Raw genomic sequence first — 40,719 nt, 5'->3', positions numbered from 1 at the left:
GTGGCGAAGCTGGCTTTCACCTGCTCGCGGGCCACTTGCGCTTGTTCGGCGTCGGTCTGCATTTCGTACTTGGCGACCGCTTCCAAATCCAACAGACTCATGGAGGAATCGGGCTCGTCGGTGCCGACTTCTTCAGAAATCAGGCGAATCATTTCCCCAGAGGGAACATTAGTCATGCCGCCACGCTGCGATCGCCGCAAATAGTTGACAAAGCGGTAAACCAATAAGGGTTGATTACGAATGGGCCGCAGGCAATATTCTTCAACCGTGGCGAGCATCAGCAAGTTGCGAATCGGGGGTCGGGAGGAGCACTGACCAATCCATTGCACCTGTGACTTCAGATAGCGATCGTTTTGCAGCATTTCTTGAATCACTTCTTGCAGCACGTCGGTTACAGTGCGGCGGCGATCGCGGCTGAGGGCAATCCACGTACGGACTTTGCTCCGCACCAAAAACAGACTGCTCAGGCGCTTGATGAGATTTTTGTAGCCGCGATCGGGACCGACCTGCCAATAGCGCTGACGCAAAATCTGATAACGGTATTCCAACGCTTGGGTGAGAATTTTGAGCTTCGCTGGTTCGGCTTCATCAAACCGCTCAGGATCAGAACCGAGTAGCCACTTCAAGATGCTTTTGCGGGAATTTTCGCTCTCGTCAGCCAGCTCATTGGCCAATCTGGTTGACCATTGTTGAGTGATGTCGTCTAACGCCGTCATACTTTCGGTCTTCCTCGTCCAGCCCATAGATGATTGTAGGGTGTATCGGAAACCCCTGCTGATTGGATCAGACAAACCACGCAGGAAACTGTGGAAGGACAGTTTGGCGACAATGCTTGACACAGAAAAAGGGTGGGGCTGCAACTTGCAACTCCACCCACCGTGACAGGTACCAAAACCATGCGTCAAACGAGAGATTTCAAATAAAACTAATCAGTGGCCTGACGAGGTGTGACCGATTCAAAGGATTGGACAAAGGCCCAAATCAGCCGCGTTGTGAGAACAGAAAGTGCGATCGCGGCGGTAAGCGTCAGGGTCGCATGGGGAGCCAACACCACAAGCAGCAGACCGCTAATGACTAAGAGCAGCAACAAGGTCCTATCCATACCCACCTTCCTGAGCTTTGCCGAATCGATACTTATATCGTAAACACTCGCCATTTATGGTTGGGAAACTCTTAGAAATACTTGAGGTTTAGCCCGGTCGCCGCAATGTTTCGTTGCAGTTTGTGGCGATATCTAGGCCATCATTTCGGGTGTATCAACCCTTCTGAGAGCCGTTAGCACATCCCGTTTAGGATCATCCAATTTAACGAGAGCCCCCTTGAATCTGTCGATTTCAGCGCTAATTTCACTGATCCCAAACCGATGATGCCTTGATGCGGATAATTATAGAAGGGCTAATTATCTCCGTCAGGTTGGGCGACTGGGGAATGTTAATAAAGGCGAATTGTTACCGTGAATATAATTCTCTGGCGGCGCTAATTACTCAGCAATTGGCATCGAAAATCCGTTCAGAATAAACTTCACAGCCGCGGAGCCCCCTTGTACCCCAGCAAATATAATGACGCTGACAAGGGCCAGCGCCAGCAGACAAATGGTGAGACCCGCGAGGCTGATAAAGCCATCGTCATCAAGCAGGCCAAACCCAATCACAAAAATACCGATCGCGGGCAAGGTGTTGGTGCCGGGAATAGGAATCATCATGCATATCGACATCAGCGCGATCGCGAGCCCTAAAACGATCCGCCCCGCTCGACTCGTGCAAATGGGAGTCAATCGCGGTCGCGACAGCACTTCAATGCGCCGCAACCACGGCAATCCCGCTTTGACCACCTTTTGGATTTGAGCCAGGCCAAAGCCTTTTTCCTTCCAACGGGCAGGCAACCAGGGGCGATGCCGCCCGGCAATGAGCTGCACTGCCAGCACAAACATCAAAATCCCAAAAGGAATCGAATAGCCTGGTGCCGGAATCGGTAACGCTGACGGCAAAGCCAGTAACACAAACAAAAAGCCGAAGGTACGCTCTTCCGCCAGATTTAAGATGTCGGCCAGGATTACCTGTTCAGAGCGCGATTCATCAAAAAAGAATTGCTCAAGCTCAACCGAAAGACGGGCCATTGACCACACTCATAACCACAGCTTCATCATTATCCGGCTTAGAGGAGCTTTAGGGCGACCAAGCCCAGCACGGCGACCCCTAACCCCACCCATAGCAGCCGCTCGGAGGAAGTTTGCACCCAGGTTTGTACGCGATCGCCACCGTAGGCCATCACGCTCCCCACCATGAGAAACCGCGCATTACGGCCAATTACCGACGCCAAAACAAACTGCCCAAAATCAAAGTGAAAGACACCTGAAGCCAGCGTGAAGATCTTGTAAGGAATCGGAGTGACCGCCGCCATCAACACGCCCCAAAAGCCCCATCGCTCATAAATACCTTCAACCTGGCTAAAGGTTTTAAGTTCCGGGTCATAGAACTGCACCACCGCAATGCCGATCGTATCGAAGGCATAATGGCCAATCGCATAGCCCAACAGGCCGCCCAATACAGAGCCCAGGCCACAAATCAGCGCAAACCGCAGCGATCGCTGCGGTGCGCCCGTACACAACGCCAGTAATAACGGGTCGGCAGGCAAGGGGACGACGCACGATTCCGCCAGGGCAAACCAAAACAAAATGTGCTCACCGTAGGGCTTTTCGCTCCAGCTAGAAAGGTTGGTAAAGGCTTTTTGGAGCATGACTCTAAATATTGCCGAACATAAAACTCATTCACTTTAACAAGCGGGATTAGGAGCCAGAGCCTCAGCCCCGAATGCCAACGTGATGCCATCGATCCAGCCATTCCCCTGGGCTGCTCAGCGCTAACTTGCAGTGCTTTGTCGCTTTTCTGGCGTCTGCTCACAGGCTCGTGGCACTGGCGATTAAGAAGGATGTTTGGGCGATCGCGGCTGGAGCTCTTCGACCCGCGTCCCGAGCGTACATTCGCCGTCCCATACCAGTGCGAGTCGTTGCCAGCCCGCCTCCGTGAGCCACAGTTCGCCAGCGTGAGTTTCGTAATCTTGAGCGGTCGCTCCAGCAGCCTGCAACAGATCTTGCAAGCAAAGCTCGCCGGGAATGGCGATCGCCGTCTGCCGCAGCAGCCACTCTAATCGAGCTTGTCCTGCCAAGTCGAGCGCCGCCTGCAAAAAGGGAAAAAGGGCGATGCCGGTGGCACTCTCGACCCCGACCAAAATTGCTTGCACATAGCCCGCCGCTTCAGCGTCTGGCAAGGCTGCCAAACGCGCCACCATCAAAGCGACAAGCTGATCGACGAAACAATTGCCCAGAGCCTGATGTAGCGCCTCAATTTGATGCTGGAATCCGGTGTGGGGCGCGCCCAGCACATCCAACCAGTCAACTTCGGGAAATGCCGCCCGCAACAAGTCGTAGCAGCGTTCGTTCAGGTGAAAAGCAGCCTGCTCGGCATCACAAGAAAAATCTTGCCCAGGCACAGCTCCCGCTTCAATCAAGAGCTGAAAAAGATCGACGGCTATTTGACGCATAAAACGGCACCAAGAAAGCTAGCTTTTACAAAAATTAAAGATCCGATTTCACCTTAGCGTAACCAACGTCGAACGGCCTGTTTGTAGCGTTAGGTACCAGTTGAGCGAATGGGGTACCTAGTTGACGCTCCAGGCCCAGGCAGCGCCCTGCGAAGCCTAGAATTTTCATGGCATGGAGTAACTTCGGTAATCCACGGAAGTTTTTGCAGCTGTGGGATTGTCCCCTCGCGATCCTCGCTTTTGAGCCTCCAATTGCCCGCTAACTGGGCACAAGAGTAGGTTGTAAAGTCGCGTCAGTTCTGACGCTAAACGCCGAACCCCCTATTTGCCAAAAGAATCCGCTAGGGTAAAGGATGCGACGCGACCACTGCGGAGAGGGGAATGGTTCAGAATCTGGATTTTCAAGGCTATAGCGATCGCCTGCCGCCCCAAAATGTCGATGCAGAAGAGGCCATTTTGGGCGGCGTTTTGCTCGATCCCGAAGCGATCGGGCGCGTCCTGGAAATTCTCAACGCTGACGCCTTTTACATCAGCGCCCACAAAACTGTGTACCGGGCCGCGATGGATTTGCACAGTCGTGGCCTTCCCACCGACCTGATGACGGTGACGAACTGGCTCAAAGATCGCGACCTGCTGGAAAAAGTCGGCGGCACTAGCCGCATCGCCCAACTGGTCGATCGCACCCTCAGCGCCGCCAACATTGACCAATACGCCCAACTCGTCATGGAGAAATTCATGCGGCGGCGGTTGATCCAAATCGGTGGCGAAATTTCTCAGCTGGGCTTTGAGGCCGATCAGCCCCTCGAAACGACTCTAGATGCGGCGGAGCAAAAACTCTTTGCCATCACCCAAGAGCGCCCCCAGCAGGCCCTCACCTCCACCGCCGACATCCTAATCGAAACCTTTGCCGAAATCGAAGAACGCGCCGAGGGCATCGTCCTGCCCGGTGTGCCCTGCGGTTTTTACGATCTGGACGCGATGACCCAGGGCTTTCAGCGATCGGACCTGATCATCGCCGCCGGCCGGCCGTCAATGGGTAAGTGCTTGAGCGCCGATGCCGAAATCTTGCTCGCCGATGGCAGCCTGAAGACTATCGGGGATATCTATCAGACTCAAGCTGCCGAGTTGCTGACACTCGGAACCGATTGGCGGTTTCACCCAACTCGTCCTAGCGCTTATGTGGATGATGGCATCAAGCCCGTGTATCAAGTCCGAACCAGTACGGGCAGAGTCATTGAGACGACATTGAGCCATCCTTACCTGACCCTCTCGGGATGGCAACCGTTAGCCGAACTCCAGGTTGGTGCCAAAATTGCGGTGCCTCGCTGCCTCCCCATCTTTGGGACTGACACACTACCGGCGCACCAAGTCAAAGTACTGGCCTATCTGATTGGCGATGGCTGCTTAACCCAAACCGCTCCGCAATTCACCAACGAAAATCCTATTTTGCAGGTCGATTTCACGCAAGCAGCGCTGCAATTTCCTGGTGTTAAGGTCCGAGAAGAGAATGCTCGCGGCCAGCGCACCGCGACCTTTCACGTCACCGCTGATAACGCTGAAGTTCAAGTCCAACGCCAACGATTTGGCGCTACGCTGCGTCAGCATATTCAGGCATCGGGCCATGCGGCTCGCTGGTTTGCTGAGCAGCTTAAGGTGAGCCCAGGGCTCTTGACGCTGTGGCAACAAGGTGAGTGTGCTCCTAACGTCAAGACCTTTGCCGCACTCTGCCAGCTTTTATCCATGCCTCCAGAGCAGTTGGTGCCTGATGGCCTTGCCACGATTCGGTGGATGAGTCAAAACACGATGACGCTTTGGCTGCAAGACTTAGATCTATGGGGTAAATCGGCCCATACAAAAACGATTCCGGCTCCCATCTTCAAACTTAAAAAGACGCAGTTGGCTCTATTTCTCAACCGTCTCTTTGCGACGGATGGTTGGGCCGCAGTGCTTGCCAGCGGTCAAGTGCAGTTAGGTTTCGCGACGGTGAGCGAACCGCTCGCTCGGCAAGTCCAACATTTGCTGCTCCGCTTTGGCATTATTGCGCGGCTCAAGCTTCGGGCTGTTAAGTATCAAGCATCGCGACGACCGGCATGGCAGCTCGATATCACGGATGCGCTTTCGATCAAAACGTTCATTAGCGACATCGGTATTTTGGGCAAAGAAGCTGCTCTCGAAGAGGCATCTGAGGCGCTGGCCAAACGACGGTACCAAACGAACCGCGACTTAATCCCGGTGGCAATTTGGCCGTACCTTGAGACCGCAAAGGGAGCAGAGTCTTGGCGATCCCTGGCAACGCGGGCGGGACTCCAAGGCACTAGCAATATTCATGTCGGTCAGCGGGCGCTCAGCCGCGATCGCCTCTTTGCCCTCGCCACTGCTTTAGAGAATGCGGAATTGCAGGCGATCGCCACGAGCGACGTTTACTGGGACGAAATTGTCGAAATTACCCCAGTGGGGGAAAAACAGGTCTACGACTTAACTATTCCAGAAACTCATAACTTCGTTGCCAACGACATTTGCGTTCATAACACTGCCTTCGTGCTGAACATTGCGCGGAATATTGCCAGCACCCAAAAGCTGCCAGTGGCTATCTTTAGCTTAGAGATGTCGAAGCAGCAGCTTGTTTACCGTCTGCTCTCTAGCGAACTGGCTCTGGAAACCAGTCGTCTGCGCACGGGCCGCCTGAATCCGAATGAGTGGACGATTCTCGGTCAGGGCATCAATCAGCTCTCCGAAATGCCCGTTTTCATTGACGATACGCCGAACATTACGGTGAACGAAATGCGGTCGAAGGCGCGGCGGCTGCAAGCGGAGCAGGGCGGCGCACTGGGGCTGATTCTCATCGACTACTTGCAGTTGATGGAAGGCAGCAGCGACAACCGGGTGCAAGAATTGTCGAAAATCACGCGATCGCTCAAAGGTCTGGCTCGTGAACTGAACGTCCCCATCATTTCTCTCTCGCAGCTGAGCCGGGGCGTCGAATCGCGCACCAACAAGCGACCTATGATGTCTGACCTGAGGGAAAGCGGCTCGATCGAGCAGGATGCGGACGTGATTATGATGCTGTATCGCGAGGAATATTACGATCCCGATACCCCCGATCGCGGGATTACTGAAATCATCATTACCAAACACCGGAATGGCCCGACGGGAACGGTGAAGCTGCTGTTTGAGCCGCAGTACACCCGCTTTCGGAATTTGGCTCAGCCGCCGGGGTAAGCGTGTGAGGGTGGCAGGGTGCTTGGGGAGTTGGGTAAATGAGCTTTGCTGGGAGTGGCGTCTAAAATAATCACAGTATGCCGAGTCTGGTGATATCCATGACGATCGCTCCTACGCCGCCTCAAGCCGCAGTCTCAACTTGGCCCCAGACCGAGACGCGCATCCTATTGGAGGGAGTCAGTTGGGAGACTTTTGAACGCTTGCTGGTGGAGACAGGCGATAACCGCAACAAGCGATTTGCCTACTGTGATGGGGTGCTGGAAATTATGACTCCACTACTAGAGGGACACGAAGAATCGACCCGCCTGTTTGATCAGTTTGTCACTGTTTTTATTGATGCCCTGGGGCTGGAGGTTCGCAGTCTAGGCTCGCTCACGATGAAAAATCCAGAACAAAAAAAGGGCTTGGAGCCGGACTGTTGTTTTTATATTCAAAATGAAGCCGTTGTGCGCGGGATTGGCCAGCTGGACTTCAAAATTCACCCACCGCCAGATTTGGCGATTGAAGTCGACAACACCAGTTCTTCGTTGAATAAATTGCCGATTTATCTGGCGTTAAAAATTCCGGAACTATGGCGACTGCGGCGGGGGGCTCTGACCATTTATCAACTGGATGAGGCGCAGTTAGCCTATGAGGAAGTGCAGCAGAGCTTGGCGTTTCCGCAGATGCCCGTACAGGCCTTAGGGATCGGCGGGAGAATAACATCCCGGTGACGGCAGTGTTTGGGTAGCTGGGTAGCTGGGTAGCTGGGTAGCTGGGTAGCTGGGTCAGTTCCGGGTCTGGAGGCGGTACTTTAATTGCCCGCGCTTCCCTTGCCGCAGTTTATCGAGCGGGCGACTGTGATGGGGCAACGAGCCGCCGCCCGTGAGTTGTCTACCCAAGTGGCTGCGTTGTTGGCTGATGCGGATGAGTAGTGTGATGCTGGGGAACGCGATCGCCATCCCGATTTCCATCCCTTCAAGGTTGATTAATCATTGGCTGCTAGCTGAGCCAATGCAGTGTGGGCAGTAGCGGCACCCTGACCGCTGATCAAGTTAGTGGCTAAGCGTCCCCAAGCACTGTCCCACAGTCCCGCTGACAGGCTGGGGGTAGGGGTGGTGTCAGCAATCAGTACGGTAATGGCGATCGCGAGCAGGAGGCGACCGATGTTGATATTTTGCAGTGTGGACATGGGGACAACTCCGGGGGCGAGAGAACGGGGGACTGACTTAATTACCGCCAAGATAACCAGCATTTCCGACCCGGAGTAGGTTGAAAGTTACCAGACTCTTGGCCGGTTTCGGTAAGGCGGCGCATCCTCCCAGCGCGATCGCGGCTTCACCCGCAGCTGCCCTCACACAATGAATTGCCAAAGGAGGAAGGCCGCCATGCCCACAACAATGGTCAGCAGCAGGTTTTGCCGCCAGAGGCCGATCGCGATCGCGGCGATCGCGCCAATCAGTCGCGGATTCTGCCAGCTGATCCACAGGTCACCCGCTTCGACCAAGACCGCTGGCACCACGATCGCCGTCAGCACCGCTGGGGGCACATAGTTCAACGCTTGCAGCAGGCGGGGCGGTAGCTGGAGGCGACCACTCAGCGCCAACACGGGATAGCGAATGCCAAAGGTGACCAATGCCATCCCGCCAATCAGCAGCCATTCGGAATCATTCATGGGTGTGGAACCTCGGGTTTTTGGGTGGTTTCGACTAGAACGCCCGTGAAGATGCCCGCGATCGCCGCCACCATAATGCCGAGTTGATGGGGCAGCGATCGCGCCAGCAGCGCGGTGATGCCCGCCACGAGCACCGTCGCCACCATGGGCCGAGTCTTGAGATAGGGCAGCGTCATGCCAATAAACGTCGCGACCATGGCAAAATCGAGGCCCCAGTTGGCGGCATTTGGCATCGCTTGTCCTAACGTCAGACCCAGCCAGGTACAGAGCTGCCAGTTGCCATACATGGCTAACGCCGAACCGAGCTGGAACCAATGTTTGTCAGGCGACGGATCCGGCTGTCGGTAGCGCTGAATCGCCACCATAAAGGTTTCATCGGTGAGCCAGAAGCCCAAGGCTACCTTCCAGGCGGGGGCCAAAGCTTGCAAATAGGGCACTAGGCCCACGGCGTATAGCAGGTGGCGCAGATTGACGACCCAGGTGGTGAGCACAATGAGGCCAACCGGTGACCCCGTGGCGAGCAATCCCAAGGCGATAAATTGCGACGATCCCGCAAAAACTAAGGCTGACATGGCAGCGGCAGCACCAAACGACAAGCCGCTGGTCTGTGCCAGGGTGCCAAAAATAATCCCAAAGGGAATCGCGCCCACAATCAGGGGAATCGTTTGTCGCGCCCCTGCCCAAAATTCTTGTCCAGGACTGGTTTTGCCAGTCGCATCAGGGGCGATCGCCATGGGCGGCCTCCCCTGCGTGGCGCTCATGACTACCCGCCCGAGCCCCAGTCATCGACTGTAAGACTTCTCCATTAGTTAAAGCGCGATCGCGCCAAAAGGTGACCTGTTCTCTGCCCATACGCCTATTTTCGCCCTGAATCTTCAGCGTATCGCAATCGGTGGTCGGGGTAGCCGGTCTGGCGATGGCGTCGGCCTGGCCGCTGCGATCGGGGCGAGCTTGGTAGGATGAAACCACGCAAATAACGATGCAGAGAGGATTTTTCATTATGGTCATGGTCAGCTCCACCATGTTGGCACTCGGCACCCCCGCCCCCGATTTTGCGCTCCCGGATGTGGTCAGTGGCGACCCCATTTCCCTCGACACCTTTGCGGGCAAGTCGGCCTTGGTGGTGATGTTCATCTGTCAGCACTGCCCCTTCGTCAAGCATGTGCAAGATGAGCTGGCTCGGCTCGGCCAGGACTATGTGCCAAAAAATGTGGGCATTCTCGCGATCAGCTCTAATAGCTTGCAAACGCACCCTCAGGACGGCCCCGAGCAGTTAAAGGAAATGGCCGAAACATTGGGCTTCAATTTTCCCTACTGCTTTGACGAATCGCAGGCGGTGGCGAAGGCTTACACCGCTGCTTGCACGCCGGATTTCTATGTGTTTGATGGCGATCGCAAACTCGTCTATCGCGGTCAGCTCGACGGCAGTCGCCCCGGCATGGATGAACTACCCGTCACCGGTGCAGACCTGCGGGCGGCGATTGATACGGTTTTGGCGGGGGGCACCTTGAGCCCTGACCAAAAGCCCAGCATCGGCTGCAATATCAAGTGGACGCCGGGTAACGAACCCGAATATTTCGGTGCTTAGATAACGCTAGGGGACGGTTCCTTCTCCAAGGAACCGTCCCCTGAACTGAAGAAGGAACCGTCCCCTGGAACCCGCCGCCACCCTTCTGCATCATGGCTTCGCGATCGCTCCACTCTTCTCGTCGTCACCCGCTGACGCTTTGTGCCAGCTTGGTGCAAAATCCCATGAATCTGGGTGCCCTCTGTCGCACGGCAGAAGTGTGGCGCTTGCAGGAACTGGTTGTGTCCAATGCGGACATCCTGACCGATCGCGATTTTCGGAAGGTGGCGGTCTCGGCGGATCAGTGGCAACCCATCCGCATTTGCCCCAGCGATCGCCTCCCTGACTGGATCACGCAACAACAGCAGCAAGGGCTCACCGTCATCGCCCTGACCCGCCATCCCCAAGCGATCGCCCTGCCGCAGTTCACCTTTCCTGCCCAGACGGCCCTGCTATTAGGCCGAGAGCTGACGGGCATTCCCGCTGCCCTGATACGGCAATGCGATGCGGTGGTGGAGATTCCCCAGTGGGGCTGTGTAGAGTCGCTGAATGTGGCGACTGCGGGGGCGATCGCCACCTACGAGTACCTCCGCCAACAGGCAACCTCTTGACGACTAGATTAAGCCTCCCGCAGGAGTCGGCTCCGACGACAACTAGTAGCAGCCCACCGACTTCTGACTTTCCGAGGCAATTGCTTTATCCTGACAAGGAAATCACAACCGTTTTTCCCCGCCCATGCCCACTACTGTCTCTCTAGTCAAAGCCCAGAGCTACGCCATCGACGAGTTGATGTTGCAGCTAGAACAGATGCTTGAGCCCTTGGGCGGCATGAGTGCCATTGTGAAACCCGGCGATCGCGTGCTCTTGAAACCGAATTTGCTGACCGGCGCGAGACCGACGAAGGAATGCGTCACTCGACCGGAAGTTGTCTATTGCGTGGCAGAACTGGTGAAAGCGGCGGGCGGCCATCCCTTTTTGGGCGACAGCCCCGCTTTTGGCAGCGCCCACGGGGTCGCCAAGGCGAATGGCTATCTTCCCTGGCTGGATAAAGCGGGCGTTCCGGTGCGAGAGCTGCATGGTCACCGCTACGCCACTGACGCCAGCGGCGAACTGGCCCATTTACGGCTGTCCAAAGAAGCGATGAATGCCGACGTGGTGATCAACTTACCCAAGGTCAAGTCGCATATTCAGCTCACCCTGACCCTGGGCGTCAAAAATCTGTTTGGCTGCGTGCCGGGCAAAATGAAAGCCTGGTGGCATATGGAAGCGGGCAAGGATCGCGATCGCTTTGGCACCATGCTAGTGGAAACGGCGCGCACCATCGCCCCCCAACTCACCATCGTGGATGGCATTATCGGGCACGGTGGCAACGGCCCCAGTGGCGGTGAACCCCGAGCTTTGGGCGTGTTGGGAGCCGCGACGGATGTGTTTGCCCTGGATCGGGCGCTGGTGAAAATTTTGGGCGCTGATCCAGCCATGATTCCAACGGTGGCGCAGTCGATACGGTTGGGTTACTGTCCCGACTGGTCAGAGATTGAATTTCCCTTGGCGCACCCCGACGAGTTGGCGATCGCGGATTGGGACTTTCCGACTCAGCTCATGCCCATCGACTTTGGCATGCCCCGCGTGGTGCGATCGACCTTCAAACATCTCTACATTCGGTTCATCAAAGAGCCGATGACGGTCTATGCCAACCGCTAACCAAATTGCCGAATCGCCCACAGGCAGGAGCCCTGGCACTACTCGGCATGATGCGCCACCGCCTGTAATCGTTGGTAACACTCAGAGGATTCTGACTGGGGTTGGAATTGCTGAATCGGGGCGGGCTGACTAAACAATTCTTGCTGCGGCTCCAGGTCTGTAACGGTCGATCTCGCCTCAGTGGCGTCATCCGTCGCCAGATCAATCACCGCGGCGGAATCGGCCGCAGCGGCGGTCTCTGAAGTCCCCGCATCTGTGTCTGCGTTGCTACTGGTGTCGGTCGTCTGGGTCAGACCTTCTGACTGAGGTGACAGCAGCTCTGATGGACTGAGGGAAGTCAGGGCCGCATACTTGCTCGCAATGGGATCGACCGGGCCAAGCACGATGCGCTCAAACTCGCTATTAAAATGCCTTACGGGATGTCCTCGTCGTTTCCAGCCCTGTAAAATCTGTTCGACCGAAAAGGCTTTGTATCGTCCCAAATACAACGCTTCTAACACTGCTGCCCGAATCCAACTGGGCTCAACCTCCAACCGTTCATGCCAAATGGCGACGAGTTCCTCGACTTCAAAGCCAGCCAAATCAAAGCAATACTCCGCCATTAAGAGTGTCGCTTGTTCAAAGTCGCGTTCGGAGCCGGTGGACGGAGTCATGGCAAGGGGGCGGTCATTGAAAAAGGAGCAATCGAGTCAGGAGGCACAGCCCCCTAGACCCTCGCGAGGTGAACTAGAGCAGCCTGGAGAATGGTCAGAAACCCGGTGAATGAAGTGATTATGCTGAATCTTAGCGAAACTTGAGCGTTTCGACACTGGGGCCGCGAAAATCGGGGCCAGTTCACAGGACATCGCGATACAGTGAACAGTCGCGGAGGTGAGCAGCGGTGATGAATCGAGAGCGATGGTTAACAATACTCCGGCAGCACCGAGCGATCGCCATTATCCGAGCGCCTGATTTGGCGATCGGGATTCACATGGCACAGGCGGCAGTGGGCGGGGGCTTCCGGCTGATTGAAATCACCTGGACCAGCGATCGCCCCGCCGCACTCATCCAGCAGCTCCGGTCAACGGTACCGGCTGATTGCGGCGTCGGCGTCGGCACTGTCTTGACGCCAACGGATATCAAAAACGCGATCGCGGCAGGTGCCCAGTTTTGCTTTATGCCCCACACCGATCCGGCCTTGCTCGCGATCGCCCAAGCCCAAGGAATTCCCGCGATGCCAGGAGCGCTCACCCCGACCGAAATTATGACGGCGTGGCAGTTGGGCGCTGATGGCGTCAAAGTGTTTCCCTGTCAGGCGGTCGGCGGCCCCGCTTACCTCCGTCACTTGCAAGGGCCAATCGGTCACATTCCCCTGATTCCCACCGGGGGCATTACCGTCGAGAACGGTCGGGAATATCTGCACCAGGGGGCGATCGCGATCGGCATCGGCAGTGCTCTATTCCCCCAATCCTTGCTCAAAAACCATGATTGGCAAGCGATTCAAACCCGTGCTGCCAAATTTCTACAGCATCTTTAGCCAGTCGTTTTGCTCGGTTTAGGGATGCACGGGCAATTAAGGTCCCGACTCCAGACCTGGAACTGACCCAGTCACCCAGCCACCCAACCACCCAAGCACTGCCGTTACCGGGATGTGATTTTCTCGCCGATCTCCTAGGTGGCTTGGCTGAGCCAGGCGATCGCCTCGCGAATCCAGTCTTCGGCATTGTCGTTTTTCGCCAGAGTGCTGTTGCGGCCAATCACCTGGAGCGCTTTCACAATTTCGCCATTGGTGTAGCCCAAGGCCAGCAGCGTCATCTCCACTTCTTCTTGCACATTGGCCATCGGGCCGCCGCCGGGGGTGATCGTCAGCCCCGATTGCTGCCGCCATTCCGCCAGCTTCGTCTTGAGTTCTAAAATCAGGCGCTCGGCGGTTTTGTTGCCCACGCCCTTGGTGCGGGAAATGAGGCGGGTATTGCCAGACACCACCGCTTGAATCAGTTCTTGAAAACCCAGGGTGTCGAGCAAAGCCATCGCCATTTGGGGGCCGATGCCGCTGACGCTCACCAACTGGCGAAACACATCGCGCTCTGAGCGGCTAGCAAAGCCAAAAACCACGGGCAACTCTTCCCGAATTTGCAGATGGCAAAACACCTGGAACGACTCGCCTAGGGGCGGCAGCTCAGCCAAAAAGCGACTGGTCACCTGCAAGTCGTAGCCCACCTGGTGAACATCGATCGTGATGATGACGCGATGCCCCCCTGGTTTTTGCACATCCACCAGGGTGCCTTTTAAATAACTCAGCATGTGCGTTCTTTAGTGATGGCAAGCGGTCACGAAGGCGGCAAGTTGCGGCGCGATCGCCCGGCCCGGTTCCCGTCGCTTTGAGCCGGCAAGGCGGTGCCCTGACTTTTCGCACTACCCGTCTCTTGCGCCCGCGCGATAGTATCTACGGTGCCCGATCCGGATGGCAGGGCGGTTCGCCCGTTCCGGACAATGCGCATCATGTCCGACAGCTTTTGCTCTAGCGAGTGCAACACATCAGCCGCGTAGGCGTCGGCATCTTGGCGCAGGGTCAAACAGTCATCTTCGGTATTCCGCCGCGTTTCTTCCCAATATTGCTCCGCTGCGTTTTGCCATTGCTCAATCTCCGATCGCGTTTGCGATCGCAAGGCATCACAATCTTGTTCTAACTGTTGCTTAACTTGTCGCGCTTGGCTTTCGGCTTGCTGCACGATGCTCAGGTCATCCACCCGGCGGGCCGCCTCTTGTTCTGCCGCCTCCATCATCTCTTGGGCATATTGATTGGCCTGGCTGATGATGCGATCGTGCTGCTGCACAATCTGAATCGCCTCTTGAAACACCGTGGGTAGATTTAAGCGGATGCGATCGAGCTGTTCGAGCAGTTGATCTTCATCCACCAACGTTCGCCCCGAAAAAGGCACTCGAGGACTTTCTAAAATCAACTCTTCGAGCACATTCAACGACTGTTGAATATCTAAGCGTTTAACGGTTTCATGGTGACCCGTGGTGGCTTCATTGGCCCCCCCGGCCCCTTCCGCAGCGCTGTGAGCGCCATTATGATTATTCGTAGAATTTAAGTCTTGTCGTAGCATCGGTATATATCCCGGGCAACGTGAGGAGGCACCAGATGATCGACTGAGCCTCCGTATTGGGCAATTTCTTTCACTAGACTACTGCTTAAAAAGCCGTACTCGGTCGAAGTCGCTAAAAACACGGTCTCTAAATCATCTGCCAGAGTCTTGTTGGTATGGGCCATCTGCAACTCTTTTTCAAAGTCAGATAGCACCCGCAAGCCTCGCAGCAGCACTTTAGCCTGCTTCATTTTGGCATAGGTTACCGTCAGACCATCAAACCGGTCGATTTCCACGTTGGGTAACGGTTGCACCGCCGTTTGAATTTGCTCAATCCGTTTGTTTGAGTCGAACAGCGATCGCTTATTGGGGTTGGCCGCCACCACCACAATCACTTTCTCAAACAGCTGACTCCCGCGTTTGATGATGTCAAGATGACCAAACGTAATCGGGTCAAAACTTCCGGGGTAGATGGCAATCACACAACCGCCTCGCAGAGCTTGATTTCACAGCATCGTCTCAGAGGTAGTTTATCCCACCGATTGGCCTGCTTTCAGCCCATTAGTCCGACCCAAAAATGAAGCGCGGCTCATTAGCCGCGGGCGAATACAGCCCTAGCAACCTTGTGGATCAAACCAAATGAGTGCGCCTTGGTCATCATTGCGCCAGCGCATCCAGCCCTCTTGGCGGGTGGCTCCAGGGAAGGCGGAACAGCCATCCGTCGGCTGCGTCACAGTGACCAACATCCAGTCGCCCTCAAACGCTAGTGGTTGAATCAAGCTGTTTGGCCCCACCAGCCCCAAAATCCTTTCTCGGTCATTGCCCGGCACCGAATAAAGCGACTTGGATAGCCCATGTTGACGAAACGCCACTTGCTCAACCTCGGCAAAGCGGCCTTCCCACGGCTCGATCGCTAAATCGATCGCCCCCAGATCCAGATGCTCAACATGGGCCCAAGCCGTGCCCGCTGGCGTGTATTGAAACTGGAACCAGCCGTCTTCGCGCAACTGCGTCACCGGAAACGACATTAAATTTGGATAAGTCTGCCACATTAAAAAGCTCGCGTCTTCCCCTAAGGCAATGGGCGACTGACCATTGGGCACTAGCCAACCGTTGATAATCCAGCCCCAGTGCGCGCCATCGGGCTCGATGTAAATCGGGATTGCCGCTGACTGCAACCATCCAGCTCCCAACAACGAGGCGTTGTCGTCTTCGTCAGGATTTTCTAAAAAGGACAGATCCTGGGGCCGCAGGTGCCCCACGCCAATGTCGTCATCGGTGGTCGGGGTCAAGCCCATAATGCCCGATGTCGCGGGCACTCGGGAGGTGGGCACCGGGTTCGGTTGGGGCGGTACTGGCGGCGGTGTGCGCGTTTGGGCCAGCCAGTCAGCCGGGAAGACCGCCGCCGCTGGCGAGGACTCGTTGGGGGGGGCAGTGGCCCTCGCGATGGAGCCAGTCAGGCCGCCGAGGGCGCAGATTCCCAACAATAATGAAGCACTAATTTGCGTAACTGTTTGTCTCATCAACCTGCGATCGCATCCAATAAACCAATGAACTAAGTGGAGTCGGCCCAGCTGGGCGACCGAGCTGAGAGCGAGCACTAGAGCCGCGAGGGCTTGATCAACCCTAACCCAACCACTCCTCCCAACCTACATGACATACAGGACGTAGAATCCCCTCCCAACGTTTCACCGCTCCCCTTTTCACTTAGGGTGACCACAATCCGGTCAACCAGTAACCAAATCCTGCGGCAAGTTACGTAAATACACAGAAAAAGTCAGCGGACCATGACGATCCAGCTGCCGGAAAAATCCTGTAACTCTCCGCAATTTTACAAAAGCCTACGAAGCCTTACAGTCGTTAATCAAGGTCCATGTTTCATCGGTAATCCCAATGCCGCCCTGCCTAGTCAGCCTACAAATGTGCCCAGCGGTAAAGTGGAGCGATCGCGGCACCTCGTCAATCGACTCATTTGCGATCCCTGTGATCAAGATATTGCGCTGCATGAAGCAACTTGCAGCAGTGACGTGATCAGATTACAGAGGATTCTCCGTAGGAGTACCCAGGTTTCTCCGTATTTTTCAGCCGATATTGGCAACAGGGTGCGAGGTATGGAGCCTGAACCAGGGCTGGTACACTCTCTTCGGAATCAGAAGAATTGACAACTTTTGACAGATTTGCCAATCATTTCGGATATATCTAGAGCAGGTTTCGGTTTGAGTGACCAACTCTATAAATTACTCAACAAGTAGTCACCATCCTTGGATTTTGGGCATGGCAAAGACTGCTGCTCTTCACACGAGGTTCTCACATGCGCGCGCTTATTACAATGCAGTTTTTAGCTGTGGCTGCTTGCGTAGCAACCCTATCAGTTGCGTCTTCAGCCCAAGCCAATGATAGTCCTGAAAAAACAAACGTCGCCAATAGTTTATTGCCCTTGGAAGTCCGCAGTGTCGAGGCACAAAACGACAACACACTGTTGGGCTCGGTGGAAAATCGCATCAATAATCCTGAGACGGCGCAAGATAGCTCTGAGGCGACGGATGTTCTGGGAGCGGGACTGGTTGATGATTTTGTCAACGAAAATGGTGACATTAATCTACCTCTAGGACTCACCGTTTTTGATGCCATGGGCACAACGTCGATTGGGGTTGGCGGCAGTTTTTAAACATTAGTGAATGAATATTCTGCGGTGATGAAATGTCTGTCGTCGCTGTAGAAAAACATGGTTTTGGTTTATCACAAGCTCAGCCGTGACCTTGAGATCAATAAACGGTGTTTGCAACTGTTTAGATCAGGGGCTGAGAACGCTAAAAACAGATATCAAGGTGAGCGATCGCCCCGTTGCACCGGCCATAAAGTTTTGCCCATGACTGGCCATTTGGGATTTGCCGGAGTTGTCACGGTCTTCCTGCTGTGGTGTACTTGAACCATCAATCAAGGTGACGCTGCCCGTCATGGTGCGGTCATTTGGTACAACAAGTCTGCGCGCAGCCAGCTTGTTGAGCGCCATGGGTGCGGCAACGTCATAGGCATTCGGATGAATTTATCAAGACTCTACGATCGCACCCAAGCTGGGCAGCGACTGGCTGATCAGTTAGTGGCTCAAACCTTTTCGATGCCGGGTTGGGTGATTGCTTTGCCGCGCGGGGGCGTTCCCGTCGGTGCAGAAATTGCCCGACGCTTGCACTGGCCACTGGATATTTGGCTGGTGCGCAAGCTGGGGGTGCCGGATCAACCTGAGTTGGCGATGGGGGCGATCGCTGCGCCGAATACCCAGATCCTGAATCAGGCGTTGATTCAGCGATTGGAAATTTCATCGGCGCAAATTCAAGCCACTGTGCAGGCGGAGTTGCAAGAATTACAGCGTCGCGACAAGTGCTATCGGGGGGGGCGATCGCTGCCTCCGATTCAGGGTAAACCGGTCATTGTGGTAGACGATGGTGTGGCGACTGGGGCAACCTTTCAGGCGGCGATCGCCGCGATTAAAACCTTTCAACCCCTCAGTATTACTGCCGTTGCGCCTGTCGTGGCCCCTAGCAGTTGGCGAACCATCAGTACCAAGGTAGATGCGAGTTTTTGTCTGATGGCTCCCCCCGCCCTGGGGTCGATTAGCCAATGGTACGAACACTTTGAGGCGGTTGATGACGCTACCGTGAGCCAATATTTAGCCAGCTATCGAAACGTTGAATGATTCAGGGATGATGACGCTGAATCAAGCATTTTATGCTCCTTGGCGACGGGGGGGGATTGGGCTATCGCTGTCTAAACATGTTTGCAGCAATTCTTGAACCTTGAGTGCCGTTGCTGGTGCCAGCAGCACCCCGTTGCGATAATGGCCAGTTGCGAGGATGCCGTTACGAATGCCCTCAATGGGTTGAATCACCGGGGCCGCCTGCCCTTGAGGACGCGGACGCAGACCATACCAGGTCGAGAGAATTTGTCCCGATTTCAGGGCTGGGCAGTAGGCCAAGGCGGCTTGCCAGACGGCATCGAGGGCAGCCTGTTGCGGCAGGGGCGATCGCTCCCCCTCCGGCGGAAATTCCACCGTGGCCGCGACGCCGTAGACGCGATCGCCCATCGGCACCAAATGCACATCATCACCGTTGATCACGGGCTGAAAGGACGCATCTCCAAGGACTTCCGGCATTTGCACCCGTAAGCCCTGGCCCAGCACCGGCATGAGTGGCAGTGCGTGACCCAGCCTATCGGCCAACCGTTCGCTGCCCAGGCCAGCGGTGATGATGACCCCATCGGCGGGGTACGTGTGGATGGCTGTTTGGACTGACCGTAGGCGATCGCCCTCCCGTTCAAAACCGACCACCGCCGCGTCCGTCTGTAACTCCACCCCCTGCTGCTGGGCAGCGGTAATGAGGGATTGGGTGAGGGCGGTTGGGGCAATCTGTAAATCTTGGGGCGAATAAATGCCCGCCGCTACTTGGTCAACTATCAGGTGGGGGCAGGCGGCGGCGACTTGGGCGGGTGACCAAATTTCCAGTTGCCACCCCTGGCGCTGGCGAATTTCCTGTAGCGACTGCCAGCGCGGCAGTTTTTCAGCATCAAAACACAGGCTGAGAATGCCTTGGGCATTGTTGGGCACGAGTTGCCCCAACGCGGCGAGTTCGGCTAAGAGCGTGGGGTAGCGGCGCAGGCTGGTTTCTCGTAAGCGCCAGTTGCGACCTTTGACCTTGTGGCTAATGACGCCCATGGCAATGCCGAGGGCGGCTCCGGTCGCGCCCTCGGCAGGGGTGTGCTGTTCCAGCACGGTGATGGTGTGCGGCGTCGTGCGGCTCAGCTCGTAGGCGATCGCCGCCCCCACAACGCCACACCCAATGATGACAAGTCGGGCCATCAGCGCTTACACCGAGAGATCGGGAATCAACTCGACAAAGGCATTGAAGTCATCCAGCACCTCGCGGTACTGTTTGCCCGCTTCGATCTGGTTGTATTCCTCGGCGGCGGCATCGAGCTTTTCTAAATGGGTGCCAATCTCTTCCGCATAGTATTTGGCCTGCTTCTCATCCTGAGGCAACAGCCGCACGGCGACCCGCTCCAGACCCACCCGCAGTTCGCCCATGGGGCCATGAATGAAGGCACTAATATCGACCCAATTTTTATTCTGAATATAGTCCTCTAACTCGGGGAAGCGATCGCGCAGGTCGGTGACGCGGGGGGCGAAAATCTCTAATTGAGCGATCTGCTCGCTAGAGTAAGTCGTGGGCTGCGCCACGTCTGCGCCACCACAACCCACGAGACAGGTTGCGACAACCGCGAGTACCACACTGAGAATGGGGCGTAATCGAAACCACTTGATCTTGCTAAACATAGTCCTGGTGCGTTCTGCGTAAACCTGCGTGAGGTATTGATGCTCACACCTCATATATTAGAGGGTCATTTCCGTCGGGATATCTACCCTCTAGCGATAGACCTGTCCGGTTTCCCCTCACTGTCGAACGGATAGGTTCGTGTTTCAATGGAAGACAGCAGGGATGGAACGAATGATCGCATGTTGCCCAAAGCAGACCTTCTCAAGTCAGTCGAAAATCCGGCAGCGGTGACGCGGGCGCTAGACCTGGCCGAACAGGCTATCCGCACCTGGGAAATTGTCTTTACCGATTTTCTCTCCCCCCCGGAATTGGCGGAATGTCAGGACATCTTTCAACGCCTGACGGAAGTCCATTTGCGCGCTGGGGGCGGGTATCCCCAAGCGGAACGCCAGCGGGCGGCGATCGCTCGCACCGATCTGCCCCTGGAAGCAATCGATCTGCCTTTGGTGCTGCTGGATATTGCTGGCAACTTTTTATTTGATACCGCGACCCATCGTGACTTTTTGGGGTCGCTGCTGGGCGCTGGCATTGTGCGAGAAAAAGTCGGCGACATCATCGTTCTGGGAGAACGGGGAGCGCAGGCGATCGTGGCCCCGGAACTGGTCGAGTTTCTGGAAATGAATCTGACTCAGGTGCGATCGGTGCCGGTAAAGACACGACAAGTTGATTGGAGTGAGCTGCGCGTTCGCCAACCGAAGAAAAAAGAAATGACCACCGTGGAAGCTTCCCTACGTTTAGATGCGGTGGCTTCCGCCGGATTTGGCATGTCGCGCAGCAAAATGGTGGACCTCATCAACACGGGTGACGTGCGCATCAACTGGAAATCGGGTAAGCAGGCGAGCCAAACCGTCAAGGCTGGCGACCTCGTCTCGATTCGGGGCAAAGGTCGGCTCGAAATCGGCGATATTGCCATCACCAAAAAGGAACGTTACCGCATTCAGCTAACGCGCTACGTGTAGTCGCATCCCGATTGCCGGGTGAGTGCTGAAGGGGGATTCACCAAAACAAATGGTTCAGCCAATTTTGCAAGGGTTTTGCACCTGCGGGTTCTTGGTAGTCGCGGTCTAAGAGTTGCCACATGGCGGCTTCGAGCTGGCCCAGGGCATCGTCAATGGCCGCTCGTTTTGGGCGAGCGTGCTGGCCAAAGATCAGGGGGTCACCAAAGCGGAGGGTCAATTGTTTGCGAAAAAAGAGGGTTTGGGTGCCCGCGATCGCCACGGGCACAATCGGCACTCCCGACCGCAGGGCATAGATTACCGTGCCCCGTTTCAGCGGTACATGCAACTGGCCTTCCTGCTCGCCTAATCGGCCTTCGGGAAACAGCATCAGGCCATCGCCCCGCTGCAAGATGGCCTGTACAGCCTGGTCGATCTGCCGCATTTGTTTGATCGATCGGCCGTTAGGTACGTCGCTTTGAATGGCGGCGGCGAGTTCTTTAAGGTCGGGGCGATCGCTCTCGGCCTGTTGCATGACGGCCACCTCCTCTTTCCACCAGCGTTCCAGGGGAATCACGCCCCCGGACTGGCCGACCACCCAGCGTTTCCACCGCTGGTTATACAGGGTGCGCGCATCCCCCAAGATGTAGTAATAGGGGTGGGCGGGCACCGCCGCCAAAATCAAAAACGGATCGAGGTGGCTGAGATGGTTGGCCACCAGCACCACTGGCCCTTGGGGCATCTTCTCTGGCGACTCGACCTTGACGCGAAACAATAGACGGATGAAGCGTTTGAGCAACCAATGACGAAAGCGCCCGCTCACCCGTGGATCAGCTTGATCCTGAGCCACCGCCGCAATTTGCGTGAGGGCGGTTTGCGTGTGCCGCTGCACCTGCGGACTGCGAGCCGCCGCCAGCCCTTCGCGCACTCGCTGTAAAACCTCAGGGGTCAACTCCACCGATTCAGTGTCGGTGGTCGGCGAGTCTGCCTCAGGTGAGTTGGGGCGCGTCATCAATTAAGTCCAAAAACGTTGAACCATCGGCATGATCTCGTCCGTACTGGCCCGACGAACTAGAGACAAAAAAAATCTGGGCAAGCATGCGATCGCAAAATCATGACAGTCGCGAGCCCTGCTGAGTCGCTCGACTCGCCTATCGGCTTTCGGCGTTGATGGCATCCAAAATGGCTTGAGCGCCTTGCCCACGAACGGTTTTAGCCAGCGAGGTGCCCATAGCTTCCGCTTCGTTAGAGGCCCCTTGAATCTGTTCCTTAATCACAGTTTGCCCGTCGAGGCTGGCGACTAAGCCCGTTAGGGTTAGGGTCTCGCCATCTAACACAGTGTTGACGCCGATCGGTACCTGACAGCCGCCTTCTAGCTCGCGCAAAAAGGCGCGTTCGGCCAAACAGCGATAGGCTGTCTCGCTGTGCTCCAAGGTTTTGATGACGGTGAGAATGTCGGTATCGCCCTCGCGGCACTCGATGCCCAAGGCCCCTTGCCCGACGGCATGGAGAGAAATGTCAGAGGGAATGTTTTGGTGAATGCGATCGCCCATCCCCAACCGTTCCAGTCCGGCCACAGCGAGAATGATAGCGTCGTACTGGCCTTCATCCAGCTTGCGCAGGCGCGTGTTGAGGTTGCCGCGAATGTCTTTGAAGGTGAGGTGGGGAAAATGATGCCGCAATTGGGCCAGACGGCGCAGTGACGAAGTGCCGACGACAGCCCCCTCGGGCAGGGTGTCGAGTTGTTTGTCTTGATGCTGTTCGTGGACGACCAGGGCATCGGCGGGGTCTTCCCGCTCGGTAATGCAGCCGAGCATCAACCCCTCAGGTAGCCGAGTGGGCAAGTCTTTGAGGGAATGCACGGCAAAATCAATGTTGCCCTGCACCATGCCATCTTCCAGCTCTTGGGTAAACAGGCCCTTGTCCCCAATTTTCGACAGGGAGACATCCAAGACCTTGTCGCCCTGAGTATCCATGGTGGTGACTTCAAAGGTCAGGTCAGGAAACTGCTTTTTCAGCTCATCGCGCACCCAATAGGTTTGCACCAGGGCTAATTGACTCTTGCGAGACCCAATGCGGATGGTGCGGGTCGGAGTGGCGGTAGGCGTTGGAACCGTAGAAGTCATGGAAACTTATGGGCTTGCTAAAGTCGTCTAGGGATTGATATTGCGCAGAAAAACTGCAAGATCTTAAGACTACCGCAATTGTTTCCCCTTGCTGGTTTGATAAAGGGGACTGTAAACGAACGTGAAGCTGCTCCCCGATAATGGCAAACACCCTTTCTCAATCTTGGCGTCGCTGGCTGGTGGCGATCGCCCTCGCGGCCACCAGTTGGGCAGGCCCCCTGCGACTAGCGGAGGCCCAGCTCGCCCCCAGCCTAGTGGAGCAATTTCTCTCGGATCCAGAATTTGCGGAGCCGCGTGATCCGCTGCTGCCCGAATTTGCGGTTGAACGTCCCCTGAGTCCGCTCGAAAGGCGCGTGCTGGCCGCCGAACTTGATGAACTGGCGCTCGAAACCGAAGCCCGTTATCTGGAGGAGGGGGCGACCGAGGAAGTGTTTATCGATTGGATGCGGGAAGTGCGACTGCGGCGCATCTTGGGGGTTGAAGCAGAACTGGCGGCGATGCAGCGGGTGGGGTTGCGGCTGTGGGAAAACTCGCGGGCTGATGAGGTGCAGTTGCTGAGTCTGCGACTGCGAGAAATCCAGGCCGAATTGCTGGCTCAACAATCCCCAAATGTGGAATTAGTGGAAGAATTAGTGGCGGCTTTTGAGGTGCTGCGAGATGTGGATGCGGCGGTCATCGTTTACGAAATTTTGCTGGAGCGGGCGGTGCAAGCAGGCGATCGCGAAGAACAACAGCGCCTCCTCGAAAATCTGGCCAGCCTGCGCGAAAGCTGGTTCCGGTTTGCCCCCGCCGCCGCCACGTATGAAGCTCTGCTCGATTTTGCCGATGCCGATGATTTGCTAGAAATCGAGTATTTGCAGGGGGTGATTCGCAATTTTCAAGATTTGGACGAGTTGGCAACGGCGATTGAGTATCAACGCCGCCTCGCAGGTAAATACGAAGACACCCTACAGCCCCAATTTATCCCGGCTCTGACGTTAGCGATCGCCCGCAACTTTCGTGACCTTGATCGCTTGACCGAAGCCCAAAACTATTATTCCGTCACCTATTCTGGGGCACTAGCCCAAGTCCAAACGGATGTGGCGAGTGATGCCCTGCAAGATTTGGCGGCCCTGTATTTGGCCGACGACCAACCCGAAGACGTGCGCTACCTCTACGAGCAGCGCCTGGCAGTCGAGCGGCTGTCTTTTAACGGGTATGGGTTGATGCAGACCTTTGATAATTTAGGCCAGCTGTACGAGGCGCAAAATTTACCGGATAGCGCGATCGCGGCTTACCAGGAAGCATTGATTATTGCCGAGCGGTTGCACCATCGCGAGGTCTATTTCAAGCTGCGGTTGCAAACCCTGTTGCTAGAGCAGGGCCGCCTCGATGTCTCGCCATTAATCAATCACCTGGCTAGTCCTGTAGAGCCCCTGCAAGATCCCAACCTCTGGGTCGGCAATCGTCGCTTTTAACATTACGGACACAGCCTTGCTGGTGGTTATGGGTCATTACAATGGCAGCGATCGCGACTTAGGGAATTGCGCTTAAATGACACCCCCAACATTACAACGCTTTCTGTAGGGGTTAGGCATTGCCAAACCCCTACAATCGGGGACGTTATTTTTAAGCAGCTTCCTTAGCTCCGGGCGACGACCACCTGGTTACGGCCACTGGCCTTAGCGCAATAGAGCGCGGCATCGGCGGCTTGCACTAGGGCCGATGCCGTCGCCCCATGCTGGGGAAAGCTAGCGACCCCAAGGGAGGCGGTCAGGGTAGGCAAAGGTTGGCCGTTGTAGGTTAGCTCAAGTCCGGCGATCGCCCTGAGAATGGCTTCTGCCTTCAGCTGAGACTGCGCTAGAGGTGATTCGGGCAAAATCAGGGTCATTTCTTCGCCGCCGTAGCGGCAGGCGATATCAGCCCCGCGCACGTTCTCTTTTAGCAATGCGCCAACGGCTTGCAGCACATGGTCTCCGGCGGTGTGACCATAGGTATCGTTGAACTGCTTGAAGTGATCGATATCGAGCATGATCACGCCAATAGCCTGGTCATAACGCTGGGCCTGAGCGATCGCCTGGGTGAGCGAGGCTTCAAGGTAGCGGCGATTATATAGCCCAGTTAACGGGTCGCGGATGCTTTGCTGCTGGAGGGTTTCGCGCAGTTGTAGGTTGGCGATCGCGAGGCTCACTTGCTCGGCCACCGTGCGCGCTAGCTGCTGCTTGCCCTCAGGGAGTGCCTCCGGCCCGTTGACCGTGATATAAAACAGCCCCAGGGTCTCGCCCTGAGCAATCATCGGGATACAGAGGGTGGCCGTATCTTGGCTGGGGATGGGGTGACCACGCAGAGGGAGCACCTCTGGTTTGCCCCGATAGTCCTTTCCCCGACACAAGACCTCATAATCTTCGATGGGCCATGTCGTGACCGATGGCGGTTGGGTGCCCCAAGTAGCGACGACCTGCGCCTGAGTAGCGGCTGGGTCAACGCTAAACAGGCTGCCCGAGCACCCCGGAAAGAGGGGTTGCAACAGGCTCGGTAGCGTCTCGTAAATGTCTGTAAGCGTGAGACAGGCTTGGAGAAAATCACTCATTTTCCCCAGCGACTCCATTTCCTGGTAGCGCTGGTTAAGCTCGACGATGCGGTTTTCGAGCTGCTGCTTCGCTTGCGTTAACGCGGCTTCGGCCTGTTTGCGATCGCTAATATCGCGCCCTTCGGGAATGAGTAGCACCACCTGCCCAGTCTCATCCCGAATTGGGCTTAAAGAAAAGTCGATTGTAGCTACGCGCCCTTCAGCCCCCAGCACATCGACTTCATAGCGCACAAACTGCCCGGCTGCCGCCTGGGCGATCGCCTCTTTGAGCTGGGCCTGGGTCGCGGGCGAAATTGTCCACCAGCGGGCCTCCCAAAACGGTCGATTGATCACCTCTTGGCGGGTTAAGCCGCCAAAGTTTAGGGCGGTTTGATTGGCTTCCAGCAGCATGCCCTCGGGGGTGAGCAGGCCGATAAACTGAAAGGTGGTGTTGAAAATGGCTCGAAAGCGGCGATCGCTTTCAACTAAGGCTTGCTCAGCCTGCTTACGATCGGTAATATCTGTGATCGTGCCCATGACTTTGACCACCTCGCCCTGGTCATTGACCACTGCCTCGCCCCGGCTAATCACATAGCAAATCGACTGATCGGGACGGATGATGCCATGTTCAACGGTGTAGGGCGTGCCCTGGGCGATCGCTGTTTCCACCGCCGCCCGAACCATGGGCCGATCTGCTGGGGAAATGAGCGCCAAAATATCGGGATAGCGGGGCAAATCTGCGGTGGGTTCTCTCCCCATAATGTGGGATTGTTCGGCTGACCAGGTGAAAACCCCAGTGACCACGTCAAACTCCCAGCTGCCGACTCGGGCGATGCGCTGGGCTTCGGTTAGGGCCGCTGTTTTCTCGGCCACCTGCTGTTCCAGGTGTTGGGCATAGTGCTGCTGAAACTGGGCCGCCTGCCTCAGCTCTAGCGCCATTTGACGAAAGGCTGTGGTCAACACTTCTACTTCAGCAATGGGAGCCGGGGGCAACGTTGTCGCCAGGTCGCCCGCCGCAACGCCCTGGGCCGCCTGGGTGAGGCGAGAGAGCGATCGCGCGATGCGCCGCGCGGTCCAAATGCCCAGGCCGATCGCCCCCACCAAAGCCACCCCACACAACACGATGGTGCGGCGCACATTGGCATAGATCGCCCCCATAAAGTCAGACTGGGGCACCACGGTGACAATCAGCCAATCTAAGCCATAGCCATCCTGGTAAGGGGTAATGCGGAGAAAATAGGGTTGGCATGGGTTCTGCCGACACTCCAGGCTCTCGGCTTGAGTCCCATCCCTAATTGCTATCTCTAGATTTTGGGCCGAACGAATCGTGTCCAAGTCACCCACCTGCGTCGTGATGGCCTGAGACGTCGCCCTGATGATGGGGTTGGCGCTGGTCGCCATCGACAACCGATGAAACGTGATCTCCCCTGGAGTGAAAATCGGTGGCGTACCCGTCGCTACATGCGGTGCCGTGTGTGAGCTGGTAAAGGGCAGTTCGCCGGTGGAGTTGGCAATCAACAGCCCATTGCGCTCCACGATAAAAACCTGGCCAGATGGGCTGACCGAGTGCTCTGCGAGAAAGTCATTCAGCCGATCTAGCGATAAGTTAACCCCAAACGCGCCTGCAAACCGCTGCGATGGGTCATAGAAAGGGGTATAGCCATTGATAGTCAGCCTATTTGTAGCGCCGATCTGGTGGGGCTCGATCCAGCCGGGTTGGCCCGTTTCCGCCGCTTGCCGGAACCAAGGGAGATCGCGTACATCGATATCCTCAAGGGTTCCCGCGTACCGCCCTAACTGCCCGGCTTCATTGATGGTGTAAAGATTTAATCGACTGGAATCGACGGCATCCGAACGTCCAGCCTCGTAGGGTAACTCGGTGGGTTTAACATCGCTCAGGCCGTTAGCGCTGATCCGGTGAATGACCCGAAACTCCCCCTCAGGAGTGCCAACTATAATGCTGGTGACTGCGGGCAACTGCAGATGTTGCAGGATCATGTACCGATGTAGCTGCTCTAAGCCTTGCAGGCTGACGACTCCCGACTCTAGCGCCGCGATATTGGCCCGGTTGATCTGGTGAGCCGATTGTAGGTAGCCATTGAGATCACTAGTAATGCGATCGCTGGATTCCGCCATCAATTGGTAGGCCAGCTCATTGACGGCATTTTTGCCACTGCGGTAAGAGAGATAGCCCACCACCCCCACAATGCCCAACACCTGAATCACAAACGGCACAGTGAGCACTAGACGCAGCGGCAAACCAGGCCCTCTCGGGCGGGGCACCATTTTTTTTGACCTGGGTTGAAACCGACGAACGTAGGACTTCACAGGCGTCTAGAGACTTCACTCCACAACGTTCTTTAAGCTGTCATTCCATAGTATTTATTTTCTTGATTTATTATCCCCAGCAGGGGATGAGAATATATGAATATTCAAGGTCGAGAATGCGACGAATCTAGCACCTCGCAATGGCTGCGCTTCCCCAGTCATTGCCTCGACTAAACTGTTCTGTCGTGTGAGCGATGGCCAAGTCGCCCGCATCAGTAGCGGGAAATGGCAAACTTTCCAGCGTCGCTGCACTGGAGCATAGCCCCCCAGCACTTCACCCAGTTGCCATCTTCCGAGTCTCGTCAAGTCATGTTTCGTCATCAGCTGTCGCAATTCGGTAGCGTCTTCCTGCATGGCGATCTAGCATACTACTCATGGTGCCATACTCTCACTTCAGCCTTGAGCGTATCGAGAGAGTTGCGAAACTGAAACTTGACTCAGTTTTCAGGCCAAACTGAATTTATATGATTAGCCAGCAGGCGGTATCAGGCTTCGGCGTCGAGTTTCGCCAGGGCATAGCGGGCGATCGCCAAACTCAGTTTTGCCTGCTCCATTTCCGACAACTCGTCCCAATCAACGGCTCGAATTGACTGCACGGCAGCTTCGATGCTGTCAGCTTTACCGCTGCGCATCGCCATCGCCATGGGTCGGGCGACCACTTGTAAGTCATCCACCGCGACATTAGTCACCACCGCTTGAGCTGCTGTCACGAGTTGGTCCATCAGCGTCTGACCGTTTTGGGCCACGGCTTGCACCTGCGTCGTTAACTGCGCCAGCAGTGCCTGGGGCATCCGGTCACCAAACTTTTGGGCCAACGTGGTCAGCAGGCTGTCGTCAGATGACGCCCACAGAGCGGTCGCCAAGGCCGAAACTTTTGACCATTGCGAGGCGATTTCGAGCTCGTCACCGAGTTCATCGGCCACAGTTTGTTCAAGTTGATCAAAATACTGAGTCGCCGCTGGGCTGTAGGGATGCCAGGGCATCGTCGAGGCCGAGTCTAAAACTGAGTGCAGCAGGTCGAGTTGGGCTTGCTGTTCGGCGTGGTTGGGAATGGCAGGGTTCGTGGACTCACTCATGGGTATGCTCTCAAAATAGGGGATGCACCGATATCGGCTACAGGGGTGCGATGGTGGTCAAAATAGCCAATCATTGAATTGGCTGAAATTAGCTACAAATGCGCTGTCAGCGGTTCCGCATAAAACAAAATAAAGTCGCCGTTAAAGAAAACGTTAGTCTGCACTACAGATTTATCGCGGGCGACTGACTGCGAATCCTGAGGTGACTGTCGGAGCGCGATCGCTCGCAGGCCCATCACTGTGCTCATGTTGGCTCGGCTGTGGGGTCACTTTACCAAATCCTGTTTCTTTGCACAGATGGGCTCACCCCTCAGTCCAGACTGTCCGTAATTCTTGATTTGGCGAGGTGATCAATCCGACTGAGTGATCGGTGGCTGCGGAACGTTGTGGCGGTGCAATCACTGTGCAATGTTCAGATTGCCGCCAGGCGGTGGGCCAACACCGGTAAGGCGATTACAGTTTTCAACATGGCAAGGGGCACCGAATGTTTTGCCCGTTGCGTTTCTCACTGAGTCAACCGATGGGGCGTGAAGTCAACGGCTGGGCCGAGAACCAAGTGAGTGCCGGGGCTGCTCTGAGTTCCCCAAGTTTGTTTGGCTTTGCTGACCAGATGGGCTAACATCCCTCACAATAGATAAACAGTTGTCAAATTTGCTTGCGCTCAGATTGCCCATCGTCCTATGCCTACATCTCAGTCTCAGTCAGTGGTGACCCGCGGAGCGGATATTCGCAAAACTTTTCTAGAGTTTTACGCTGAGCGGCAGCACAAGATTTTGCCAAGTGCGTCCTTGGTGCCCGAAGACCCGACGGTGCTGTTGACGATCGCCGGCATGTTGCAATTCAAACCGATCTTTTTGGGACAGCGACAGGCGGCGGTCGATCGCGCCACCACCTCGCAGAAATGCATTCGCACCAACGACATTGAGAACGTGGGGCGAACAGCGCGGCACCACACGTTTTTCGAAATGCTGGGCAACTTTAGCTTTGGTGACTATTTCAAAGAGCAGGCGATCGCCTGGGCCTGGGAACTCTCCACCGAAGTCTTTCAACTGCCCGCAGAGCGGCTAGTGGTGAGCGTCTTTCGGGAAGATGACGAAGCGTTTGCCATCTGGCGCGACCAAGTTGGCGTACCGCCTCACCGCATCCTGCGCATGGACGAGGAAGATAACTTTTGGACCTCTGGCCCCACCGGCCCCTGCGGCCCCTGCTCGGAAATCTACTACGACTTCCATCCTGAACTGGGCGATCAGCACATTGACCTGGAAGATGACTCGCGGTTCATCGAGTTCTACAACCTGGTCTTTATGCAGTACAACCGCGATGCCGAGGGCAACCTGACGCCACTGCAAAAGCAAAACATTGACACCGGGCTGGGGCTGGAACGCATGGCCCAGATTCTGCAACAGAAGCCTAACAACTACGAAACTGACCTGATCTTTCCCATCATTGAAACGGCGGCCAAAATTCCTGGCTTAGATTACGCCCAATGCGACGAGCCAACGCAGGTTTCTCTGAAGGTGATTGGCGACCACGTGCGGGCTGTTGTGCACATGATTGCGGACGGCATCGCGGCGTCTAACGTCGGACGGGGCTACATTTTACGGCGACTGATTCGGCGGGTGGTGCGTCACGGGCGGCTGATTGGGATTGAAGGGGCTTTTGTGAATCAAGTCGCGGAGACCGCGATCGCCCTTTCGGAATCCGTGTATCCCAATGTGCGCGAGCGCGAAACGGCGATTAAAGGCGAACTGGAGCGCGAAGAAGCGCGTTTTTTGGAAACCCTGGAACGGGGCGAAAAGCTGCTGGCGGAGATTCTCGCGAAGCACCCGCAGCAAATCTCTGGCGCGGATGCCTTTGTGCTGTACGACACCTACGGCTTTCCGCTGGAGCTGACCCAGGAAATTGCTGAAGAGCAAGGGCTGACGGTGGATGCTGCCGGGTTTGAAACTGAGATGGAGCAGCAGCGTCAGCGCTCCAAAGACGCCCACGAAACCATTGACCTGACGGCGCAGGGCAGCCTAGATGTTCTGGCGGAGCACGTCCATTCCACCTCATTTTTGGGCTATACCGACCCGGTGAGCACCAGTAAGGTCGAGGCGATTTTGGTGGAGGGGATTTCCCAGTCGGCGGCGGCAGCGGGCACGGCAGTGCAGATTGTGATGGATCAGACGCCGTTCTATGCGGAGTCCGGCGGGCAGATTGGCGATCGCGGCTACCTCTCTGGCGACAATGCGGTGATCCGCGTGGAGGATGTGCAGAAAGAGAGCGACTTTTTCCTTCACCTGGGGCGGGTCGAGCGGGGCACGGTGCAGGTTGGCGACCACGTCACGGCGCAGATTGACCGCGCTTGTCGGCGGCGGGCCATGGCGAACCACACCGCGACTCACCTCTTGCAAGCTGCGCTGAGAAAGATTGTGGACGACAACATTTCCCAGGCCGGTTCGCTGGTGGCGTTTGACCGGATGCGGTTTGACTTCAATTGTCCGCGAGCGCTGACGCCTGAGGAGGTGCAGCAGGTCGAAGAGCAGGTCAACACCTGGATTGCCGAAGGCCATGGCGCGACGGTGGCAGAGATGCCCATTGAGGAAGCGAAGAAGCGGGGGGCGATCGCCATGTTTGGCGAGAAGTACGGGGCGGAAGTGCGGGTGATCGATTTCCCCGGCGTGTCGATGGAGCTATGTGGCGGCACCCACGTCAGCAACACGGCAGAGATCGGGCTGTTCAAGATTATTTCGGAAACCGGTGTGGCATCGGGGATTCGCCGGATTGAAGGCGTCGCCGGGCCGGCGGTGTTGGACTACCTGAACGTGCGTGATGCCGTGGTGCGCGACCTGTCCGAACGCTTCAAAGTAAAGCCGGAGGAAGTGCCCGATCGCATCACCAGCCTGCAAGCGGAACTCAAGTCTGCTCAAAAAGAACGGGAGGCGCTGAAGTCCGAACTGGCTGTTGTCAAGTCGGATCAGTTGGTGAACGACGCTGAAGCGATCGGTGACCTGAAAGTGCTCGTGGCGGAAATGCCGGGCGTGGCTCCCGATGCCCTCAAGACAGCGGCGGAACGATTGCAGCAAAAGCTGGGCGAAGGCGCAGTTGTGCTCGGCTCCGTGCCGGAGGAAGGCAAAGTGAGTCTGGTCGCGGCCTTTAGCCCGCAAGTGATGGAGCAAAAGTTGCAGGCGGGCAAGTTCATTGGCGCGATCGCCAAACTCTGCGGTGGCGGCGGCGGGGGACGGCCCAACCTGGCCCAAGCGGGCGGACGGGATGCAGCCAAACTTCCAGAAGCGCTGGCAACCGCAAAGCAGCAGTTACTCGATGCTCTGGGCTGAAAAGACAGCTCAGGGACTTGCGCGTTAATAAGAGCCCCATAGCCCGAGTTTCGACTTCGCTCAACTCTCGATGCTGGTAGGTTGAGCGAAGTCGAAACCGGAATGACCGGGTGTTTTATTGGGTTGCAGATTCCTCAGCGCTTTTTCCGTCAGCCCTTGCCCCCTTGGCTTCACGGCCTGGAACGGCCACCGGGCAGCGGTTGAATGCGGTCTGGGGGCCAGTAAATTTTGTAGCCCCGCCCCAATATCTGCTCGGCGGGTAGATACCCCCACACATGGGAGTCGCCGCTTTCATTGCGATTGTCGCCCAGCACGAAATATTGATTGGGCGGCACGGTCGCTGGCCCCCATTCATAAGCGGCGGGCGATCGCACATAATCTTCTGACAGGGCAACTTCATTGATCAAAACTTGCCCGCCCGTGACGGCTACCGTTTCACTTGGTTTGCCAATAATCCGCTTGACAAATAAATTCTCTTGACTGGCGGGTGGCAGCATTGCCCGTAGCGCCTCTGGCGGTTCAAAGACCACAATGTCGCCTCTTTGGGGGATATACCTGGGGCTCGGTCGCACAAATAAGCGATCGCCCACTTGCAGCGTCGGCAGCATCGACTCGCTGGGCACAATGCTTTGGATGAAATTCTGGTCGATCCAGTTGGGGGTGTTGCCAAGGACTAATCGAGTAATAAATAGCCCCAAAATGAGCAGCGCGATCGCGGTAGAGGTGCGTCGAGATTGCCCTGGAAAGTTGCGATAGACGTGATAGCAGCTAAAAGCCCAAATTGCGGGGGGAATGGGGGCCAGCAGCGGCTGCTGGTTGGCCAGCCAAGCGGTGAGCAGCCCTGCCAAGAGCCACAGTCCGCCAGGGATAGCCTGCTGGATATACAGATGTCCTAAGCCCGGCAACACCTGGGATAAGAACACGGCGTACCAAACATCTTTTCGCCCCTGCGGCACCGTGATGCGCTGACCATAATTTGCTTGGGTGCCGCGATAGGCATCCAAAATGCTGAAGCTATACAGCACGACTAACCAGCCCGCCGCCCAAAAACCGTGGACGGTGTTGCCGTGAGCGCCAAAAATTGACCAGATGCAGTAAATTATCGACGCGATCGCGATCGCCACTAAGCTCCCGCCCTTCCACCAATAGCGACTGTATAACTGCCCGAAGCCAGGAAAAATTAGGGCATAGTTCACTGCTAGCCAGGGATCGGGCGCGGTAGGGTGACGACTGGTCGAAAAAGACGGGTTAGCCATAGGCAATGCAATCTAGTGAGCCTAGTAAATCTCATAGTTAATGAGTATTACAGGTCGGTGCGGCCTGCTGGCGATTTTCGCAATGTACTGAGATGCCTGGTTCGTGAGCGGTGTGTCGCAGCAGCGAAGGGGACGGTTCCCTGGGGGATCACTCGACATAGTAGAGAACCGTTCGAGGGAACCGTCCCCTTGATTAATAGAGTGCTCGGTGGAGTGCGATCGCGCCTTACACCTGGATGGAAAGTTGCTCGCCAGAGCGCTCTTGGGCGATCCGCTCCACATCCCCTCGGCGGTAAAGGGGGCGATTTTTGCGTTTAGAAAAACGGCTCTCAATGCTGGCCTCAGTCAACAGTTGCTGGGCGGTTTTTGCCGGTAAAGCGAGAATGGTCGCCGCATCCTTGAGGCGAATCCACTGTCGCCCAAACCGCTGTAGCAGGGACGCTTCATCCTCTGATTGAATTTGCTGCAACAGCAGCTCGGCCAGTAGCCAGCAGGCCCGAGTATCGGCCCCCGCCCGGTGAGAAGTCCCCACCTCAAACCCGAAATGCTGCACCAAATTGGGCAGACTGCGGGACGGCAAATCGGCCAGCAATAGCCGCGACAATAAGACGGTACACAGTTGCTCGGGTACCGGCCGCTTAAAGGCGTAGTCCAGCTGTCGATATTCCGCTTGTAAAAAGCGATAGTCAAATTCCAAGTTGTGAGCGGTGAGCACGCCAGTTTCGAAGCGATCGAGACAGTCGGGCCACACCTCTTCGGGAAACACGCCCTGAGACACCATCGTTTGGCTAATCCCGGTGATGCGGGTAATCATCGCGGGTACTCGCACCCCAGGATTAATCAAGTGGGTTTCCTGATGCAAAATGCCATCGGCGAGGCTGGCTTGCAAGACGGATACCTCGATTACGCGGGCTCCCCGATAGGGCAAAGACCCCGTCGTTTCCACATCGACCACGGTTAACAGCGACTGACTCACCCGCCGATAAAAGGCGAGTAAGTCTTGGGAGCGGAGGGCCGATTGCCCTTGAGATTTTTGAAATTTTGCCATGCTACGCGCGATCGCCTTATCTCCTCACAATACAGGGGGATTCCCCTTTCCGGGCCATCACTTTTGCTGACCGCGACACCGCTAAACTGCCAGCATCATGATCCTAGTCTGTCCCCAGTGCAGGGTGTGGTTGCGTCGCGATCACGTTGCAACGGATACACCTAAGCCTGGCCCGGTCTTTTAGAATGCCACCCAATGTTGCCTGGATTATCTGTGGCTGCACGCTGCAAAGTAGTAGTGGTCACCACCCTGTAAAAATGCTGGGTTTCAAAGTAATCCTGAGCACTTGCGATCGCTCGATTCTAAAGCTGTTGTCTATCTTTGGTGTTCCCCATGACCAGTGTGCTCGAAACGCCTCCCACCGCCAGTAAATCGGAAGATTACCCCTTGAGTCCGGTGCCCGAATCAGCCCGCAAATCCATGATCTCGCTAGCCCCGATTTTGGTCGGCTTTACCTTATACTCTGGCACCTTATTTGCGGGTGGACTGGTTGGCCCCTCTTTTCAGTTTTGGCCCGATCTCGTGGGCATTATCCTGCTCGGCAACCTGATCTTGGGCCTGTATGCGGCCTTTTTGGGCTTCATCGCCGGAGAAACCGGACTCACCACCGTGTTGATGGCGCGCTTTAGCTTTGGTAGCGTCGGGTCGCGCTGGGTCGATTTTATTCTGGGTTTTACGCAAATTGGCTGGTATGCCTGGGGTTCAGCCCTCATGGCGCAGCTGCTTAACAATCTGGCGGGCGTGCCCGAATCGTGGAACTGGTTCATCATTTTGTTTTTCACCTACGGGTTTTGTTCCACCGCGTACTTTGGTTACAAAGCGATGGATTGGCTCAGCCGCATCGCCGTCCCCGCCATGTTGATCCTGATGGTGTGGAGTTTGTCCATTGCGGCGGGTGATGTGGGCGGTTTTGCCGGCTTACAAGGAACTGAACTAGGCGATCCCCTACCGTTGAGCGCGGCCATCACGATTATTGTCGGCACCTTTGTGTCGGGGGGCACCCAGTCCACCAACTGGAGCCGCTTTGCCAAGTCGGGCAAGGCTGGATTTATCGCGACGCTGATTGCCTTCTTTTTAGGGAATGGCTTTTTGATCTTTAGCGGGGCTTTTTGCGCCAAGGTTTATGGCGAGCCCGATATTGTGCAGGTGATGGCTACGCAGGGTCTGTTGATTTGGGGCCTGATCTTGTTCTTTTTCAACATGTGGACGACCCAAGACAACACGATTTACGCCTTCTCGATCGCGGGTTCCAACATGTTTCGCACTAACAAGCGGACGTTGCTGGTGCTAGGCGGGGCAACCTTTGCGCTGGTGCTGGCGTGGGGCGGCATTTACGAAATGCTGGTGCAATATTTAATTTTGCTGGGCACGTTCATTCCCCCCATTGGCGGCATCATCATGGCTGATTATTGGATTAACCGACGCGGCCAATTTCCGGCGGTTACTGAACCGCAACCGGCATTTAACTGGGCGGGCATCATTGCGTATGTGGCGTCGTCGGCGATCGCTTACTTCACCAATCAGATCGGCTGGGGCATCGTGCCCATCAATGGCATCCTCTCCGCCCTGGTGATTTACACGGCCCTGACTCAAGTCATGCCCACCACCCAGTCGCAGTCATAGGGGCATAGTCCGAGGGCGATGTTCTGAAAAGTAGGAGTCCTGTGGGAGAATTCTGGCAGCACTGCTGGCTCGTAGTGGCATGAAAATTCTCGCCGCCACCAGTCTTGATCCTTGTGGAGTACGACGTTTTGGCTTTTCAGATCGCTTTGTCAGACCTGGTGGCGGTGACTGGCGGCACGCTGGTCGATAACGCCGGGGAACTGGCGCTGTCCGCGAAGTTTGGCATCTCGACGGATACGCGCCAGATTAGCCCCCAAGATTGGTTTCTAGCGCTGACGGGCGATCGCTTTAACGGTCACACCTTTGTGGCTCAAGCGATCGCCCAGGGGGCGGCGGGGGTGATGGTGCAGGAGCCCGTCGAGGGGCAGCCGCGACTCCAGGTGGCCGATACCCTAGCGGCGTATCAAGCGATCGCCCGCTGGTGGCGACGGCAATTAGCGACCCCGCTCGTTGCCGTGACCGGCTCCGTCGGCAAAACGACGACCAAGGAATTGATCGCGGCGGCGCTACAAACTCAAGGCCCAGTACTTAAAACCCAAGCCAACTACAACAACGAAATTGGGGTTCCCAAGACGCTGCTCGCACTCACCCCTGAGCATCGCTATGGCGTCATTGAGATGGGGATGCGCGGGACCGGACAAATTGACCAGCTGACGCAAATTGCCGAACCGGACGTGGCCGTAATTACCAATGTGGGAACCGCGCACATTGAGCTGCTGGGGTCGGAGCAGGCGATCGCCGATGCCAAATGCGAACTATTCGGTGGCCTCTCACCCGATGGCATTGCCGTGCTGAATTATGACAATGTGCGCTTGATGCAAACTGCGGGGCTGGCCTGGTCTGGTCAGCAGATTACCTATGGTTTGACTGGCGGCGACGTGCAGGGCAAGTTGCTGAACTCCCATGAGATTCAGGTCAATGGCGTGACGCTGCCTTTGCCCTTGCCCGGTCAACACAATGCGGTGAATTTTCTGGCCGCGATCGCGGTGATGCAAGCTTTTGACCTCGATTGGCAAGTCCTCCAGTCGGGCTTGCCAGTTACGCTACCCAGTGGCCGCGCCCAGCGTATCGTCCTGCCCAACGATATCGAATTGCTCGATGAAACCTACAACGCTGGGGCGGAATCGATGCAGGCGGCGCTGCATTTGCTCAAGCAAACCCCAGGTCAGCGCCACATTGCTGTGCTCGGCACCATGAAAGAACTCGGCGACCATTCCGTCCGGCTGCACGAGCAAGTGGGTAAGTGTGTCGCGCAACTGGAACTGGACGCTTTGCTGACCCTGGCCGACCCTGCAGAAACCCAAGCTTTAGCCCATGGGGCCAGCGGTGTCTCCATGGAAACGTTTGACGCAGCACCGCAGTTAGTTGAACGGCTCAAAGCCATGCTGCAACCAGGCGATCGCGTGTTGTTCAAAGCCTCCCGCGCGATCGCCCTGGATCAGGTGGTCGATGCTGTGACCCAGGCTTTGACACCTCAGGAGGCGTCAGCCGGAGTCACAGAGTCGCCTTAAAAGTCTTGACAACCTCGGACGGAGATGGTGTAAGCCGTGTTGTTTTCACCGCTAACACTCGTGTTGATTAAGAACGGCAGATCGCCAGTCGGTGACACAAACCACCGTGAATACACCTGATTAGGGGTGACATCACCGCCTGAAGAAAACACGGTCGCTTGAGCGCCACTGCTGTACCGAAAATTGATTTCGGCATCATAGCGCGCTTGATTTTCGGGGACAAAGCTGACCTCAAAAAACTGGAGGCCACTGTTCGGGGGCACTGAAAAATCAGTATGAATGTTGCCAGGACCCAAGAAGCCAACCCGAATTTGTTTCCGAATTTGAGTTTGGCCACTGGTGACTTCTTGCAAGTTGACGCAGTTGCTCTGAGCCATCGCTTTGGCGGGCAGCAAAGCGCCTAAGCTGCCCAATAGGGCCAGTCCGACTAAATATACTTTTTTCACAACGATCTCCTGAATGAAATGAGATAAGTGTAAATAACAATACAAGATGGCATCGAATCATCTTGATTTCATAAGATTTACACAAGCATTTTAAAAAGAGATTTCATAGTCCATTTACGGGTGAAATGCGTTTGGGAATGAAGCGTAGTAGCTCTTGACAGCGGGCCAGCGCTCTTTAAGATTTGTGGCGGCAAGCAGCTGCAAGGTTGGCACAGAGACTGTTCTAACCCGGTGACGCTGGACGTTATGAATGAGGCTACCGCTGATCAAGGGGAAGCATCCTTCGGGTCACGGACATGAGCCACGTCAGGTTACGGCACACTAAAGTATGCCAACACAATTTGATGGTTAGCATGACTTTAATTCTTCAGCCAGAGCAGATACAAGTGATGCACACCGAGGCCGCACAGAGCTATCCCGAGGAGTGTTGTGGCTTGTTGTTGGGGGTCTATGATGCTCGTCAAGAGCTCGCGCGGGTCACAGAGGTTTTACCGATCAAGAACACCTGGACGGAAGCAGTTAATCCGTTTGCTGAGGACGATCGCTCTTTGCCTTCCCCCAGTAAACGCAACCGCTTTTGGATCGATCCCCAAATTTTGCTCCACGCGCAACGAGACTGCCGCGATCGCGGTTGGTCGATTGTGGGCATCTACCACTCGCACCCCGATCATCCCGCTGTACCCTCCGAGCGCGATCGGCAACTGGCCTGGTCGGGATATTCCTACCCAATTCTCTCGATTACTGCCGAGGGCGATGTAGCGATGCAGAGTTGGCGATTGAATGGCCACGATCACTTTGAGGTGGAAACGATCCAGGCTGCACCGCTAGACGAAAAATGAGGGCGCTAGGCTAGTCGCCCAACGCCCTCGTGCGCGGTCATCACCATGACCTTATTGAGAGGCTCCTTGCGTTTCCGGGGAAAACTTATGGGCATAGTCTTGCAGCAGGTCGGTGACTTGTCCCAACACGCTTTCGCCAGTAGCCCCTTTGCTCAGCGATCGTCGCTCAGGATAAAAATCGGGCTGATTGAGGCTACGGGAGATCGCTTCCTTCACCTGGTCAGCAATCAATGCCGACAATTCCACCTTGGCATTATTGCGTTGGAAGGAGGCCCCTTCCTCGGTGGTGGCATAGAGTGGTGGCAAGCGATTTAAGGCGTAGGCCGCAATATCCCCTAAATCTAGCGTGGTATCAGAATTGGATTCGATTTCGGCTACGCGGGCGATCGCCTCGGTAAGGACCAACTCTTCCATCACGTTGATGAACTGTTTGCGGGGAACGGCGACGACTTCTCCAGTTAACAAAGCCCCCATCAAGCGATCGAGCGCCATATACTCTTCGATCGACAATTCGGAAGCGGTGTCACAAATTCGCCCAACTTCCGCTTCCATTGCGGGGGTTAAATAGCCATCTTGTAGGGCTTGCTCAACAATTTTTTCAATGCTCATGGATTCTCTAACGCTCCGTTTGCGTCATCAATATTGTTGGGGGAACAGCTAAAACCAGAATCTGCCCATATTTTTCGACCAATCTTCTGGAACGGGCTTATTGTGCCCCATGCTACGGGAAACCTGACACAACGGTTAACTTTCCTCGCATCTCGTAAACCCAGGCCAACCTGCTAGGCTTACCTCAGAGTGCCCAGCTTAGGCCAAAAGTTATCTACAGTTTAAAGCCGTTAAAGCCGTAGCGGTGTAGCTATTATCCGTGTAGAAGGGCGCATGGTGGCGAGTCAACCAGGGTTGCAGCATTACCATCCGAAATCTAAAGAGATACTGAATTTTGCAAGACATTTGTTGATAGCAGGGGGATGTTACCAGCGACTCTTCGGCCACTGCTACGGTTGGGATGGATGGCGGTGGTTGGAATCGAAGCAACCAGATCTCACACCTCGGTCGAGGCGGATAACTGGGCTGGAGACAATCCAGATAAAAAATGAGCCAGCAAGTGGTGGAGGATATAAAGCTCTAGGCCCTACCATTCATGTTCGATCATCTTTAAGTGCTATGCCAATGTCCGCTTTGCCGCAGGAGGGTGCTCTCGTATCTTCCATAACGTAAGGAAAAGTTTGGCAAAGAAGATTACCCGCTCTTTATGCCCCCTGGAGCCCCCAATGCTGGGGACTTGCAGCCTCTGGCTTCCCCAGCATTCTAGTTTGGAAAGGTTTTCTCGGAAACCTTATTTCATCTGACTTTCAGCTTCCTGAAGGGCCTATGGTAATCGCGACTTTCTGCCGACTCCAGTCTGATTGATCGCGTGTCGGGTAGGCTTCTAGCCAACTGCCCCCATCGGTTGGGTAATTACATACTCGATGCACCACGCTGCTTTTCCTCACCCTCAAGCCCTCTCCCGAGGCTGGGCTACTAAGTACACATAAATCCCTCCTGGGCTAGTGACCATCCCTGAAAGATGGCCTCAAATTT

At 55.9% G+C, this 40,719-nt stretch carries 39 protein-coding genes and 1 pseudogene; 14 read left to right on the top strand and 26 right to left on the bottom strand.

The genetic code is table 11. The features are described 5' to 3' along the window. The 5 genes and pseudogenes from JUK32_RS09390 to JUK32_RS09370 all read right to left on the bottom strand — a co-directional run. Nucleotides 1-716: pseudogene (locus JUK32_RS09390) on the bottom strand (hypothetical protein); the annotation flags it as partial. A 209-nt stretch (nucleotides 717-925) separates the two neighbouring features. Continuing rightward, a complete protein-coding gene (locus tag JUK32_RS09385) occupies nucleotides 926-1,102 on the bottom strand; it encodes a hypothetical protein (protein WP_204138597.1) in 177 nt (58 codons plus the stop codon). A gap of 378 nt (nucleotides 1,103-1,480) precedes the next feature. Next, nucleotides 1,481-2,116, bottom strand: a complete 636-nt coding sequence (locus JUK32_RS09380; RefSeq protein WP_204138596.1) for an exopolysaccharide biosynthesis protein — start codon at nucleotides 2,114-2,116, stop codon at nucleotides 1,481-1,483. Between the two features lie 38 nt (nucleotides 2,117-2,154). Further along, a complete protein-coding gene (locus JUK32_RS09375; protein ID WP_204138595.1) occupies nucleotides 2,155-2,736 on the bottom strand; it encodes a YqaA family protein in 582 nt (193 codons plus the stop codon). Nucleotides 2,737-2,919: 183 nt separating this feature from the next. Further along, entirely contained in the window at nucleotides 2,920-3,540 is a 621-nt protein-coding gene (locus tag JUK32_RS09370) for a hypothetical protein (RefSeq protein WP_204138594.1), read from the bottom strand. A 381-nt stretch (nucleotides 3,541-3,921) separates the two neighbouring features. On the opposite strand from JUK32_RS09370, the gene dnaB reads away from it, so the two are divergent. Next, complete coding sequence (dnaB, locus tag JUK32_RS09365; protein WP_204138593.1) at nucleotides 3,922-6,759, top strand: replicative DNA helicase; 2,838 nt, start codon at nucleotides 3,922-3,924, stop codon at nucleotides 6,757-6,759. A 98-nt stretch (nucleotides 6,760-6,857) separates the two neighbouring features. Further along, the gene (locus tag JUK32_RS09360; protein WP_204138592.1) at nucleotides 6,858-7,472 is read left to right on the top strand and encodes a Uma2 family endonuclease; all 615 of its coding nucleotides are present in this window, start codon (nucleotides 6,858-6,860) and stop codon (nucleotides 7,470-7,472) included. 254 nt (nucleotides 7,473-7,726) lie between these two features. On the opposite strand, the gene JUK32_RS09355 is transcribed toward JUK32_RS09360, so the two are convergent. The 4 genes from JUK32_RS09355 to JUK32_RS09340 form a co-directional block, all read right to left on the bottom strand. Next, nucleotides 7,727-7,930 carry a hypothetical protein gene (locus JUK32_RS09355; RefSeq protein WP_204138591.1) on the bottom strand — a complete coding sequence of 68 codons (204 nt, stop codon included), beginning with the start codon at nucleotides 7,928-7,930 and terminating at the stop codon, nucleotides 7,727-7,729. Between the two features lie 162 nt (nucleotides 7,931-8,092). Further along, nucleotides 8,093-8,413, bottom strand: a complete 321-nt coding sequence (locus tag JUK32_RS09350; RefSeq protein ID WP_204138590.1) for an AzlD domain-containing protein — start codon at nucleotides 8,411-8,413, stop codon at nucleotides 8,093-8,095. After that, nucleotides 8,410-9,147, bottom strand: coding sequence for an AzlC family ABC transporter permease (locus JUK32_RS09345; protein ID WP_204138589.1), 738 nt, complete (start codon nucleotides 9,145-9,147; stop codon nucleotides 8,410-8,412). Before JUK32_RS09345 ends, JUK32_RS09350 begins: the two co-directional genes overlap by 4 nt. Further along, nucleotides 9,131-9,421, bottom strand: a complete 291-nt coding sequence (locus tag JUK32_RS09340; protein ID WP_204138588.1) for a hypothetical protein — start codon at nucleotides 9,419-9,421, stop codon at nucleotides 9,131-9,133. The genes JUK32_RS09345 and JUK32_RS09340 overlap by 17 nt, the downstream gene beginning before the upstream one ends. On the opposite strand from JUK32_RS09340, the gene JUK32_RS09335 reads away from it, so the two are divergent. The 3 genes from JUK32_RS09335 to JUK32_RS09325 all read left to right on the top strand — a co-directional run bounded on the left by JUK32_RS09335 (nucleotide 9,414) and on the right by JUK32_RS09325 (nucleotide 11,681). Beyond that, complete coding sequence (locus tag JUK32_RS09335) at nucleotides 9,414-10,001, top strand: thioredoxin family protein (protein ID WP_204138587.1); 588 nt, start codon at nucleotides 9,414-9,416, stop codon at nucleotides 9,999-10,001. The genes JUK32_RS09340 and JUK32_RS09335 overlap by 8 nt on opposite strands. A 92-nt stretch (nucleotides 10,002-10,093) precedes the next feature. Then, nucleotides 10,094-10,591, top strand: a complete 498-nt coding sequence (locus tag JUK32_RS09330; RefSeq protein WP_204138586.1) for an RNA methyltransferase — start codon at nucleotides 10,094-10,096, stop codon at nucleotides 10,589-10,591. Nucleotides 10,592-10,715: 124 nt separating this feature from the next. Next, entirely contained in the window at nucleotides 10,716-11,681 is a 966-nt protein-coding gene (locus JUK32_RS09325) for a DUF362 domain-containing protein (protein ID WP_204138585.1), read from the top strand. A 38-nt stretch (nucleotides 11,682-11,719) separates the two neighbouring features. Here the strand turns inward: JUK32_RS09325 and JUK32_RS09320 are convergent, their stop codons facing one another. Continuing rightward, nucleotides 11,720-12,334 carry a hypothetical protein gene (locus JUK32_RS09320; protein WP_204138600.1) on the bottom strand — a complete coding sequence of 205 codons (615 nt, stop codon included), beginning with the start codon at nucleotides 12,332-12,334 and terminating at the stop codon, nucleotides 11,720-11,722. Between the two features lie 230 nt (nucleotides 12,335-12,564). Here JUK32_RS09320 and JUK32_RS09315 point away from each other — a divergent pair, with 230 nt between their 5' ends. Beyond that, on the top strand, nucleotides 12,565-13,197 hold the full coding sequence (locus JUK32_RS09315; protein WP_204138599.1) for a bifunctional 4-hydroxy-2-oxoglutarate aldolase/2-dehydro-3-deoxy-phosphogluconate aldolase: 633 nt from the start codon (nucleotides 12,565-12,567) through the stop codon (nucleotides 13,195-13,197). Nucleotides 13,198-13,331: 134 nt separating this feature from the next. Here the strand turns inward: JUK32_RS09315 and ruvA are convergent, their stop codons facing one another. The 4 genes from ruvA to JUK32_RS09295 all read right to left on the bottom strand — a co-directional run bounded on the left by ruvA (nucleotide 13,332) and on the right by JUK32_RS09295 (nucleotide 16,275). Then, nucleotides 13,332-13,964, bottom strand: a complete 633-nt coding sequence (gene ruvA / locus JUK32_RS09310) for a Holliday junction branch migration protein RuvA (RefSeq protein ID WP_204138584.1) — start codon at nucleotides 13,962-13,964, stop codon at nucleotides 13,332-13,334. Nucleotides 13,965-13,990: 26 nt separating this feature from the next. Continuing rightward, complete coding sequence (locus JUK32_RS09305) at nucleotides 13,991-14,773, bottom strand: hypothetical protein (RefSeq protein WP_204138583.1); 783 nt, start codon at nucleotides 14,771-14,773, stop codon at nucleotides 13,991-13,993. Continuing rightward, nucleotides 14,755-15,234, bottom strand: a complete 480-nt coding sequence (gene coaD, locus JUK32_RS09300; RefSeq protein ID WP_204138582.1) for a pantetheine-phosphate adenylyltransferase — start codon at nucleotides 15,232-15,234, stop codon at nucleotides 14,755-14,757. The genes JUK32_RS09305 and coaD overlap by 19 nt, the downstream gene beginning before the upstream one ends. 132 nt (nucleotides 15,235-15,366) lie before the next feature. Next, complete coding sequence (locus JUK32_RS09295; protein ID WP_204138581.1) at nucleotides 15,367-16,275, bottom strand: hypothetical protein; 909 nt, start codon at nucleotides 16,273-16,275, stop codon at nucleotides 15,367-15,369. A gap of 821 nt (nucleotides 16,276-17,096) precedes the next feature. On the opposite strand from JUK32_RS09295, the gene JUK32_RS09290 reads away from it, so the two are divergent. Beyond that, entirely contained in the window at nucleotides 17,097-17,420 is a 324-nt protein-coding gene (locus tag JUK32_RS09290) for a hypothetical protein (RefSeq protein ID WP_204138580.1), read from the top strand. A 126-nt stretch (nucleotides 17,421-17,546) separates the two neighbouring features. Here JUK32_RS09290 and JUK32_RS09285 read toward each other — a convergent pair whose 3' ends face one another. After that, nucleotides 17,547-17,765: a hypothetical protein gene (locus JUK32_RS09285; RefSeq protein WP_204138579.1), complete on the bottom strand. Its 219-nt coding sequence runs from the start codon at nucleotides 17,763-17,765 to the stop codon at nucleotides 17,547-17,549. A gap of 27 nt (nucleotides 17,766-17,792) precedes the next feature. On the opposite strand from JUK32_RS09285, the gene JUK32_RS09280 reads away from it, so the two are divergent. Then, nucleotides 17,793-18,446 (top strand): phosphoribosyltransferase, encoded by a 654-nt coding sequence (locus JUK32_RS09280; protein ID WP_204138578.1) that lies wholly within the window; start codon nucleotides 17,793-17,795, stop codon nucleotides 18,444-18,446. A gap of 30 nt (nucleotides 18,447-18,476) precedes the next feature. On the opposite strand, the gene JUK32_RS09275 is transcribed toward JUK32_RS09280, so the two are convergent. Continuing rightward, nucleotides 18,477-19,604 carry an FAD-binding oxidoreductase gene (locus tag JUK32_RS09275; RefSeq protein WP_204138577.1) on the bottom strand — a complete coding sequence of 376 codons (1,128 nt, stop codon included), beginning with the start codon at nucleotides 19,602-19,604 and terminating at the stop codon, nucleotides 18,477-18,479. Between the two features lie 6 nt (nucleotides 19,605-19,610). Then, nucleotides 19,611-20,078, bottom strand: a complete 468-nt coding sequence (psbQ, locus tag JUK32_RS09270) for a photosystem II protein PsbQ (protein ID WP_204138576.1) — start codon at nucleotides 20,076-20,078, stop codon at nucleotides 19,611-19,613. 180 nt (nucleotides 20,079-20,258) lie between these two features. On the opposite strand from psbQ, the gene JUK32_RS09265 reads away from it, so the two are divergent. Further along, complete coding sequence (locus JUK32_RS09265) at nucleotides 20,259-21,038, top strand: photosystem II S4 domain protein (protein WP_204138575.1); 780 nt, start codon at nucleotides 20,259-20,261, stop codon at nucleotides 21,036-21,038. 37 nt (nucleotides 21,039-21,075) lie between these two features. On the opposite strand, the gene JUK32_RS09260 is transcribed toward JUK32_RS09265, so the two are convergent. Both JUK32_RS09260 and hemC read right to left on the bottom strand, forming a co-directional pair. Beyond that, the gene (locus JUK32_RS09260; protein ID WP_204138574.1) at nucleotides 21,076-22,026 is read right to left on the bottom strand and encodes a 1-acyl-sn-glycerol-3-phosphate acyltransferase; all 951 of its coding nucleotides are present in this window, start codon (nucleotides 22,024-22,026) and stop codon (nucleotides 21,076-21,078) included. A gap of 139 nt (nucleotides 22,027-22,165) precedes the next feature. Beyond that, on the bottom strand, nucleotides 22,166-23,140 hold the full coding sequence (hemC, locus tag JUK32_RS09255) for a hydroxymethylbilane synthase (protein ID WP_204138573.1): 975 nt from the start codon (nucleotides 23,138-23,140) through the stop codon (nucleotides 22,166-22,168). A gap of 140 nt (nucleotides 23,141-23,280) precedes the next feature. Here hemC and JUK32_RS09250 point away from each other — a divergent pair, with 140 nt between their 5' ends. After that, nucleotides 23,281-24,597 (top strand): lipopolysaccharide assembly protein LapB, encoded by a 1,317-nt coding sequence (locus tag JUK32_RS09250; RefSeq protein ID WP_204138572.1) that lies wholly within the window; start codon nucleotides 23,281-23,283, stop codon nucleotides 24,595-24,597. Between the two features lie 164 nt (nucleotides 24,598-24,761). On the opposite strand, the gene JUK32_RS09245 is transcribed toward JUK32_RS09250, so the two are convergent. The 3 genes from JUK32_RS09245 to JUK32_RS09235 all read right to left on the bottom strand — a co-directional run bounded on the left by JUK32_RS09245 (nucleotide 24,762) and on the right by JUK32_RS09235 (nucleotide 29,340). Then, nucleotides 24,762-27,947 carry a diguanylate cyclase gene (locus tag JUK32_RS09245; protein ID WP_204138571.1) on the bottom strand — a complete coding sequence of 1,062 codons (3,186 nt, stop codon included), beginning with the start codon at nucleotides 27,945-27,947 and terminating at the stop codon, nucleotides 24,762-24,764. A gap of 554 nt (nucleotides 27,948-28,501) precedes the next feature. Further along, nucleotides 28,502-29,092, bottom strand: a complete 591-nt coding sequence (locus JUK32_RS09240; RefSeq protein WP_204138570.1) for a hypothetical protein — start codon at nucleotides 29,090-29,092, stop codon at nucleotides 28,502-28,504. A 92-nt stretch (nucleotides 29,093-29,184) separates the two neighbouring features. Next, the gene (locus tag JUK32_RS09235; protein ID WP_204138569.1) at nucleotides 29,185-29,340 is read right to left on the bottom strand and encodes a hypothetical protein; all 156 of its coding nucleotides are present in this window, start codon (nucleotides 29,338-29,340) and stop codon (nucleotides 29,185-29,187) included. A 432-nt stretch (nucleotides 29,341-29,772) separates the two neighbouring features. On the opposite strand from JUK32_RS09235, the gene alaS reads away from it, so the two are divergent. Further along, nucleotides 29,773-32,412 carry an alanine--tRNA ligase gene (alaS, locus tag JUK32_RS09230; protein WP_204138568.1) on the top strand — a complete coding sequence of 880 codons (2,640 nt, stop codon included), beginning with the start codon at nucleotides 29,773-29,775 and terminating at the stop codon, nucleotides 32,410-32,412. A 170-nt stretch (nucleotides 32,413-32,582) separates the two neighbouring features. Here alaS and lepB read toward each other — a convergent pair whose 3' ends face one another. Further along, complete coding sequence (gene lepB, locus JUK32_RS09225; RefSeq protein WP_204138567.1) at nucleotides 32,583-33,668, bottom strand: signal peptidase I; 1,086 nt, start codon at nucleotides 33,666-33,668, stop codon at nucleotides 32,583-32,585. A gap of 226 nt (nucleotides 33,669-33,894) precedes the next feature. Continuing rightward, the gene (locus tag JUK32_RS09220; RefSeq protein ID WP_204138566.1) at nucleotides 33,895-34,716 is read right to left on the bottom strand and encodes a PolC-type DNA polymerase III; all 822 of its coding nucleotides are present in this window, start codon (nucleotides 34,714-34,716) and stop codon (nucleotides 33,895-33,897) included. Nucleotides 34,717-35,049: 333 nt separating this feature from the next. On the opposite strand from JUK32_RS09220, the gene codB reads away from it, so the two are divergent. Next, nucleotides 35,050-36,339 (top strand): cytosine permease, encoded by a 1,290-nt coding sequence (codB, locus tag JUK32_RS09215; protein ID WP_204138565.1) that lies wholly within the window; start codon nucleotides 35,050-35,052, stop codon nucleotides 36,337-36,339. Between the two features lie 128 nt (nucleotides 36,340-36,467). Then, on the top strand, nucleotides 36,468-37,850 hold the full coding sequence (gene murF, locus JUK32_RS09210) for a UDP-N-acetylmuramoyl-tripeptide--D-alanyl-D-alanine ligase (protein WP_239112485.1): 1,383 nt from the start codon (nucleotides 36,468-36,470) through the stop codon (nucleotides 37,848-37,850). On the opposite strand, the gene JUK32_RS09205 is transcribed toward murF, so the two are convergent. Continuing rightward, nucleotides 37,847-38,296, bottom strand: coding sequence for a hypothetical protein (locus tag JUK32_RS09205; protein WP_204138564.1), 450 nt, complete (start codon nucleotides 38,294-38,296; stop codon nucleotides 37,847-37,849). The two genes, murF and JUK32_RS09205, sit on opposite strands and share 4 nt — an antisense overlap. 353 nt (nucleotides 38,297-38,649) lie before the next feature. Between JUK32_RS09205 and JUK32_RS09200 the strand changes: the two genes are divergently transcribed. Next, complete coding sequence (locus tag JUK32_RS09200) at nucleotides 38,650-39,135, top strand: M67 family metallopeptidase (RefSeq protein WP_204138563.1); 486 nt, start codon at nucleotides 38,650-38,652, stop codon at nucleotides 39,133-39,135. A gap of 51 nt (nucleotides 39,136-39,186) precedes the next feature. On the opposite strand, the gene JUK32_RS09195 is transcribed toward JUK32_RS09200, so the two are convergent. Continuing rightward, a complete protein-coding gene (locus JUK32_RS09195) occupies nucleotides 39,187-39,744 on the bottom strand; it encodes a late competence development ComFB family protein (RefSeq protein WP_204138562.1) in 558 nt (185 codons plus the stop codon). Between the last annotated feature and the right edge of the window lie 975 nt (nucleotides 39,745-40,719).

The organism is Halomicronema sp. CCY15110, assembly GCF_016888165.1.
Lineage (GTDB): Bacteria > Cyanobacteriota > Cyanobacteriia > Phormidesmidales > Phormidesmidaceae > Halomicronema.
Note: the sequence above shows the minus strand (reverse complement) of the source record. Positions and strands in the feature narration are given on the sequence as shown.

Bases quoted from the DNA above. Each gene is read 5' to 3' on its own strand.
- JUK32_RS09385 (WP_204138597.1), bottom strand. From the start codon at position 1,102: ATGGATAGGACCTTGTTGCTGCTCTTAGTCATTAGCGGTCTGCTGCTT.
- JUK32_RS09380 (WP_204138596.1), bottom strand. From the start codon at position 2,116: ATGGCCCGTCTTTCGGTTGAGCTTGAGCAATTCTTTTTTGATGAATCG.
- JUK32_RS09375 (WP_204138595.1), bottom strand. From the start codon at position 2,736: ATGCTCCAAAAAGCCTTTACCAACCTTTCTAGCTGGAGCGAAAAGCCC.
- JUK32_RS09370 (WP_204138594.1), bottom strand. From the start codon at position 3,540: ATGCGTCAAATAGCCGTCGATCTTTTTCAGCTCTTGATTGAAGCGGGA.
- dnaB (WP_204138593.1), top strand. From the start codon at position 3,922: ATGGTTCAGAATCTGGATTTTCAAGGCTATAGCGATCGCCTGCCGCCC.
- JUK32_RS09360 (WP_204138592.1), top strand. From the start codon at position 6,858: ATGACGATCGCTCCTACGCCGCCTCAAGCCGCAGTCTCAACTTGGCCC.
- JUK32_RS09355 (WP_204138591.1), bottom strand. From the start codon at position 7,930: ATGTCCACACTGCAAAATATCAACATCGGTCGCCTCCTGCTCGCGATC.
- JUK32_RS09350 (WP_204138590.1), bottom strand. From the start codon at position 8,413: ATGAATGATTCCGAATGGCTGCTGATTGGCGGGATGGCATTGGTCACC.
- JUK32_RS09345 (WP_204138589.1), bottom strand. From the start codon at position 9,147: ATGGCGATCGCCCCTGATGCGACTGGCAAAACCAGTCCTGGACAAGAA.
- JUK32_RS09335 (WP_204138587.1), top strand. From the start codon at position 9,414: ATGGTCATGGTCAGCTCCACCATGTTGGCACTCGGCACCCCCGCCCCC.
- JUK32_RS09340 (WP_204138588.1), bottom strand. From the start codon at position 9,421: ATGACCATAATGAAAAATCCTCTCTGCATCGTTATTTGCGTGGTTTCA.
- JUK32_RS09330 (WP_204138586.1), top strand. From the start codon at position 10,094: ATGGCTTCGCGATCGCTCCACTCTTCTCGTCGTCACCCGCTGACGCTT.
- JUK32_RS09325 (WP_204138585.1), top strand. From the start codon at position 10,716: ATGCCCACTACTGTCTCTCTAGTCAAAGCCCAGAGCTACGCCATCGAC.
- JUK32_RS09320 (WP_204138600.1), bottom strand. From the start codon at position 12,334: ATGACTCCGTCCACCGGCTCCGAACGCGACTTTGAACAAGCGACACTC.
- JUK32_RS09315 (WP_204138599.1), top strand. From the start codon at position 12,565: ATGAATCGAGAGCGATGGTTAACAATACTCCGGCAGCACCGAGCGATC.
- ruvA (WP_204138584.1), bottom strand. From the start codon at position 13,964: ATGCTGAGTTATTTAAAAGGCACCCTGGTGGATGTGCAAAAACCAGGG.
- JUK32_RS09305 (WP_204138583.1), bottom strand. From the start codon at position 14,773: ATGCTACGACAAGACTTAAATTCTACGAATAATCATAATGGCGCTCAC.
- JUK32_RS09295 (WP_204138581.1), bottom strand. From the start codon at position 16,275: ATGAGACAAACAGTTACGCAAATTAGTGCTTCATTATTGTTGGGAATC.
- JUK32_RS09285 (WP_204138579.1), bottom strand. From the start codon at position 17,765: ATGGCGCTCAACAAGCTGGCTGCGCGCAGACTTGTTGTACCAAATGAC.
- JUK32_RS09280 (WP_204138578.1), top strand. From the start codon at position 17,793: ATGAATTTATCAAGACTCTACGATCGCACCCAAGCTGGGCAGCGACTG.
- JUK32_RS09275 (WP_204138577.1), bottom strand. From the start codon at position 19,604: ATGGCCCGACTTGTCATCATTGGGTGTGGCGTTGTGGGGGCGGCGATC.
- psbQ (WP_204138576.1), bottom strand. From the start codon at position 20,078: ATGTTTAGCAAGATCAAGTGGTTTCGATTACGCCCCATTCTCAGTGTG.
- JUK32_RS09265 (WP_204138575.1), top strand. From the start codon at position 20,259: ATGTTGCCCAAAGCAGACCTTCTCAAGTCAGTCGAAAATCCGGCAGCG.
- JUK32_RS09260 (WP_204138574.1), bottom strand. From the start codon at position 22,026: ATGACGCGCCCCAACTCACCTGAGGCAGACTCGCCGACCACCGACACT.
- hemC (WP_204138573.1), bottom strand. From the start codon at position 23,140: ATGACTTCTACGGTTCCAACGCCTACCGCCACTCCGACCCGCACCATC.
- JUK32_RS09250 (WP_204138572.1), top strand. From the start codon at position 23,281: ATGGCAAACACCCTTTCTCAATCTTGGCGTCGCTGGCTGGTGGCGATC.
- JUK32_RS09240 (WP_204138570.1), bottom strand. From the start codon at position 29,092: ATGAGTGAGTCCACGAACCCTGCCATTCCCAACCACGCCGAACAGCAA.
- JUK32_RS09235 (WP_204138569.1), bottom strand. From the start codon at position 29,340: ATGAGCACAGTGATGGGCCTGCGAGCGATCGCGCTCCGACAGTCACCT.
- alaS (WP_204138568.1), top strand. From the start codon at position 29,773: ATGCCTACATCTCAGTCTCAGTCAGTGGTGACCCGCGGAGCGGATATT.
- lepB (WP_204138567.1), bottom strand. From the start codon at position 33,668: ATGGCTAACCCGTCTTTTTCGACCAGTCGTCACCCTACCGCGCCCGAT.
- JUK32_RS09220 (WP_204138566.1), bottom strand. From the start codon at position 34,716: ATGGCAAAATTTCAAAAATCTCAAGGGCAATCGGCCCTCCGCTCCCAA.
- codB (WP_204138565.1), top strand. From the start codon at position 35,050: ATGACCAGTGTGCTCGAAACGCCTCCCACCGCCAGTAAATCGGAAGAT.
- JUK32_RS09200 (WP_204138563.1), top strand. From the start codon at position 38,650: ATGACTTTAATTCTTCAGCCAGAGCAGATACAAGTGATGCACACCGAG.
- JUK32_RS09195 (WP_204138562.1), bottom strand. From the start codon at position 39,744: ATGAGCATTGAAAAAATTGTTGAGCAAGCCCTACAAGATGGCTATTTA.